Raw genomic sequence first — 55,499 nt, forward strand, 5'->3', positions numbered from 1 at the left:
CCGCAATCGAGAAAAGGAGCGCCTGATGTTTCGTATCACCAAGGAATTCCATTTCTCAGCTTCTCATCAGCTGACAGAATTACCCGCCGATCATCAATGTGCGCGGCTGCACGGGCACAACTACATCGTTGAAGTTGAACTGTCTTCAGCCGATCTCAATGAGCATGGCTTCGTGCGTGATTATCACGAGCTGGCGCCACTCAAGCGCTATATCGATGATGAGCTCGATCACCGCCATCTCAATGATGTGCTCGGGCATAATTGCGTGACGGCAGAGTTTTTGGCGCGCCATCTTTATGAGTGGTGCCAGGCACGCTGGCAGGAAGTCACAGCGGTAAGGGTCAGCGAAACGCCAAAGACATGGGCGGAGTATCGCCCCGCGAGCCGGTCATGAAAACAAGCTCCGAAATCCGCATCAGCGAGATTTTCGGTCCTACCATTCAAGGCGAAGGCGTGTTGAGCGGCGAGCCGACTGTTTTCGTGCGCACGGGCGGCTGCGACTACCGCTGCGCATGGTGTGACAGTCTCCATGCTGTTGAAAGCCGCTTTCGCCATGACTGGAAACCGATGAGCGTTGATGCCATCTGGCATGAAGTGACGATACTTTCTGGAAAAAAGCCAATAACAGTGTCACTTTCTGGCGGAAATCCAGCTATTCAGCCTTTGGGACCACTGATCGATCATGGTCACACGCAAGGTTATCGCTTTGCACTGGAAACACAGGGATCGGTGGCAAAGGACTGGTTTTCCAGGCTCGATACGCTTGTTCTGAGCCCAAAACCGCCCTCAAGCGGCATGGATACGGACTGGAACGCACTCGCTGCATCCATTGATGCTGCGGGACCGGCACCAAAGACAGTGCTGAAATTCGTGGTCTTCGATGATGCGGATTATGCCTTTGCAAAGGCAGCGTCAGCACGTCATCCGCATTTGGCCGTCTACCTGCAGCCCGGCAATCACACACCGCCACCGCCCGAAGATGACGATGCCCGCATTGACATGGACGGCATCATGAGCCGCATGGAATGGCTGATCGACAAGGTGATGGCAGATCGCTGGTTTGAGGCCCACGTTCTGCCCCAGCTTCATGTGCTGATCTGGGGCAATAAGCGTGGTGTCTGAAACCATCAGCGATACGCATTGTCGTCAGGCCGTGGCGAAAATGGTGATCTGTTGAGCATCGGAGCGGAGCTTACTTGAAGTAAGTGAGCACCGAAGCGCAACCAGAACGCCATTTGCAGACCGGCATCACGGCAATGCCTATCTATTTTGGCCCGGCACCCAAAGAACATCGCTCGCGCCGTTATCATTGACGGCGCGGGCAGCGACAAACAGGAAATCGGAGAGGCGGTTGATATATTGCAGCGCTTCCTTTGAAACCACTTCGCCTTCAGTCTTTGCAAGCTGTACCATCAACCGTTCCGCACGACGCGATACGGTGCGTGCCAGATGCAGCGCCGCAGAAGCGGCCGAACCACCTGGCAGAATGAACGACCGCAGCGGCGGAATATCCGCGTTCAGATAGTCAATGTCGGATTCAAGCCGTGTAACCTGCGAGGCAACAATACGCAGCGGCTCATAGGAAAGCGGTTCACCGTCATCGGGTGTTGAAAGATCAGCACCAAGATCGAACAGATCATTCTGGATGCGCATGAGCATAACATCGATATGCATATAATCAGCAGCTTCCGTATGCAGTCGAACCAGACCAATACAGGCATTGGTTTCGTCGACCGTACCGTAAGCTTCCACACGCAAATCAGATTTCAGCCTGCGCGGACCCGAGGTCAGGCCAGTGGTTCCATCATCACCCGTACGAGTATAAATCTTGTTGAGCTTGACCATGGTTACTGTCCACTCTTCTGGCGCGCAAAATAAATGGCAGCCACGATCAGAACCACAGCGATAAACTGCAGAAAGACACGCAGCTGCATCATCTTGTTGGAGAAGTTGCCATCACCACCGCGCATCATATTGCGCAGGCCAATAATCAGCACAATCGCCACGGCGAACATGGCCACCATGGCCGCAGCTTTGAACAGAAAGTCCATTTAGTTCTCTCCCATAATCCGCCATACTTTTTTAATTCAAGACTGGTCGGACAGCATTCGGTAAAGCCAGCGTGACGGCATTAGGCGTCGTGCAAGAATACCCAGTTTAGCCGGTCGCGTAACCGCATAATGCGGACGCGGCTTAGGCGCCTCCAATGCATGCACAAGTACCGCGTAAACCGCTTCGGGGCCAAGCTTGTTTTTTGATTTTGTACCACCGCTTTCAAGCTTTGCCATCTGTCGCTGATATAACTCGCGATGAACGGAATGCTCGAGATCGATATTGGCGCGCGCATGCATGGCCGCATTATAGGTGAACTGCGAGGCAATCGGTCCCGGCTCTATCATGGACACCTCAATGCCGGAGCCTTCCAGCTCCATGCGTTGAGCCATCATCAGCCCTTCCAGCGCGAATTTCGAGGCAACATATGCACCGCGCCATTTCATCGGCACAAGCCCGAGGATTGATGAACAATGCACAATCCGACCCTGCCCCTGCGCACGCATTACCGGAATGATGCGGCGTGTCAGATCATGCCAGCCGAAGAAGTTGGCCTCGAACTGCGCACGCAGTGCTTCAACAGGAAGATCCTCAATGGCGCCGGGCTGTGCATAGGCGCCATTGTTGAAAAGCGCGTCCAGCCTGCCATCCGTTGCACGCAAGACTTCGTCGACCAGCGCTTCGATCGACTGCGGTTCAGTATAATCGAGATAGAAAGCCTCAATGCCTTTGGCTTTGAGTGCTGCGATATCCTCATCTTTCCGCGCGGTGGCAAACACACGCCAGCCATCCTGATGCAAGGCGCTCGCGCAATAGGCCCCGATGCCGGAAGAACACCCCGTTATCAGGATGCTGCGCTTTGCATTTTGTGAGACCATGGCTTGTTTCCTAAGGCAGGATTTTGGCCAGAGTGCTTGATTCGCAAAAGGTTTAAAACAGCCCACCCCTTGCATTTCCGAATTCGATACTAGATTTAAGGCCTTGAATTCAAATAACTGAACTGAGAGGGACAAATCTGCGGATGCGAAAAGTAAGGCGTTTTCTCCGTCAGATCACCTTCGATGTTTATGGGCATTTCAGTAGCGACGATGGCTGGGCATTTGCCTCGCACATTGCTCTGTCCGGGCTGATGGCGCTGTTCCCGTTTCTGATCTTTGCAACGTCACTCGCCAGCTTTCTCGGCACCAAGGAATTTGCCAATAATGCGGTGCATGTCATTTTCGATATGTGGCCGTCGAATATTGCAGGCCCCATCGCCAACGAAGTGATGAACGTTCTGACCGTTCAGCGTAGCGGACTCCTGACGTTGAGTGTGATCGCTGCTGCCTATTTTGCCTCCAATGGTGTGGAAGCACTGCGCATGTCGCTTAACCGCGCCTATCGCGTGATCGACCAGCGTTCGATCATTTTCTGCCGTCTTCAAAGCTTGGGCTTCGTGCTTATTGGCACAATCAGCCTGATGGCAATCAGCTTTCTGCTGGTTCTTGCACCGCTTGCCGTGCGTTTGGCTGAGCAATGGTTTCCAGACATCGCACCATTTACAGGTACAATCGCCATCTGGCGCTATACGATTGCAGTGATCGTTCTGGTGCTTGCGCTTTTCATCGTGCATATCTGGCTGCCTGCAGGAAAACGGCGCTTGAGCGACATTCTCCCCGGCATCGGCATCACGCTGGTTGCGTGGCTGGCCGCTGCAACAGCCTTTGCAAAATATCTCGAAACTTTTGCGAATTACGTCACCACCTATGCAGGCCTTGCTTCGATCATGGTGGCAATCGTATTTCTCTATATGCTTTCGGCAATCTTCATCATCGGAGCGGAAATCAACGCGGCGATCATGAACTTCCGCAAGCGCGAGCAGCAGCCCGAACTCAATATAGAATAGCTATTTGCGGAGGGTTGTGAGTGCGACACCGAGCGTTGTCACAACCATGCCCGCGATCTGAATCGGGCCAAGCGTTTCACCGAAAATCAGATAGGCCATGATCGCAGCCGTCCCGGGCACCAGATAGAAAAGCGATGCAACTTTCGACATCGCTCCTTCGCGGATCATCACCAGCAGTGCCAGAATAGCACCGATGGAAATCGCCAGTGTCAGCCAGACCAGCGCAAAGATGAGCTGAGGCGACCAGATCATAACGCGGGTTTCAAAAGTGAAAGCACAGATAGCGGTAAGCGCGGCTGCTGCGATATATTGCACCGCCGTCCCGGTTTTAAGATCCGCTGCGGTACCAAAACGCTTCTGCCACACCGTACCCGTGCTGATCGCAAGAACCGCCACAAGTGCTGCTGCCAGGCTTTGCGGATCGACACCGCTATGGCCTGAAAATTTCGGCCACACCACCATAGCAACACCAAGAAAGCCGATAAGCAGCCCCAGCCATTGCCGGCCGCTGGCCCGCTCGCCTAAAAGAAGCGCTGCAATTAGAGTGGTCAACATTGGCTGAAGACCGGCGACAAGCCCCGACATGCCTGCTGGTAGGCCATGATGCACGGCCCAGAAAAGTGCAGAGAGATAAACACCATGGATCAGGCAGCCTGCGATGGCTGCATGCATCAGCACTTTGCCCCTCGGCCAGACACTATGGCTGGCCAAAGCCCAAATGATCATAATGAGAGCTGCAATGGAGAACCGCACCGCCATAAAGCTGAATGGTTCTGCATAGGGCATAGAAAGCCCAGCCCCGATGAAGCCGGTGGCCCAGAGCAGAACAAACATGAGGGGGAAAAAGCGGGTAGCCATGATCAGAAACTCTTTTCTTTGGCGCCTGCTCTAATCCGGTTCTGAGAATTGCGCTATCGCATAAATCTGATTGCTGCGATCAATTTGCCAAATGCCTCGCTTCTGCCTATGAAACGGCATGGACATTCAGAACGACACAATCCGCATTTTTGTTGATGCCGACGCTTGCCCGGTAAAGGCGGAAGTCTACCGCGTTGCTGAACGTCACGGCTTGGCCGTTGTGCTCGTGGCCAACAGCTATATTGCCATCCCGTGCGATGCAGAACGCGTCGAACGTGTCATTGTGTCCGACAAGCTTGATGCGGCTGACGATTGGATCGCTGAAAATTCCCGCCCCGGCATTGTCGTCATCACCGCGGATATACCGCTGGCAAGCCGCTCAATTGAAGTGGGCGCATCGGTTATCGCACCCAATGGCAAAGTTCACACGCCCAGCACGATCGGCAACACACTCGCAACGCGCAATCTGATGGATTCGCTGCGTTCGGCAGGCGAAACAACGCGAGGACCAGCGCCATTTTCGCCAAAAGACCGCTCAGCATTTCTGTCCGCCCTCGAACTGGCGATCGTCCAGTTGAAACGCTCCGGCTTTAAATCAGCTTGATCGGATCGAGGCTGTCGCAATACCCGCACCGATCAACATCGTTCCGCCTGCCCGATTGAAGATGCGAAGGGCGCGCTCATTGGCAAAGAAGCGACGGGCGCGCGTAGCAATCAGCGCATAAGCAAAGGCATTGAGAAATGCCAGCACAAGGAACGTGGTTTCAAAGACCAGCATCTGCGTCATGAAATCACGATGCGGGCTCAAGAACTGCGGCAGGAAAGCGACGAAAAACGTAATGCTTTTGGGGTTTAGCGCTGTCACCAGCCAAGCATGAAGCAGCATCCGCACTGGCTTAACCTCATCGTGCCGCGCCTTGGCGTCCATTGTGCCACCGGCACGAAACAACTTGATACCCAACCAGATGAGATAGGCAGCACCAACCCACTTAACCGCAGTGAATACCGTCGCTGACGCGGCGAGAAGCGCACCGACACCCAGCATGGAAAGCGTCATGGCGGTGAAATCACCAAGTGCCACGCCAATTGCCATGGGGAGAGCAGCTTTCCAGCCCTGCCCGAGCGCATAGGATACCACCAGCAAAACCGTTGGTCCCGGAATAATCAGAAGCACAATGGATGCGGCAGAAAATGCCAGCCAGACTTCAATGCTCATGGATAACTTCCTCTCTCAAGAAGAGGAAGCCACCGAACGGTATAATTGTCTATCTAAAGTTTTTGCGCAGCTTCAATCAGCTTGATCGCATCCGGACTATCCCATGGAGCCGGGCCGTTCATTGACGCAATCTGGCAACCTTCCTTGTCGACCAGCAATGTCACAGGCAGGCCGAAAGCCAGATTCTTGCGCTTTAATTCATTGAAGCTCGACATGGTGGCATCCCGGTTGAGGCTCAGGCTCTTGATGCCGATCTCTTCGAGAAACTTTTTAGGCTTCTCGTCCGATCCCGTATCGATATTGATCGCGACGACATCAAAATCGCTTCCGCCCTTTTCAGCCTGAAGATTATCAAGCTCGGGCATCTCTTCGCGGCACGGCGCACACCAGGTCGCCCAGAGGTTCACGAGAAGCGTCTTGCCCTTATAATCGCCCAGCGTCAGCTGCTTGCCGTCAGGTCCAGTGAAAGCGATATGGGCAACAGAAATCGGCTTTTCAGCAGCCCGCATGGCAGCAACGCTTCCGGTTGCCGCAGCATCAAGGCTCTTGAGACTATCGGCCTTTAGCGCACATTGTGCAGAAGCTTCATCACTTTGCGCAGAAACATTGCTAGTGGGTGCATTGCCAGAAGGCCGTTCCATCACGTATACCGCGCCTATACCGGCGACGACACCGGCAAGTGCAGCAAGAAGGACAATCTTCCGATTGCCTGACTTTGCCTTAACGTTGTCTTCAGCCATAGCGCGTCACTTTCCGTTAGAGCGCCGTGCATCCAATTGGATGCACAAAGGACGCTCTCACTTGTTTAATCTACGCATCGTGCTTTCCAAAATCGATTCCGATTTTGAGCCGGTGCGGCAGTCTTGCATCCGAGGCATACGAGCATGAGCGAACAAAAATCAAGCAATCAGATGTGGGGCGGCCGTTTTGCCTCAGGGCCCGATGCGATCATGGAAGAGATCAACGCGTCCATCGGCTTCGACCGCAAGCTCTATGCGCAGGATATTCAGGGCTCGCTCGCCCATGCTGCCATGCTTGCAAAGACTGGCATCATTGCGGCAGACGATCACAAAAAGATCGAAGACGGCCTGAAAACCATCCTCAAGGAAATCGAGGACGGCAAATTCACCTTCTCGCGCAAGCTTGAAGACATTCACATGAATATCGAAGCGCGCCTCGCCGATCTGATTGGCGCCTCTGCAGGACGTCTGCACACGGCCCGTTCGCGCAATGATCAGGTGGCTGTTGATTTCCGCCTTTGGGTCAAGCAGGAAATGCAGAAGACTGCCGTGGCTCTTAAAGGCTTGATCGAGGCTTTCCTTGAGCGCGCAGAAGAACATGCCGCCACCGTCATGCCGGGCTTCACGCATCTACAGACCGCGCAGCCTGTCACCTTTGGTCATCATTGCATGGCCTATGTCGAAATGTTTGGCCGCGACCTGTCGCGCGTGCGCGATGCGATTGAACGCATGGACGAATCGCCTTTGGGTGCGGCAGCGCTTGCTGGAACCGGCTTCCCGATTGATCGTCACATGACTGCGACAGCGCTCGGTTTCCGTGAACCAACCCGCAATTCACTCGACAGCGTTTCCGACCGTGACTACGCGCTGGAATTCCTATCGCTCGCAGCCATCTGCGCGGGTCATCTGTCACGCCTTGCCGAAGAAATCGTCATCTGGTCGACGCCGCAGTTCAATTTCGTTCGCCTGTCCGACGCTTTCTCGACCGGCTCGTCGATCATGCCGCAGAAGAAGAACCCGGACGCTGCCGAACTGGTCCGCGCCAAGACCGGCCGTATCAACGGTTCGCTTGTTGCACTTCTCACCATCATGAAGGGGCTTCCGCTCGCCTATTCCAAGGATATGCAGGAAGACAAGGAACAGGTTTTCGACGCTGCCGAGAACCTGGAACTCGCAATTGCCGCCATGTCCGGCATGGTACGTGACCTGACCATCAATGTTGCAAGCATGAAGAAGGCTGCAGGTTCGGGTTATTCGACCGCAACCGATCTGGCTGACTGGCTGGTGCGTGAGCTTGGCCTTCCTTTCCGTGACGCCCACCATGTGACGGGCCGCGCCGTGGCTCTGGCCGAAAGCAAAAAGGTCGATCTTTCCAGGCTTTCGCTGGAAGACCTTCAGTCAATCAATCCGGGTATTACCGATGCGATCTTCGGCTATCTGACGGTTGAGAAGTCGGTCAAGAGCCGTCAGTCCTTTGGCGGAACAGCGCCACAGGAAGTGCGCCGCCAGATCCGTTATTGGAAAAAGCGCATTACAAAGGCGTAAGCTGAGCATGTTAGTGAGATCGCTCTTGAAGGAGTGATTTCACTTTCAGATATTTTGGGTTAGACCTGACCCATAGGACAAATTCCGGGAACCAAAGCTGATGACAGGCCGCTCCGCCATTTCCTCCGTGCTTCTGATCGCCGCTCTTGCAGCCACTCTTGCCGCTTGCGGACGAAAAGGCCCGCTTGAGCCACCGCCAGCACAGCTCATCACCAATGAACAGGGTCGCACGGTCGAGAAACCGAAGGAAGACAAGCCCTTCATCCTCGACAAGATTCTGTAATAGCTTATCAAGCAGGGACTGTTTCCCGTGAATCATTTTGAATATCGCGACGGCGTTCTCCACGCCGAAAATGTAAGCCTGCCCGAAATCGCAAAAGAAGTCGGCACGCCTTTTTACGTCTATTCACGCGCCACGATCGAGCGCCATTTCCGCGTCTTCAGCGAAGCCTTTGCGGATATGGAAACGCTGGTAACTTACGCGTTGAAGGCTAATTCGAACCTGGCTGTTCTCAAGACTCTCGCCAAGCTCGGCGCAGGCGCTGACACGGTTTCGGAAGGCGAAATCCGCCGTGCTTTAGCTGCAGGTATTCCGGCCAACAAGATCGTGTTTTCCGGCGTTGGCAAAACCCCGCATGAAATGGATTTTGCGCTGGAAGCAGGCATCTACTGCTTCAACGTCGAATCCGAACCGGAGCTGGAAATTCTTTCCTCCCGCGCAGTCAAGGCGGGCAAGGTTGCATCTGTATCCTTGCGCATCAATCCGGATGTCGATGCCAAGACCCATGCCAAGATTTCAACCGGGAAGTCCGAAAACAAGTTCGGCATTCCACGCGTAAAAGCCCGGCAGGCCTATGCGCGTGCAGCAAGCCTGCCCGGTATCGATGTTGTCGGCATTGATATGCATATCGGTAGCCAGATCATTGATCTCGAGCCTTTCGACAATGCGTTTGCACTGATGGCGCAGCTGGTTGAGGAATTGCGGGCTGACGGCCACAATATCCGCCACGTCGATGTTGGCGGAGGCTTAGGCATTCCTTATCGTACCGATAACAACCCACCGCCGCTGCCGGTTGCTTATGCGGAAATTGTCGCAAAGCATATCAAGCCGCTTGGCCTCAAAACCGTGTTTGAGCCGGGTCGGCTGATCGTCGGCAATGCCGGTCTTCTAGTAACGGAAGTTATTTTCGTAAAGGAAGGCGACGCCAAGAACTTCATCATCGTTGATGCGGCGATGAACGATCTCATCCGTCCGACCCTTTACGAAGCTTTCCACGACATCAAGCCAGTTTTGGAAACCAAAGATAATGCCCCACGCATTCGCGCCGATTTTGTCGGCCCTGTTTGTGAAACCGGCGACTATCTCGGCCTTGACCGTGAAGTAGCAAAGCCTGCTCCGGGAGATCTGATCGCTGTCTGTACGACGGGCGCCTATGGCGCAGTTCTGTCGAGCACCTACAACAGCCGTCTCTTGATCCCCGAAGTGCTGGTGGATGGTGATCGCTATCACGTCATTCGTCCACGCCGGACCTATGAAGAGCTTCTGGCACTCGATTCTGTACCGGACTGGCTATAAATTAGGGTGAACGCATGTCTCCCAAAAGTGGGAACCGGTTTTGGGTAAAAGACATGCGTAAAAACAAACCAGTAAAGCGTGGCGAGCTTTACGCCTCGCCTTTGCCATGATGCGTGTTATTCTATGAAACAACCATAGGCGTTACACGCATCAGAAAGACCCGATGACACAACAGAGAAAAGACAGCAAAGACTTGCCGAACCGCAAGCGCGATGCGTTTTTCCGCCTGTTTTCCGGCGAAGGTGCAGCCCTGCGCCGCCTTCACCTGCAGAGCTTTCTGACGATTGGTTTTGAGCGACTCTGGCCTCTCGTGCTGCCGCTGATTCTATTGGCTGCGCTTTTTGCAAGCTTAAGCTGGCTTGGGCTTTTTGCGCTGATGCCGCGCTGGCTGCATCTGGGTGTGCTTGGCCTTTTTGCTTTGGCGGCACTTGTCGCGCTTTATCTGCCGTTCCGTTTCCGCCTGCCTGATGAAGATGCCATCACCGCACGTATTGAAGATGTAAACGGCCTGATCCATGAACCATTAGCCGTGCAAACCGGACAAATGGCGACCGGCAGTAATGATCCTTTTGCAGTCGCTCTCTGGCAGGAACACAAGCGCCGCATGGCCGAGCGCCTGAAAAACCTCCAGTCAGGTGTACCGCGTCCACACATTCCTGAACGTGACCCTTTTGCATTGCGTGCAATCGTGGCTCTGCTGTTCGTGACTGCTTCCGCCTATAGCCTTAGCCCGAACAGCGGGCGCATCGCCGATGCTTTTCATATCCGCGCCGGTAGTGCCGCCGTTGTTGCCCGCGTCGATGCCTGGGTAACGCCACCACAATATACGGGCCGCGCGCCGGTATTTCTCAGCACCAATGCTGGTGAAGGCAATGTCGAAAAGCCTATAACCGTACCGCAGGGCAGCATCGTCAATATTCGCGTAATCGGCGGCAGTTCTGAAAGATTGACAGCAACCGATGCGACCGGACATCGTCGTGAAGTACAGCCTATCGCGCCCAAAGAAGGCGAAGATGCAACGGCTGAACAGCAGACCAATGTCGATGGCAGCCGCAACTTCCGCTACGATCTTCAGCAGGACGAAACCCTGAACCTTTCAGGCAATGATCTCAGCTGGACATTTGCTGTCACACCAGACAATGCGCCGACAATCCGCTTCACCAAAGAGCCGGGCCGCGCCCTCAATGGCACTTTGCAGCTTAGCTATGAGATCAGCGACGATTACGGTGCCACCAAGGCCTATGGTGAAGTCGTACCGCTTGATATTGATCATGAGGAAGAGGAAACCGCTCCTCTTTATGATGCGCCTGAATTACCGCTTGCCCTTCCCCGCCGTGGATCGAAAGAGGCAACGACGTCGAAAGATCTGACCCAGCATCCTTGGGCCGGTCAGAAAGTGGCGCTGACACTTGTTGCAACAGACGCAGCAGGTAAGTTCGGACGCAGCGAAACAAAGATCATCACTCTGCCCGAACGCCCGTTCTCCAATCCACTGGCCAAGGCTGTTGCCGAGCAGCGCCGTATTCTGGCGCTTGACGCCACGCAACGCGACCATGTGCGCGACATGCTGTCTGCATTGATGTTGCGGCCAGAGGAAACGATTAAGAACAACGCCCATTATCTGGGTCTTGTGACGATCCGTACGCGGCTTAAACTCGCGACTAGCGACGACTCCTTGCGAGATACTGCCGATTATATGTGGCAGGTAGCGCTCGGCATTGAAGACGGCAATCTGTCCGCAGCAGAACGGCGTTTGCGTCAGGCGCAAGAAGCCCTGCGTAACGCCTTGCAGAATGGTGCTTCTCAGGAAGAAATCGAAAAGCTGACAGCGGAATTGCGCGAAGCGATGCAGCAGTTCCTGCGTGAATTCGCCCAGCGTCAGCAGCAGAACCCGAATGCCCGTAATCAGCGGATGGACCCGAATGCACGCATGCTGACCGACAAGGATTTGCAGCGCATGATGGACCAGATTGAAAATCTGGCTCGTCAGGGTTCGCGTGATCAGGCTGAACAGCTTTTGTCGCAGCTACAAGACCTGATGAACAATCTGCAGATGGGGCAACAGGCGCAGCCCGGCCAGCAGGGACAAGGTCAGGGCCAGGCCAATCAGATGCAGCAGCAGATGAACAAGCTGGGCGATCTGATGCGCCGCCAGCAACAGATGATGAACGAGACCTTCAAACTCGATCAGCAGATGCAGCAACAGCAATATGGCAGCGGCGAAGGCGAATATGGAGACGACCGGCTTCCAGGCGATAACGGCCCTATGGGACAAGGCGAATCGCAACAGGGGCAAGGTCAGGGTGGCCAGTCCGGCGATACGCCATCAGATCTGGCGGAAGCCATGCGCAAGCTGCAACAGCAGCAGCAAGCGCTTCAAGACGAACTGAAGAAGTTCAATGAAGACCTCAAGGGAATGGGCATTGATCCCAATCAGGATTTCTCCGACGCCGGAAAATCAATGGGCAATGCAGCCGATGCACTTGGTCGCAATGAAGGCTCGGAAGCAGGCGATCAGCAAGGCAGTGCTTTGGAAGCCCTTCGCCGCGGTGGCCGCGATATGATGCAGAAGATGCAGCAGGCCATGGGACAGGATGGTCAGGGTCAGAGTGGACGAAATGGTCAAAATGGCCGTGATCCGCTCGGTCGCCAGCAAGGCAACAACGGTCCGTCTGACGGCGATGGTGTCAAGATACCGGGAGAGATCGATATTCAGCGCGCCCGCGAGATTCTCGATGAAATCCGCCGTAAGCTTGGCGATGCGCTGACCCCGCAGATGGAGAAGGAATATCTCCAGCGGCTGTTGCAGTTCGATTGATACAAACAGCCGCTAAAAACCAGTTTCTACTCTTTTACATGGCCCACAAAAGGCAACTGCCGGAACGAATGGCCGACATCCATGCCGTAACCGACGACGAAATAGTCAGGGCATTCGAAAGCGACGAAATCTGCATCCAGATCAACCTTGCGACGCACGCTCTTGTCGAGAAGCACAGCAATGCTGACGCTGCGCGCTCCACGCTCAATCATCAGCTCACGCACAAATTTGAGCGTCTTGCCTGATTCGAGAATGTCATCGATCAGAAGAACGTCGCGGTCTTTTACATCGCTGTCGATATCGCGCAGCAGACGAACTTCCGTACTGGTCGTACCCTTGCCATAGCTGGAAACGGTAATGAATTCGACATCCGGCTCAACACCTGCATCATGCATTGCACGAATAAGATCGGCTGCGAAAATGAACGAGCCTTTGAGGATAGATATCGTCAACAGATTATGAAAATCGCGTCCGGCAATCTCTTTTGCCAGCGCGAGATTACGCGCAGCGATTTCCTCCGGGCTGAAAAGCACGTCAATGGTTTTGCCGCCGACCTGAGGCATCTGCTGCGTCTCCTGATTTATAAGCGTAACTAAGCTTTGAAAGGCACGCTCTATATCATGCTTTCAGAAAAATGCACCCTTTTGCATTGCGCGACTTCGCGAACAATTGGACGAAGCATAATCATTTGCCATTTCATTGATTTGATATAGCGTGCCTGCCATGCATCCGGACATTATCGAACTGCGTTCCTTTTACGAAACCACCCTTGGCCATCTCGCAGAGCGATCCATTCGCATGGCGCTTTCGGGTCTTTGGGCGCGTGTACCAGGCGAGCGCCTGGTGGGGCTTGGCTATAGCCTCCCCTATCTCGACCGCTTCAGTGCAGATACCGAGCGAAGTTTTGCTTTTATGCCTGCCGGACAAGGTGCCGTTGCATGGCCTTCATCGGGCAAATCAAGCACCGCACTCGTCTTCGACGAAGAACTGCCTTTGCCTGATTCTTCCATCGACCGGGTGCTGATGGTTCATGCACTGGAATATGCCGAAAACGCTTCGGAAACGCTGAAAGAAATGTGGCGTGTACTAGCCCCCAACGGACGGCTCGTCATCGTGGTGCCGAACCGGCGCGGCGTATGGGCACGTCTCGACCGCACACCATTCGGCAGTGGTCGCCCTTATAGCCGCACACAGTTGACCGCCCTGCTGCGCGAAGCCAATTTCAGCGTCAACACAATCAGCAATGCGCTGCATTTCCCACCCGTGAAACGCCGATGGATGATGCGTCCATGCATGGCCATTGAAGGTATTGGCCGCAAGCTCTGGCCGCTTTTTTCCGGTGTTCTGGTCGTCGAAGCGCAGAAACGCCTTTATCAAGGCCTGCCTGTCGCACAACGCTCGTCTCGCCGTGTCTTCGTGCCTGTTCTGGCGCCGCAAGGAACGCCGGTCAGCGGTTTGAGAAAAACCGCATCGAAAGAAACCAAAAAATAGCGCTGCAGCCTTTCACAGTAAGGTTTTTCTCGACTTGAACGCGGCAGAGGTTTATGCCCGCTACGCAACCTTAACATCAGTCCTTTTGGCGGAGCCAAAATCATGACCAATACGCAAGACCTTTCCCGTCCCCAGCCTAAGACCGGCCTGCTCGATATCGCAGCCTATGTACCAGGCAAGGAACACGTAGAAGGCGTTGCAAAGGTCTATAAGCTCTCTTCCAATGAGACCCCAATCGGCCCCAGCCCTCATGCGATCGAAGCCTATCGACACCTGGCCGATACGCTCGCGATCTATCCGGATGGTCAGGCCCAGGCATTGCGCGAGGCAATCGCTGAATCGCAGGGGCTTAACATCGGCAATATCATTTGCGGCAATGGCTCGGATGAATTGCTCGGCCTCATCTGCCAGACCTATCTGGCTCCGGGCGATGAAGCCATCATCACTGAGCATGGTTTTGCGGTTTACAAAATCCAGACGCTTGGCGCAGGTGCAACGCCTGTGACGGTGAAGGAAAAGGATGAACGCATCGATGTCGATGCGATCCTTGCTGGTGTAACGCCACGCACGAAGATCGTCTTCATTGCCAATCCAGCAAATCCGACCGGCACATATCTGCCTTTTGAGGAAGTACGTCGTCTTCATGCAGGCCTGCCGAAGAACGTTCTGCTGGTGCTGGATGCAGCCTATGCAGAATATGTTCGTCGCAACGATTACGAGTCCGGTCTTGAACTGGTATCGTCGAACGAAAATGTCGTCATGACCCGTACCTTCTCGAAGATTCACGGTCTGCCGGGCCTGCGCATCGGCTGGATGTATGCGCCATTGCACGTTATCGATGCGGTCAACCGTATTCGCGGCCCCTTCAACATGAACTCGGCAGCAATCGCTGCCGGCGCCGCTGCAATCCGTGACCGCGTTCATGTGGTGAAGTCTGTCGAGTACAATGAAAAATGGCTGACGTGGCTCACCGACGAATTCACCAAGCTTGGGCTTCGCGTCACTCCATCGGTCACAAACTTCCTGTTGTTCCATTTCCCGGAAGATTCCGCACATTCTGCAGATAAGGCCGATGAGTGGCTTTCAAAGCGCGGTTATATCCTGCGTCGCGTAGGTGGCTACGGCTTCCCGAATGCATTGCGCATGACAGTCGGTACGGAAGAAGCCAATCGTGGCGTCGTGGCAGCTCTGACCGAGTTTCTGAAGTAAGAAGATGTCCACGATCCATTTCGAAAAAATCGCGCTTATCGGTATCGGCCTTATCGGCTCATCGCTGGCGCGTGTCATTCGCCGCGAAGGCCTTGCCAATCATATCGCCATTGCAACACGCAGTGCCGAAACATTAAAGCGCGCCGAGGAATTAAACCTCGGCGACAGCTACTCGACCGATAGTGCGCAAGCCGTTCAAGATGCTGATCTCGTCATCGTATCGGTGCCTGTCGGTTCGTCCGGCACCGTTGCCAAGCAGATTGCAGCACATCTGAAGCCAGGCGCTATCGTTACCGATGTCGGATCGACCAAGGCGTCCGTTATCGCGCAGATGCAGCCGGAACTGCCGGCCAATGTGCATTTCATTCCCGGCCACCCTCTCGCGGGTACGGAATATTCCGGTCCTGACGCTGGTTTTGCAGAGCTCTTCACCAATCGCTGGTGCATTCTCACGCCTCTGCCGGACACCGATCAGGCGGCCATAGACAAGCTTTCCGCGTTCTGGACGGCTTGCGGTTCGCGTCTCGATCAGATGGACCCACAGCACCATGATCTGGTATTGGCAATCGTCTCGCATCTTCCGCATATCATCGCCTATAACATTGTTGGTACAGCCAGCGATCTGGAGCAGGTGACAAAATCGGAAGTCATCAAATATTCGGCTTCGGGTTTCCGTGATTTTACGCGTCTGGCCGCATCTGATCCAACCATGTGGCGCGACGTCTGCCTCCATAACAAGGACGCAATCCTTGAGATGCTGGCGCGTTTCTCGGAAGATCTCGCTTCGTTGCAGCGCTCGATCCGCTGGGGCGATGGTGAGGCTCTGTTTGATCTCTTCACCCGCACGCGTGCGGTGCGCCGTAGCATTATCGATGCCGGTCAGGAAGTCGACGCACCGAACTTCGGACGTCAGGCAGCCGCTGAGATCAGCGAAAAGAAATGATAAATTAGGGCAGACGAACGCTCTGCCCTATTCCAAACCGCCTTACAAAGTCGGCAAATGTCCTAATGGAATAAAACCAGCACTGGCTCTTCCCTTACGAACGGTAATCTCGATAACGGGGTTGCCGTTTTCGTCTTTCGGCATGGCGGAAAGAGCAAAAAGAACAGTAGCGATGTTGCCGCCCTGTTCGGGAAACACGGTTTGACCGGCCTGCGCAAAGGATTGCGGGTTGACCATCGTGACCTTCAGGTCAGCATCGATCTCACCGTCCAGATCGACTGAAAAGGGACCAGCGACCGAAAGCACCGCACCATTTGGCATGGATAGAAATGCCTGATTGATCACACCATTATGGCCGCGCATCCGTTCGTTAAAGGGGGCCGGACTCGGTGCCAGAAATGTTGCCGCATTGGCAATCTCGATGTCAGCCAGACCATCAATTTCCGGACTCTTGGCATTACCGATAACGGACGGTTCCAGCTTGAGTGCCGCAAAGCGCCCGTTGATCTTGAGCTTATCGTCTTCGCTGCTCATGCGGAAATTCATCTGCTCGAGCTTGCTGACAGGTTCAGTGGTCGTTGTTTCAGTACGTACGCCGACCGTTACATCGCGCGCATCAAGCTCGATCTCGGTAGGGAACGGACGCGCAAGACGCGTGTTGGAGGTAAATTTGTTCCAATTGACCTCAAGTGGCTGAAAGCCGGGAAACTCGACAAAAGCCGGTCCACCAAGTTCATTGCTGAGTGAACGCGGCGCATAAACCGGAGACCCTGACGTGAAACGTCCGGCACGCAAAGCCATACCTTCAGAGGGCTTCTGCCACGAAATACTGGCACAAACCACATTCACACGGAGCGGATATCCGCCCATGTGAAGATTCTCGCACTGCACGCCCACACCTTGCGATGCAAGCTTTGCCATATCGGCCTTGGCACGCGTTTCAATCTTGCCTGCCAGATAAAACCAGCCTGCTGTATAGGCGGCGATCAGCACGAGGACGATGACGGCAATCGTAACAGGGCGCTTCCTGGATTTTTTGGTTTCAATACCAGCATGCGCCATTGAAAAAGCCTCTTTCAATCAGATACTTGTTTGAGGTGACAAAGCGAAGGGCATTTCCAACCCGAACAATCATCATCTGTTCTGCTGTTCCCAACAGGTGGCTATATTATGGCAGGATTGAGTCTTGTGAAGTTCGCCCGATTAAAAAACGCGGGATATCTTGAGATTATCAATAAAAATCAGCCATAATTGTCCATATATAGATTTGATATCATGACAATGCGTACGAGCGACATGCGAAAGAATGATTTCTGGGTATTTGGTTACGGTTCGCTGATGTGGCGGCCTGGCTTCGCACATGTCGAAACAATGCGTGCGCGCCTGCATGGCTATCGCCGTAGCCTCTGCATCTATTCACACGTTCATCGCGGAACACCGGATCATCCCGGCCTTGTTTTGGGGCTTGATGCTGGCGGATCATGCCTCGGCATCGCCTTCCGTGTACCCGGCGATATGACAGACGAAGTCATGGTCTATTTGCGCGAACGCGAAATGTCCAATCAGGTCTATCACGAAAAATGGCTCCGCCTTCGGCTAGCGGACGGGCGCGATGTGCAGGCTGTAACCTATGTCGCCGACCGACGGCATATCCAATATGCCGGTTCGCTCAAAGCCGAAGACGCCGCAGCAATCGTTATCTCAGCACAGGGAGATTCCGGTGCCAATCTTGACTATGTTGCCAACACGCTTGAGCATCTGCGCAATATGCGTGTTCGGGATCATGCGCTTGAACATGTCAACGATCTAATCTGCACCAAAGTGAACCGGCAAAAGCACGACACAGCCTGATCAACTCTGTCCGCAACGACGAAAGTGTTCGGCCAGCGCCTCTTTGCCGTTCACGATCATTATGCCCGTTATCACAAATACCGTGCCCACCACGAAACTGGTTTCAATCGGCTCGCCCAAAATGATCGCACCAAAAATCACCCCGAAAATTGGCGTCATGAAAGAGAGTGATCCCAATTGGGATGCCCGATATATCCGCAAAAGCTGAAACCAGATCAGAAATACCGCAAAAGATACAATGACGGACTGAAACGCGAAGCTGCCCACCAGCATAGTGGTCCAGTTGATCTCCACTTGCCCCATCAGGGATGCGGCAACCGACAAGGTCACGAAGGCGGTTAGAAGCTGGTAGAGCAAGGTCTGCTTCGCTGGCAGTGCCGCAAGACGTGAACCACGGACCACAACGGTCGTTGCTCCCCATGCCACCCCCGCGAGCAGGCAAAGCCCATCGCCAATAACCATGGCTTGGAAATCACCATGGACAGCCTCACCGCGAACAAGGAAAGCTATCGCTATGCCCATAAAGGCAATACCGATGCCGCCCCATTGTATGGTGGTCAGGCGCTCTGATGGCACCAGAAGATGCAAGCCAAGTGCCGCAAAGAGTGGTGCTGTATAAAGCAAAACCACAGCATGAGCGGCTGAGGTTAGTCGCAACCCCTCCCCCAGAAACAGATATTCAAGCGCAAACAGCAAACCGACCAGCAGGCCCGGTTTCCAGATTCCATTGGCAATAGTCAGTGTTTCACGCCGCGCGATCATAATAGCAGCGATTAATGCAGCCCCCACGCCCGACCGCAGCGCAATTTGGAACAATGGCGAAATATCCGAAGCCGTCAATTTCAACAGCACCTGCTGCAAGCCGAGGCTGATGCAAACAAGAAGCATCATTCCAAATGCATGCGTGTTGACGGGCTTACGCTCCATTGTCCGAAACCTCGTGATTAATCCGAACAATGGGTGTACGCCTGTCAGGTATAGGGCATATAGCTTAAAACTGACAAACCTTATCGCAGGATTGCCATAATGGCGGGAATAGCTCTCGAACCTACGCATCAACCTCCCTTTACAGAAGCCTTGCCGGAGCCGCTGTTCTTTCGAACAGCCTGCATGCCACCGGCTGCGCGCTATCCCATGCATCGCCACGATTGGGGAGAGTTTGTCTATTCCTTCACTGGTGTAATGGAGGTGCGTATCGGCGACAGCCATCTGCTTGCCCCGCCGCAATATGGGATATGGCTACCTCCGCATATCGAGCATCAAGGTCTCAATCGTCAGGAAGTGTGCTACTGCTCGCTCTATGTGACAGAAGAGCTTTGTACTGATCTTCCAGCCAAGGCCTGCGCGCTCAACCTCAATCCACTGATCCGCACTTTGCTTGAACATCTGCGGATGAAGAAGCCATCGCAACCACAGCAACCGCAAGAAACACGGATGCTGCATACGCTGCTTGATCAGCTGGCTATTGCTCCATGTGCGGGTTCCTATCTGCCTTCCAGCACGGACCCTGCCCTCCAAAAGATATTGTCGATCCTTGAAGATGATCCAAGTGACAATCGCACCCTTCACGCTCTTGCAAAGATCGCCAATACGTCCGAAAGAACACTGATGCGTCGTTGCAAACAGGAGCTGGGCATGAGCTTCCCTGAATGGAAACAGCGGCTAAGGACGTTGAAAGCCATGCCGCTGCTCGAAAAGGGAGCAAAAGTCGAACATGTGGCGCTTGACCTTGGCTATGCCAGCGCATCAGCTTTCATCGCCATGTTCCGCAAATTGATGGGTATCACCCCCGACGAATATCGCAGACAAATCGGTGCCTGAACGGACATAGCGACAAGCTCTAGCGGCAATTGCAGCAAACTGCCCCTGATTTCTCCTGCAAGCATACAGGAGATATTAAAGTTGCATTGCTTGTACGGCTTGCCCTTGTTCTTGCCCAAAGCAACCGCTACATCTCGGCTAAAGCATCGCTCCGTAGCCTGACTGGATTGGGACAGTACGATGCAAAGTTCAAAGGGTTGGAGCGGTCTTCCTGGGTCAGCTTATGATCTGTGCCGCTCCGATTGCCAAGGAGACCTTTATGATCGCATTGTTCCGCACCATTGATCTGGCGCTCGATATCTATACTTGGATCATTATCGCTAGCGCCGTTTTCTCATGGCTCTATGCGTTCAACGTCGTCAATTCTTCCAATCGCTTTGTCGCATCGATCGGTGAGTTTCTTTACAAAGTAACTGAACCGGTCCTGCGTCCACTCCGCAATATCCTGCCCAATCTCGGCGGCATCGATATTTCACCTATCGTCGTCCTGCTGATTATCTTCTTCATCCGTCAGTTCATGTGGACGACGCTGCTTCCTGCACTTCTGTAAGAAGCCCATACATAACCAGACAAACAAAAACGCCCGGACTTTCATCCGGGCGTTTTTGATTAAACATATAAGGCAGATTACTTGCCCTTGGCGCGTTCAATCGCTTCAACGATGAACTTGCGAGCGTAATCTTCATCGCCCCAATCACCGATCTTGACCCACTTGCCTGGTTCCAGATCCTTGTAGTGCTCGAAGAAGTGCGCGATCTGCTTGAGCGTGATTTCCGGAAGATCGGAATAATCATGCACCTTTGCATAACGCTGCGTCAGGTTTGGCGAAGGAACTGCAATGATCTTCTCGTCCTTGCCGGAATTGTCTTCCATGACCAGAACGCCGATTGGGCGAACATTGATCACGCAGCCAGGAACCAGCGGACGGGTGTTGCAGACCAGAACGTCGATTGGGTCGCCATCTTCCGAAAGCGTGTGCGGCACGAAGCCGTAATTGCCCGGATAGGTCATTGGCGTGTAGAGGAAGCGGTCCACAATCAGGGCGCCAGCCTTCTTGTCCATCTCGTACTTGATCGGCTGTCCGCCGACCGGCACTTCGATGATCACGTTGACGTCTTCTGGCGGATTGTTGCCGATGGAGATAGCATCAATATTCATGATGGGTCCTTTCGTGTCGCGCTCTGATAACGGGTTTCATGTTTCCGTGCAAGAAAAACGAAAGTTCAACAAAACGCGGCGAATTGTCATTGTTGCAATGCAACTGAGCGTGATTGGCTAATAAGAGTTAGGAGGAAGTTGTTTCGCCCAATTCCTTCAGCCTTTCGATAGCTGTAGGCGGCATGGGCGGAGCATTGGTGTCGCGACTTGCTGCAACCAGCAGTTCATCACAAGCCGTCTCCGTCGTTTCTATCAAACGACGCAGAAATTCTTCTTTCTCAAGGCCCGCCGGAATGGGCGGCAGCACACGGCAGCGAATGGTGCCCGGAAAGCGCAGGAACTTTCGGCGTGGCCAGTAAAGCCCCGCATTGTGAGCAATCGGCAATACAGGCAGGTTCAGCGCTTCGTAAAGATGCACAATGCCGTATTTATACTGCGGCGGCGCTCCCGGTGAACGGCGCGTGCCTTCCGGATAGATAAGAATCTGGCGACCTTCTGCAATCGCCTTCTCCGCTCCCTTGGTGATAGAATGAAGCGCTTTGACGCGCGATCCACGATCAACCGGGATCATTTCCATCTTGGCAACATACCAGCCAAAGAGCGGTATTCGCATCAATTCACGCTTGAGGATCAGAACAGGATCGTCAAGCTGCGGCAGGAACGCGTAAGTGTCCCATGCAGACTGATGCTTGGGCGCAACGATATAAGCGCCTTCGGGAATATTCTCGAGGCCTTCGATCACATAATCAGTGCCAGCGATATATTTCTGCAGCCACAGGTTAACCCGCGCCCAGGTCTTGGGAACGATCCATGCCTTCTTGCGGGGAAGCAGAAAATAGAACGGCGTATAAAGGATCATCTGCACCAGAGTGCCGATGTAAAAAGCCAAATTGAACAGGATTGAGCGCAGATAGAGAAGCATCGTATCGGCGAAGACCTTAAGTGGACCTGACGCAACCGCATCAGATGACAGAATTTCGGTGCTTTCTCATGAAAGCTGCGGCACCCGATATATCAGGAAGCTGAGCTTTTTCCATAAGGAAATCTCTGCACGCGATCATCAAATCGTGGGATGCACTTATTGGGGCTTAAGCCGTATCACCGAAAATTCTAGCTCCGCCTACGCGAATGGCAGCACCCAGATATTTGACATATTCGATAAACAGCACTCTGAGCGTATCGCTCTCTGCCACCCAGCTATGCGAACGCTTTTCGCCATTGACCACAGGATAAGGCACAAATTCAACGTCCTGCATCCGATAGGACATTTCCAGAATGCTACGTGGAATGTGGTAATTATTGGTGACGACAATCACACGATGATAGTTGTTGGCGCGTATCCAGCGTTCGCTTTCAGTCGCGTTACCCACAGTGTTAAGCGCAGATCGGTCAAGATCGACACAGCAATCAAACAGACTTTGCTCTGAATGGGTGGCACGCTGCAGCGATTTTTCCGTGGTTGACGGATGAACGCCGCTAATCAACAAACGTTTTCCCTGCTTGCCCTTTAAAAGATCGAGAGCGGCCTGAATGCGAGACTGTCCACCAGTCAGAACAACAATAGCGTCAGCCGGTTCATCCAGAACAGGCGACTGCATGCTGGTGACTTTTTCACTGAAGGCAACAAAGCCAACCAGGAAAGCGACAATGGCCAGAAAGAGAACGATGGAAATAGGCTGAAGTCGTCGAAATACACGCATTAGGACAGACCATAAGAATTTACCGACTGTAGACGCAAGCGTGGACGTCGCACCAATTGTACGACTGCGGCGCCATACCACAGCACCCGTATCCGCCCCCATCTCTCTATCTGCTGCTGCATCAACGCTTCCCGAATGCCCAACCGATACCGTTTGCTGAACCTTGCGTTCACCTTTCTTGCTATCATAGCCATCATTGCGGCGATAACTCGGAAAGTTGCCGGAAATTCGTGACTTCCGGCCGGTATTGGTAAAAAAAGCGGTCATTCGGCCCGCACTCCCGGACCGTCCATCGTCGCAAGCTGTCGAACGACCGTCAGGCGGCTCGTCAACATCGTCAGCACACTCACTAGAATGATGATTGCCGCAGCGCCAATGTAACCATCGCGACCAATGGCAAAATTACCGAACATTGCGGCAGCCTGATCACCGGCAGGCGTCGCCATATGCCGTGATGCCCACCACGAAAAGACAAAGAAAACCAGCATAGCGGCACCTCCGCCGAACAGCGCACCTTTAAGGGCTGTGCGGAAAAAGTGCCATTCGAACTCGCGCGCAACGAATTTTGATTCTGCACCGATGAAGTGCAGAACTTCAATAATATGGCCATTGCCCGACATAGCGCCGCGCGTTGCGAAGATAACCGTCAGAACAGTCGCGGCAATGACAAGTGACAAGACACCCGTTCCGATCAGCACGGTTGTATTGGCCATTGAAACAAGCCGGTCGACCCATGTGCGGTGATCGTCGAAACTCGCGCTCGGGATAGAGCGGGTAATTTCCGCCCGCATTGTTTCAAAATCCGGCGGCGAATTCTCATCAATCGTCACGACAACCAGACGTGGAACGGGCAATTCATCGATATTGAGACCCGTACCAAGCCAGGGCTCAAGCAAACGCGCGGTGGCATCCTTGTCGATGATGCTGGTATCTTTCACGCCTGCAAAGCCGCGCGCGATCCCGCTCGCGTCCTTAAGCGCCTTTTCCATGTCCAGCCCATCGGCAGGTCGGATCTGAATGGTTGCTTCGCGTGCAATCTGACTTTGCCATTGAGCAGCAGAAGCGCGCACCAGCGTAACGCCACCCAGGGTAAGGCAGGCGAGAAATGTCATGATCGCAATCACGATCACAAGCGCTGTGCCTGTCACACTGCCGTCCGGCACAATCGGGCTTGGCCCCTGACGTTTCCTGCGCTTGCCGATGCGAACCATCAGCATATCTTTGAGGTCTTCAAAGCGGATGCGCAGGTCGTCTAGGACCTTCCGAAAAGCTCTCTGCCAGTCTTTGTCAGCTTCAATCATAGATATCGAGCCGCCCATGTTCGAGGATCATGCGACGCGCATTCACTTGATCCATCAGCGATAGATCGTGCGTCGCGATGATGACTGCAGTGCCGGAACGATTAAGCTCGGTAAAAAGCCGCAACAGGCGCTTGGCGAGCGGTGGATCGACGTTACCGGTCGGCTCATCCGCCAGCAGCAATTCTGGCTGGTCGATCAGCGCACGCGCAATTGCAGCACGTTGCTTTTCACCACCGGAAAGCACGGGCGGCAGCACGTTCATGCGGTCACCGAGGCCGACCCAATGCAGAAGTTCTTCTACTTCATGACGGTATGTCGCCTCTTCCTTGCCGCGTACGCGCAGCGGAAGAGCAACATTTTCATAGGTTGTCATGTGATCGAGCAGACGGAAATCCTGAAATACAATCCCGATGCGCCGACGCAGAAGCGGCACTTCCTTATGATCGAGCCGCGCGACATCCTTGCCAAAAATATTGATCAGTCCGCGCGTTGGTTTCAGCGCCATAAACAACAGGCGCAACAAAGAGGTTTTCCCGGCACCGGACGGTCCGGTCAGAAATTGAAATGAACGTGGCGGAATATGGAAGCTGACATCCTTCAGGATCTCTGGCCCCATTCCATATCGCAGGCCGACATTCTCGAAACGTATCACCGGTGTGCTTCTCTAAATTGCCCGCAGTCCCACATGGAGCGCGGATGAAATCGATATCAAAATGACCTTTAACCTCCATGGTTAATGTGAGGTTAATACAGTCAGAATCAGCTATAAAAATTGCGCGAGCATTGTGTTTTTATAACGCAGAACATTCAGGCAATTATTGGAACAGACGCAATAACGGTCTTGCTGACCTGACATTCGCCGGATCAGTCACAAAAAAACATCGAAAACGGATAAGAAAGAAAAGGCTACTCCCAGCAACCCAGATTGCGGCCCTTAAGATTATGCGCATCGATATCGGTTACGAGGCGCGCATCTTCACGCAGAAGAACCATTGTTGTGCGCTGCTTGAGATCAATTCTCTGCCAACCAGCACATTCTGTCGGCATCGGCGGCTTGCTATCGATACGTACCGTCTCGCTCCATGCAGTCGCGGTACAGCCGGAAAGAAGAGCGATCATGGTCATAGCCGATACAGCGCGCAAGACCGATCCGCCAGTTCGTGCCTCCAATTGAATATTCAAGGCTGGCAACTCCCTATAATGCCCCACGCGATACCCGTTTGCCGAGATAGTTTCCATCATAACCATCTGCATGAACAAGCTTCTTATAGCGCGGGCACAACCACTCCCGCAATATACAAGACAAAAACAAGAATGATTTAGATTAAGGCGGAAAAGCGGCTAATTCATGGGTTTTCCTGGTCTTTTTGAGCTTTTAGAACTATTTAAAAGAACATTCTAATACAAATAGGGATCGATTAAAAATTTACTGATATTCAGTCAATAGCATTCAGAAATTACAAAAATATCCTCCAATTAAACATGATTGATGTAAGAAAAAGTCGGCTATATATTTGGTCATCTGATTCGCAATGGCACTTATCACTACACCAACACTGGGGACTTCCATGTTGAACAAACTGTCTGCGGAATTTTTCGGAACATTCTGGCTTGTTTTCGGCGGTTGCGGCAGCGCGATCTTCGCAGCCGCTTATCCTGAATTGGGCATCGGCTTTGCGGGCGTTGCACTCGCCTTCGGTCTGACCGTCCTTACAATGGCCTATGCTGTTGGCGGCATTTCCGGCGGTCATTTCAATCCAGCCGTATCGCTCGGTCTTCTGGTTGCGGGACGCTTCCCGGCTAAAGACCTCATCCCTTACTGGATTGCACAGGTATTGGGCGGCATTGCTGCAGCAGCAATTCTGTACCTCATCGCAACCGGTAAAAGCGGCTTTACAGCAGCTGGTTTCGCATCCAACGGCTATGGTGAACTCTCACCAGGTGGATATAGCCTGACATCGGCACTGCTCGTTGAAATCGTGCTGACGGCCTTCTTCTTGATCGTCATTTTGGGTTCGACATCATCCTCGGCACCAGCTGGCTTTGCACCAATTGCAATTGGTCTGGCACTGACGCTGATCCACCTGATCTCGATCCCGGTAACAAATACCTCGGTCAATCCGGCACGTTCGGCAGCGGCAGCCTTGTTTGCAGAAACCAGCGCGCTTGGCCAGCTCTGGCTGTTCTGGGTCGCTCCGCTGGTGGGTGCCGCAATTGGCGCAATCATCTGGAAAGGCCTTCTTGGCAAGGATTGATAAACAGTCCTGAAAGATATTTAACGGAAGGCCGGTTTCAACCGGCCTTTTTGCTATCCGCCGACTGTCTCCTACTTTGGCTTTACAGAGACACGCTCCCGCTTTGTTGCATAACCGTTAGATTCTCCAAGAAATGTGATACTTGCCGACTAAAAATTGCTGTAAGAAGGAACTCCCTTTTACAGATGTCTTGAGCAATGTCCCCCAGCACCGATGCTTCCCATGCGGATCGTTACGCCGCATTCCGCCATGCTTCCTTTAAAAAATACTGGGCCGCGCGTTTTCTGAGCGCTTTTGCCGTTCAGATCGTCAGCGTAGCGGTTGGCTGGCAGATTTATGACCAGACCCGTGATGCATTCAATCTTGGTATGGTTGGCCTTGTCCAGTTTCTCCCGGCACTTGTGCTGGTTCTGTTTACGGGTGCCGCTGCTGACCGTTTTGGCCGACGGCTTGTCATGGGGCTGTCACTGGTATTGGAAGCAGGCGTCACAGCCTTCCTTTTGCTCCTCACCTTGTTTGGCGACTTCGAGCCTATTGTCGTCTTTGGGGCATTGTTGGTCTTCGGCATCGCGCGCGCTTTCCTCGGACCGTCTTCCGCTTCTCTGGTGGTCAACCTCGTTCCGACGGAAGACTTCGCCAATGCAGTTTCGTGGAACTCATCGGCCTGGCAGGTAGCAACCATCGTCGGCCCTGTTGCTGGCGGCCTGCTCTACGGCATCTCGCATATCGCTGCTTACGGCGTAGCAACTGTGTTTCTGGTTGCAGGTTCTGTCCTGATTTTCTCAATTCCAAAGCCAAAGCAGCACACCATGACTGAAGAGCGCTCGCTCTCAACCATGCTTGCAGGCTTCCGCTATATCTGGAAGGAAAAGATCGTTCTGGGTGCAATCTCGCTCGATCTTTTTGCCGTTCTGCTGGGCGGTACGGTTGCTCTTCTGCCCATCTATGCACGCGATATTCTCGATCTTGGTCCATGGGGTCTGGGCCTTCTGCGCTCGGCACCAGGTATCGGCGCTGTTCTCACAGCAATCTGGCTCGCGGGCCATCCAATCCGCGATCATGCAGGCCGCGTAATGTTTGTGTTTGTGGCACTGTTCGGCTTCTTCAACATCATCTTTGGTGTTTCAACGCTGACGTGGCTATCGATTATCGCTCTGGCCCTTGCGGGTGCTGCCGATATGATCAGCGTCTATATTCGCGAAACATTGATGCAGCTCTGGACGCCTGACCATGTTCGTGGCCGCGTGAACGCTGTCAACATGGTCTTCGTTGGTGCATCAAACGAGCTTGGAGAGTTCCGCGCAGGCCTTATGGCGGCAGCTATCGGTGCTGTGCCTGCGGTGGTCATTGGCGGGATAGGTTCAATTGCGGTTGCAGCAGCCTGGGCAGCCATGTTCCCGCAATTGCGCAAGGCGCGCAATTTGCAGGGACGCACTTAAAACTTTTACCGCCGCGTCAAGCTTCTGGCGCGGTGGTATTTCCGGCATGGACACGCGCTTCAATCTGATCGCGGTCTTCAGCCTTGATGCCTATAAGCTCGGCCACACGCCACATCACATCGACCTCAACTTCGCTGGCGATGCCATCGGCATAAACGATGTCCCACATCAGGGCGATGAAATCGAGACGTGCGTTATAATCCAGACGGCGCTTGAGAACAGTGGTGAAATCCGACAGGCTGATTGATTCCTGATCGGCTTCTTCAGCAGCGCGGATAAGCTGTTTTAGCGCATCACCCTTCAGGCCATATTTCTGCGAAAGCATGGTGGAAAGCTTGGCACGTTCTACTTCGCGCGCGTCGCCATCTGCATCCATAATGTGAAACATCAGGGCAGCAGCAGCCAGTCTTGGATCATCGTCGGCAATTTTTTCGCCCCGTTCGCGTAAACCATTACCCGGCAACTCTTTCAGAAAATCCAGCAAACGCTCGAACATTCACCCTCGCCACAGAAACACTTTCGGCAAATGCCGTTCTTTAGAAGAATTGAAAGTAACGAGATGACCGCACGGCACAAGACGACAAACCGCCTTGGCCGCGTTTCAACAGCTCAAGACGGTGCCTGCGTTGTCTTTAGGCAACAATTATGGGGTCAGAAAAGGCGCAAACCGCTGTTTTGACTCTTCTGCGAGGCCTTGCGTTCATCAACACCGGGATCGTCAACGATCATATGCCCAGGGCGTTTCTCGTTGTCACCTTCGACGTCTGGTTCTGCCACATCCAGAACAGCAGGCTTCTCTACCTGCTTGATTTCAGGCTTAACCGGCTCTGGCTTTACCTTGACAGGCTCGGCCTCCGGCACAACAACTTCCGCCTCAACAACATCGTGAAACTTCGGCTTAAGTTCATGTTTCTCGACCGGAACAATTGCCTTGTTTTCTGGAATACGATCAGGAACTGCTTCAGCTACTTCCGGCTTTTCAACCTCGATCACAGGCGAAAGCTGCTCAACCGGCACTTTCCATTCAAAACTGTTGAGACGACCTGTGACCGGAGACACTGGCGACCATTGCTCGGACACATAACCATCTGCTGTCCATGCCGGATCGCGCGGAGCTTTGACTGCCTGTGCAAGCCACTGCCTGACCTTGCCCTGATCACCAGTTTCGGCCTCTTCAATATCGGCAAGTAACAGATAAGCGCTTTCACGCGGCGAGCCTCGCAACACCTGCTCAGCATTATCACGCGCCAGACGATAATCACCCGCTTCATAAGCAGCACGCGCTACGGCCAGGCTGCCTTCCGCATTGTTGGACCTGAGCGTGACCAGATGCTTTGCCCGTTTCAGGCGGTCCTGCACAGTATCGCCAGCGCGACCATATACATAGGTCGAAGCAATATCTGGATGCGGCGAACACTTCCATGCAGCTTCAAGGATTTTGGAGCCTTTGCGGACTTCGCCATCAGCAAACAATGCACGGGCCGCAACAACAGCTGCAGGCACCAGATCAGGCGCGAGCTTGTTGGCTTCAAGCGCAATCGCCTTTGCATGTGCATGATCAACATCGACTGTCGCCATGGCTTTGGCAGTCAGAAGCGCTGCGCGCTCCTTCTTCACCACATCCTTGCTGTGCGCGAGCGCCTGTTTGCGCGCTTCAACGAGCTTCAAGGCGCCATCCCAGTCGCCTTCCGAGCAGAGCTGCCCCATGACAGCAGACGACGCCCATTCAAGCTGCGGCGCTTCCTTGGCTGCTTCCGCCGCATAATGGCGGGCAGCCTCGCGCGCACCAACGCGTTGTGCTTCTATATAAAGCCCGCGCAAGCCAAGCAGCTTGGTTTCTGGATCTTCGATCATCGCTTCAAAGCCCTTGCGGGCATCGTCTGAGCGACCTTCAAGCATTGCTGTCTGCGCTTCAAGAAGCTTGATGAGCGGCTCCTGATCGGAGTTAAGCAGCTTGCCTGCCTGCTTCGTCATACGGCGAGCGGCCTCCGCATCGCCGGCACCAGCCGCAATCAAGCCTGTCGAGAGTGACTGATAACCCCGGTCGCGTTTGCGCGCACGGAAATGACGGCGAAGGGTGTAGGGCGACTGGATGATGCTCTTGATCAGCCACCAGATAATCAGGATCGCCGCAACAATTGCCACAACACCAGCAGCAGCCGTAATCAGCGGCACGTTGTAATGATTACCGCCAAAGGTAACATCAAGCTCGCCGGGACGATCAGCGAGCCACGAGAAGCCAAATCCCAGAGCAACGACGATAGCGAAGTAAAAAATCACACGCAGCATGGACGCCTCCTTAATTTGGCGCCGTGGCGTCTGTTGCAGTCTTTGGCTTGAGGCTTTCGGTCACGAGACGCTGGATGAGCGCATCGGCATCGCGCCGCGCCTTCATCTGTCCTGAAAACTCTTCCGAAACAGCCTTGGCATCGGCTGGTAACTGTTCCCATTCGGAAACCGCACGCTCAAGATCGCCAGCATGAAGGGCTGCTTCCATGCGCGCCGTGGTCGGGCCAACACCTGCTCCACTGACATTGCCTGCAACAGGACGCACGCTGACAAGCCCCTTGGCACTCGCGACGAGCTGATCCCAAACGCCTGCATCTGCTGGAAGCTTGTTTTCCGTGGCAATGATCTTGTTGGCGACAGGCCCAAACCATGCATTGAGATCGGCAATGGTCGGTACGCCCTTGTCGGCAAAGGTCTTCAGCCCTTCGATTGACGTATCCTGTGGTGCAACCGATGCATAGGTGTCGAGTTCAGCCTTGAACGAACCACCGCGATCAATCGCTGTCTTCAACGCATTGGCGGCGATCAGTGCGGATGCATCAGGCTGGCGCGCGCTTTCGCTCACCTTGTCCTGAAGCGAAACCAGCTTCTGTTCAAGGTTCGAAATCGTGCCGCTATTGCCCGAAACTCCGGCTGCGGCCTGATCGGCCTGATTCTTTGCATCACTCAACTGCTGCTCAAGCGATGCTAAACGCTCGGTCAAAGCCGACACATCAGCAGGAGCAGCATCGCCCTCGCCTGGCTTTGGCAGTGCCGCAATCTGCTGCTGAACTTCGGTCAGCGTGCCAGCGACGGCCTCCGCCTTGATTTCAGCCGCTTCGACATTTTTCTGCAAATCGGCAAACTGCGCCTTACTCGCATCATCAAGTGGCGCAGGGGCAGGATTGCTGCGCAGGTCGGCAATCTGCTGTTCGATATGTGCAAGCTGTTCTGCTGTCACACGCGATCCCGGTGACGGCACCACATTGCCCCATTGCAAAGCAAGCAGACCGCCCAGCGCGATTACACCACCTGCAACGCCCGCCAGAAGATAAGCGCCGGTTGAACCAGATTTCTTTTCAATTACCGGCGGCACAGATGCGGTGGAACGAGGCATTTCCCTTGTTGTTTCGGGCTTAAAACCCGCAGTAAAGGGTGGCCTTTCCACTTTTGGCTCAGTTTTTGGAGCTTCCGGCTTTGGAGCGGCTTTCTGAGCGAAATCCCCGACAGGTTCGGCCTTCGGTGTCGATTGAGGCGCAGCACCTTCATCTACACGTTTTACATCAGACGGATCGAGATTGATCGTCACGGGCGCGCGGGCCGGTTTGGAATGTCGCGGAGTGCCGGATTTCGCCATGGGTCCTCTCGTATTCGCTTATCAGGTGGTTCGAAGCTTACCAGATAAAATCATCAGATGAAGGAAGGTTGCCAGGAAAAGAGTCAAAGTTTGGAAAACAAACGAAAAATACCACTCTCATCCGGATGATCCGCAACAAGCGCTCTCGCCCGCCATTCCTCTGGCAGCTCACGACAAACACGCTCGGAAATGCAGAAAAACCAGGTTCCGACATCAAATTGCGCGCGAAACTTCTGCATCGTCTCAACAAAAGCCTGCGCTGCGACTGCGGAATAGAGCAGCACCGCGACAAAAGGCCCTTGGTCGAGAATGGCTTTGATTTCATTGGCTGAATAGTCGATCGCCTCCACGTCGTAGACGTCATGGACTTCCATATTAAGCCCGGCCTCTGACACCTTGTCCTCAAATATTGACTGGCGCACGCGACCGGCTAGATAAAGGAGCCTCGCGTTTTCCGGCAGATGTTTGGCAATTGTTGCAGCCAGACGCACTGCATCACCGCCGCCTTCAATCACAGTCTGAAAGCCTGCTTCTTGTGCAGCCCTTGCTGTGCCTTCGCCAACAGCAAAAAGCGGCAATGCCTTCAACGATTCAAGATTTTCGCTGGGTACATGTCGAAATGCATTGGCGCTGGTGACAGCCAAAGCGTCAAATGCTTGGTCGCCGATATAAAATGGAACCGCGACAGTTCGGCTTACAGGCAGGGAAACGGGCGAAAAGCCGAGAGCAACAAGCTTTGCCGCCGTCATTGATGCTGACGGTTCCGGCCTTGTAATCAGGACAGGGCCACCGATTGATGCATTCCGCTCCTCCGCCAATGCTACTCCCAGCCCTCAAAGAAATCAGCACCCGCCTCTGCCCGCACGCGCTTGGCCGCATCTGCGCCAAGTTCGGCTGCATCGAGAGCCGAGCCTTCCGCGGTTACTTCATGCGCATCACGGCCATCCGGCGTCAGGATCATGCCACGGAACGAAACCTTGTCACCTGCAACAATTGCGAGACCGGCAATCGGTGTGCGGCACGAGCCATCAAGCGTCGCCAGAAATGCGCGTTCACAGGCAAGTGCTACATGCGTTTCGCGATGAGCCAATGGCTTGAGCAGTGCATCGATTTTTTCATCGCCAATACGGCTTTCAATGCCAATTGCACCCTGTCCTGGCGCTGGCAGAAAGACCGCCGGATCAAGCAGATCAGTGATCACGTCAGCCAGATCAAGACGCTTCAAACCGGCACAGGCGAGGAATGTGCCATCCACTTCGCCTTCTTCGAGTTTACGCAGACGTGTCTGGACATTGCCACGGAAGATCACCACCTGAAGGTCTGGACGCAGACGCTTGATCATTGCCTGACGGCGCAACGAGGATGAACCGACGACCGCACCCTGCGGCAGATCGAGAAAGAGCTTCGAGGTCCGGCCAACAAATGCATCGCGCGGATCTTCGCGCTCAAGAAACGTAGAAAGATGAAGACCTTCCGGCAGAACAGTCGGCATATCCTTGGTGGAATGCACAGCCAGATCGATGCGGCCATCTTTGAGCGCTGCTTCAATCTCTTCGGTAAAAAGCCCCTTGCCGCCGACCTGCGACAGCGGACGATCCTGAATACGATCACCGGCAGTGGACATCGGCACGATTTCGATGGCGTCTTCGGTGAAACCATGTGCTTCAATCAGACGTGAGCGCGTTTCATAGGCTTGCGCGAGAGCAAGCTTGCTGCCTCGAGTACCGATCTTCAAGCTGCCAATCTTCAAGGATGCTGTTTGCATATCGCGCCGTCCATGATACCGGGTTTCCGGAAAATATTGCATAAAGTTAAGAGACAGGCAGGGTCTAACCGCAAATGCGCATTCTTGGAATAGAGACCAGTTGCGACGAAACAGCCGCCGCCATCGTTGAACGCGACGATAGCGGCAAAGGGCATATTTTGTCCAATGTGGTGCTCAGCCAGATCGCCGAACACGAACCTTATGGTGGTGTGGTGCCTGAAATCGCCGCACGCGCCCATGTTGAAGCGCTTGACCGGCTGGTGGAACGCGCCCTCAAAGACGCCAATGTGAAGCTCGATGACGTGGACGCGATTGCTGCGACCGCCGGTCCCGGCCTTATCGGCGGGCTGATTGTCGGCCTGATGACCGCCAAGGCGATGGCCATGGCTGCAAACAAGCCGTTTTATGCGGTCAATCATCTGGAAGGCCATGCGCTAACCGCACGACTGACCGACAACCTACCATTTCCTTATCTGCTGCTGCTGGTATCCGGCGGTCACACGCAGATGGTGCTTGTACGCGGCCTTGGCGATTATGAACGCCTTGGCACGACAATCGACGACGCGCTTGGCGAAGCTTTCGATAAGACTGCAAAGCTGCTCGGTCTGCCCTATCCGGGCGGTCCAGCAGTTGAACGCATGGCATTGCAGGGTGATCCGAAGCGCTTCCCGCTGCCACGGCCACTCAAGGGTGAAGCCCGGCTCGACTTCTCATTCTCCGGTCTCAAGACCGCTGTGCGGCAGACCGCAACAGAGCTTGCGCCACTTTCCGATCAGGACGTTGCGGACATTTGCGCATCTTTTCAGGATGCGGTTGCCGACACTTTGTCGGATCGCGTGAAACGGTCGCTTGAGCGTTTTAAAGATCAGTTTCCAGACTGCGCAACGCCGTCGCTGATCGTTGCCGGTGGTGTTGCTGCCAACAAGACCTTGCGCGCCGCGCTTGAAGCACTGTGTGCAAAGCATGGCTTCAGCTTCATCGCACCACCGCTCAATCTCTGCACCGACAATGCGGCAATGATCGCCTGGGCGGGTGCTGAGCGGGCTGCAACCAAGGGCCCTGATTCGCTCAATCTTGCTCCGCGCTCACGCTGGCCGCTTGATGAGAAATCAGCACCCATGTTCGGCACCGGACGCCGTGGAGCAAAAGCATGAGTGAGCGGGCAAAAATTGCCGTGCTTGGCGGCGGCGCATGGGGAACGGCTCTGGCAGCCATGAGCGCCATCGGCCAGCACGAAACATGGCTTTATGCTCGCGATGCTGAAACTGTTGCCCATGTGAACGACCAGCGTCGCAACCCTGCTTACCTTGGCGAAATTGAACTTCCTGAAGGCATCCGTGCCAGCACGGATGCCAAGGCTGTACTCGAAAATGCTGATGCAGTTCTCGTTGTTGTTCCCGCGCAGGCAATGCGCAAAGGTCTTCTGAAACTAAGCGCACTTATTCCGCAGTCTGCGCCCGTCATTCTCTGTGCCAAGGGCATTGAGCGCGAAACAGGAAGGCTGATGTCGGAAGTGGTGGCCGAGGTTCTGCCCCACCATACGATCGGCGCATTGTCCGGCCCAAGCTTTGCAACCGACGTGGCGCGTGGCCTGCCAACAGCGGTGACGATTGCCTGCGAAGATGCAGCCATTGCTGATCAGCTTGCAGCAACGCTCTCCGGCCCCGCATTTCGCTGCTATTCGACCACCGATCTCAAAGGGGTGGAAATCGGCGGCGCTCTGAAAAACGTGCTGGCTCTTGCGGCAGGTGCTGCCATCGGGCGCGGCTATGGTGCCAGCGCACAAGCAGCCCTTGTCACACGCGGCTTTGCCGAACTGCGCCGCGTAGCCCTTGCCATGGGCGCAAAGCCGGAAACCATCATGGGGCTTTCCGGTCTTGGCGATCTGATGCTGACCTGCTCATCATCGCAATCACGTAACTATTCCTATGGGCTGGCAATCGGTCGTGGCGAAGACCTCACCAACCGCCCGCTGGCCGAAGGTGTGGCAACCGCCCCCATCGCAGCTGAACTTTGCAGACAACATGAAGTGCCTGCACCGATTATCACGGCCGTTGCAGCGCTTCTTGCAGGACATATCACGATTGATGAAGCCGTAACGGCGCTTCTTAACCGACCACTTAAGACCGAGGATTAGAGCATGATCCTGAAAAGTGCGTAGCGGTTTTCAGATAAGATCATGCTCAAACAAAATGCATGATCCCGAAAAGTGGGAAGCCAATTTCGGATAAGATCATGCATAAACAAAGAGGTTAGAATAACATGCTTTTTGCTCTTCTGTGCAACGACAAGCCCGATCATCTGCAAGTGCGCCTTGATACGCGCCCAGCCCATATCGACTATCTCAAGTCGCTGGGTGACGTGCTGAAATTTGCAGGCCCTTTCCTTGGTGAAGATGGCAAGCCAAATGGTAGCCTCGTCGTGGTTGAAGCAGCCGACAAGGCAGAGGCCGAAAAGATCGGTGCCAATGACCCCTACGCACTGGCTGGTCTTTTTGCTGATGTGACTGTGCGCCCATGGAACTGGGCCATCAACAATCCAGCAAACGCATAAGGACTGGTCATGGCTTACTGGCTGTTCAAGTCTGAACCATTCAAATGGTCATGGGAAATGCAGAAAGCCCGCGGCGAAAAAGGCGAGCAATGGGACGGCGTGCGCAACTATCTGGCACGCAACAACATGCGCGCCATGAAGCTCGGCGACAAAGGCTTTTTCTATCATTCCAACGAAGGTCTGGAAGTGGTGGGCATTGTTGAGATTTGCGCCCTTTCGCATCCTGACAGCACGACCGACGATCCGCGTTGGGATTGCGTCGACATCAAGGCTGTGCGCGATGTGCCAAAGCCGGTTACGCTAAAAGATGTGAAGGCCAATCCGAAGCTTGAAAAGATGGCGCTCGTCACGTCTATGCGTCTTTCGGTACAGCCGGTAACGGAAGATGAATGGATCGAAGTCTGCCGCATGGGCGGGTTAGACGCCAAGGATATTTGATGCTTGATCCGGCACAAAAGGGCACGCGTGATTTCATATTGGCCAATACTGGCCTGCAAACGCCGCCGCATGTGCCGGAAATCAGCCTTCATCTGGCCGATGAAGCCCACGACCTCTGGCATAAAACCGAGGAAGAACTGGCAACCATCGGCCTGCCGCCGCCGTTCTGGGCCTTTGCCTGGGCAGGCGGTCAGGGCGTTGCTCGTTATATTCTCGATCATCCAAAGGCAGTCTCAGGCAAAACCGTACTCGACTTCGCATCAGGTTCAGGTCTTGTCGCCATTGCAGCAATGAAGTCGGGAGCAGCAGGCGTTCTGGCGTCAGACATCGACCCCTTTGCGCTGCCTGCGATCGAAATCAACGCGGCTGCAAACAACGTTGCCATCACCCCGACACTCACCGATCTGATCGATCAGGATCATGGATGGGAAGTCGTGCTTGCGGGCGACGTGTTCTATGAAAAGCCGCTCGCAGATCGTCTGATACCGTGGTTTGCAAACCTTGCCGCTCGCGGTGCCAGCATCATCGTTGGTGATCCGGGCCGTTCCTATCTGCCCAAAGACCGACTTGAACAGCTTGCCTTTTACACAGTGCCCGTCACGCGTGCGCTTGAGGATGCAGAAGTCAAGCGCACGACTGTCTGGGCATTTTTATAACGCTTGTCGTTATCCCAAAACCGGTTCCCACTTTTGGGCGACAAGCTTGTTTAACCAAACCTTTTCGCACCAGCCACGCACAGCACCACCACGCCAGCGGTCAGCACCATGCCCATGCTCACCGGTTCACCGGCAATGGATGCAGCCAGCATCAGGCCGAAGAATGGCTGCAACAATTGCAGCTGCCCGACAGCCGCTGCACCGCCCTGTGCCAGTCCGCGATACCAAAAGAAAAAGCCGATCAGCATCGAAAACAGCGTAACATAAGCAAGCCCGCCCCATGCCATGACGCCGATATTGCCCCAGGTTTCAGGCCGCGTCATGAAGCTGAGTGGCAACATGACCGGCAGCGAAAAGACCAGCGCCCAGCAGATCACCTGCCAGCCGCCCAGCCTGCGCGACAGGCTGGCACCTTCAGCATATCCAAGACCGCAGACAATGATAGCGCCCAGCATCAGCACGTCACCTAGCAACGTTGACTGACTGCCTTGCCCATAGGCATAGGACGCCACAATCAAACCGCCGACAACTGAGAACAACCAGAACAGTGGGCGCGGGTTTTCGCCACCACGCAACACGGCAAACAAAGCCGTCGACAGCGGCAGCAAACCGATAAAGACAATCGCATGTGCCGACGTCATATGCTGTAGCGCAATGCCCGTCAGCAATGGAAAGCCAACCACCACGCCAAGCGCCACGACAATCAGTGAAATAACGTCATTGCGACGCGGAAATGGTTCACGGAAGGCGAGCAGCAGCGCAAGGCCCAGCAGCCCCGCAATCGACGCTCGCGCCATGGTCAGGAAGGTCGGGTCGATGTCGATCACCGCCAGACGTGTTGCGGGCAACGACCCGCTAAAAATCAGAACCCCCAGAAATCCGTTAATCCAACCCGCAGTCTTGTTCATTCTCTGTTTTTGGCCTTCTTCCAACTTGCATGTGTTTCGGCATTCCCATCAGCAACGTGAAGCGGATTTGGCATGGAATGCGAGAAACAAAGGGATAGAGCGGCTTGGGTGATTCCAATCTGCCTGAAACCGCTTTAGTACAGTGCCGCGAATTCCGCCAAATAATCAGAGACAGTTCACGGACAATTCTGCTAAACTGTACTGATACAAAGGATGGTACAGATGATATCGACGGGCCTTTTGCGCAGTCTTGAAGCCGTGGAAGCTGCCTATCTTGGCAGTCGCAGCGAGGACAAGGCAGCGCCCGATAAGATGCCGCTCGTCGAAAAGGTCATGACCATCATTCGCGACCGTATCGCCGCCATGAGCCTTGCGCCCGGCGCTCGCCTTCCTTCAATCCGGCGTTTGGCCGAGACGATGAATGTTTCGAAATCAACGGTCGTAGAAGCCTATGACCGTCTGGTGGCAGAGGGGGTTATCCAGTCGCGCCGCGGTGCCGGTTTCTACGTTTCAGAGCGGGCACGTCAGCCTTTTACGCTTGCCGCAGTGACACCGCACAAGGACCGGCAGATCGATCCTTTCTGGGTAATGCGCCAGTCGCTTGAAGCAGACAATAAGACCTATAAGCCCGGCTGTGGCTGGCTGCCCGATGAATGGTTGCCGCTTGAGGGTATCCGCCGCGCCATGCGCACAATCGCACGCGATGAAGACAGCAATCTCGTCGCATATGGAGAGCCGCTCGGCTTTCGTCCTCTGCGCAATCATCTGGCGCGCAAACTCACCGAACAGGGCATCAACCTTTCAGGCGGCGATATTCTGCTGACCGATTCAGGCACACATGCCATCGATCTCATCTGCCGCTTTCTGCTGCAGCCCGGCGACACAGTGCTGGTTGACGACCCCTGCTATTTCAACTTTCAGGCCTCGCTTCTTTCACACCGCGTCAAACTCATCGGCATCCCCTACACGCATACAGGCCCCGATCTCGAAGCCTTCGCCAAGGCCGCTGAAGAACAAGCGCCAAAGCTGTATATTTCCAATGCTGGGCTGCACAATCCGACGGGCGGCATCATGACGCCCGCCACAGCACACCGGTTGCTGAAGCTTGCCGAAACCCACGACATAAAGCTAGTAGAAGACAATATCTTTGGCGATTTTCACCCTTCGCCAGCACCGCTGCTTGCCGAGCTCGATGGCTTTGACCGGGTGCTCCATATTGGCAGTTTCTCCAAGACACTCTCGGCCGCAGCGCGTGTCGGCTATATTGCCGGTCGTCGTGACTGGATCGACGGAATTACCGATCTGAAACTTGCGACCTCATTCAGCAGCAACGTTTTGTCCGCCCAGATTGTACACGCCCTGCTCACCGATGGCACCTATCGCCGCCATATCGACAGCCTGCGCGCTAAACTCGCTGACGCCATGACCATGACGGCAAACCGGCTCAAAGCAATCGGGCTGGAACTCTGGACAGAACCGCAGGGCGGCATCTTTCTCTGGGCGCGCTTGCCTGAAGGCATGGATTCAAGCCAGATTGCCCGTTATGCGCTTGAAAAGGGTGTTGTGCTTGCGCCGGGCGATGTTTTCAGCCCATCGCATAGCGCGACCCGTTATCTGCGTTTCAACGTTGCGCAATCGACAGAACCCTATATTTTTACTGTTCTCAGCGATGCGATGCGCGAAGGATTGGCATAAGCGCATCCCGAAAAGTCTGAAACGATTTTCGCGATGCGTGCGGAACAAATGTTTAGAGCGTGGATCGGTTTCAATCGGATCGATGCGCTAAATCCATTAACCCGCTCGCATCGAAAACAACTTCAAGCAAAAGCAATGCAGTCAGTCTGCGCATGACGGATATACTCGCCCCCTGTCTTTGAGGAGAGACATCGGGAGGGATAAACGTGAATACACACCCAACCGGGATCGTGGCTAGTCCACGTCCCGAAGACGAAAGACTATCCGTTACAGCCAATCTGGCTTATGGATTTCAGCATGTTCTGACCATGTATGGCGGCATTGTAGCCGTCCCACTTATCATCGGTCAGGCGGCAGGCCTCAGCCCGAGCGAAATCGGCCTGTTGATTACCGCCTCGCTTTTTGCAGGCGGCGTAGCAACTGTACTGCAAACAATCGGTATTCCTTTTTTCGGCTGCCAGCTTCCACTGGTGCAGGGCGTATCATTCGCCGGTGTGGCCACGATGGTTGCCATTGTAACATCAGCAGAAACCGGCGAGGCGGGCATTCAGGTCGTACTCGGAGCGGTGATGGCGGCAGCCCTGATAGGCTTTCTCATCACACCGATCTTTTCGCGCGTGACGCGTTTTTTTCCGCCCCTTGTGACCGGTATCGTGATTACCACCATCGGTCTCACTTTGATGCCTGTTGCAGCACGCTGGGCCATGGGCGGCAACAGCAATGCACCTGATTTCGGTAGCATGTCCAATATCGGTCTGGCCGGGCTGACGCTGGCGATCGTTCTGCTGTTGAGCAAGATCGGCAATGCCACCATCTCGCGTCTGTCCATTTTGCTTGCCATGGTGATCGGAACGGGGATCGCATGGCTTCTCGGCATGACGGACTTCTCGCGCGTCGCAGAAGGTCCGGTTATGGCACTGCCCGAAATCTTCCATTTCGGCTGGCCGATTTTCAGTATTGCAGCAACACTTTCGATGTTCATCGTGATTGTCGTCACGCTGGTGGAAACCTCCGCCGATATTCTGGCGGTTGGTGAAATTCTGGAAACCAAGGTCAATTCCCGCCGTCTGGGCGATGGCTTACGTGCCGATATGGCATCGAGCATTCTCGCACCCGTGGTCGGATCGTTCACACAGAGCGCCTTTGCACAGAATGTGGGCCTTGTGGCGGTGACGGGTGTGAAAAGCCGTTATGTGGTTGCGACTGGCGGGCTTATTCTCATCACGCTCGGCCTGCTGCCAGTGATGGGGCGCGTGATTGCCTGCGTTCCGCCAGCCGTACTTGGCGGCGCCGGCATCGTTTTGTTTGGAACGGTTGCCGCAAGTGGTATCCGCACGCTGTCAAAGGTCGACTATCAGAACAATATCAATCTGATCATCGTGGCGACTTCCATCGGCTTCGGCATGATCCCGATTGCCGCACCGGAATTCTACCATCACTTCCCGGCATGGTTTGAGACCATCTTCCATTCGGGCATCAGCTCTGCTGCTTTGATGGCAATCGTGCTCAACCTGATGTTCAATGAGTTCAAGACCGGAAATTCAGATCAGATGTCGGTTTTTGCCGAAGGCACCGAACGCATCATTCGCCACCATCAGATCGCAGAACTGCATGATGGCGATTATGTCCAGAACGGTAAACTCTACGATGCGGAGGGTAATGAAGTGAAAATCGTCCCCGCTGGAGCACATTAGAGCACTTCCAGCAAAACTGTGAAGCGGTTTGCGTAGGTAGTGCGTATCAAAAAATTAGAGCGCATAGCGCTCTAATTACCGCAATACGCGGATCACGGTCCTATTCGTCAAATGAGGCAGGAGGCGCGCCATATCGGCGCGCTTCAATGCTATGCAGCCCTCGGTCGGCGTATAACCCGGACGGGCAAGATGGAAGAAGATCGCACTGCCGCAACCTCGTTTGCGCGGGCTAACGTTCCAGTCCATGACGATACAGGCATCATAAACATCGTCATTGCGCCACATCTTCTCGTGACTTGGCTTAAACGGCAGATTGACCGGACGATTGTAATTGGCGTCTTTTGGCGCATCGCACCAGCCATCCAGCTTACGCACCCGGCGCAGCGGCAAGGGCGATACCGGCCATTGTCCGCCATCGCCACGACGATAGCCATAGAGCAATCGCATGGAAGAAAGCGGCGTGGCACCGTCGCCTTCGCGCTTGAAAGCGCTGATTCCCCCCTTGCCAAGCGCACATTCCAATACCAAATTGCCAGCAGCAAGCAGACCGCGCGTTTTATGGCCGGGCTTTGCCCGTACATCGATAATGCCAATGCCGCGGCTTTTTTGATTTCTGGTCAAGCCCTGCCTCCGTTTTCCGCCTGCTGATAAAGTTTGGGTGATCGCCTGAAAATCTGCTCTCTTTTTTCACGGCTTCAACTTATCGCCATTAAATGTCATAAAACACGAACCACTATTTGAATCAAAGAGTAACGAGGACAGGCATGACAGGTCGTACAATACTGATTGTGGACGATGACGAAGATCTCCGCTCCATCCTCGTCGAACAGCTGGAGCTGTGCGAAGAATTCCAGATTCTTCAGGAAGACAACGCTACCAAGGGCATCCAGACCGCCCGCAATGGCATTGTCGATCTGTTGATTATGGATGTTGGCCTGCCGGACATGGACGGTCGCGAAGCGGTAAAGCTTCTGCGCAAGGGTGGCTTCAAGGCTCCGATCATCATGCTTACCGGTCACGACACCGAATCGGACACGATTCTCGGTCTCGAATCGGGTGCGAATGATTACGTCACCAAGCCGTTCAAGTTCGCGGTTCTGCTTGCCCGCATCCGCGCGCAGCTGCGCCAGCATGAGCAGAGCGAAGACGCGACATTCATCGTTGGTCCTTACACCTTCAAGCCAGGCCAGAAGCTGCTTCTCGATGAGAAGGGCAGCAAGATTCGCCTGACCGAAAAGGAAGCAGCCATCATCAAGTATCTCTATCGCGCCGGCGACAAGGTCATTGGCCGCGATGTGCTGCTTGAGGAAGTCTGGGGCTATAATTCCGGTGTTACGACACACACGCTGGAAACCCATGTCTACCGTCTGCGCCAGAAAATTGAGAAGGATCCGTCCAACGCATCGCTTCTGGTTACAGAAAGCGGGGGATACAAACTTGTCCCATGATGGACAGCGCCTGATGCGGGTGTAATGACAAGCTATGGCGCTCGATGACGATATTCGCATTCTCGGCTCAGTAGGCCTGTTCGAGTCTTTCACACCCGAACAGTTGCGTCTGCTCGCCTTTGGCGCAGAACGCCTTGTTCTGCGTGCCGGTCGTGAACTGTTCCGCGAGGGCCAGAGTGCCGATTGCGGATATATCGTCGTATCTGGCAACATCACCTTGTTTCATGATGCAGACGAAGGGCGGATTGCGATCCGCCCCGTCGGCCCCGGCGCCATGCTGGGCGAAATGGCGCTGATTGCGCAGACCACCCGCCTGACAGGTGCCCTGGCCGAAGAAGAGACCGAAGTCATCCGCATCAGCCGTGCAATCTTCCGGCGCATTCTGGAAGAATATCCGGAGGCCGCAGCATCGCTGCATGCCCATATCAGCAAAAACCTGCTGCAGTTGATTGCCGACATCGAGAAAGTCGCGCCACAGCTTAATGGCAACGACTAAAACCTATAATTCAATGACCCGCTCGATACCGATGGCATCCAGAAGCGCCTGATCGTGGCTGACCAGCAGCAGACCACCTTCATAGTCATTCAGGGCGGTTTCCAACGCTTCGATTGAATCGATATCGAGATGGTTGGTCGGCTCATCAAGGATCAGCAATTCAGGCTTCAGCGTTCCGCCAAGAATGCAGGCCAGTGCAGCGCGCAGCAATTCGCCACCACTCAAGCTCCCTGCAAGACGCGAGGCGCCCTCACCGCGAAATGAAAAACGCGCAAGTGCTGCATGAGCATCGTTATCGCTCGCCCCTTTGTTCAGTCTGCGGAAGTTCTCGTAAAGCGTTGCGCTGCGGTCCATCAAGCTCATCTGCTGATCGAACATGGCAACCGGCACAAATCGTCTTATCTCGCCTGAAACCGGCTGCAAATCGCCAGCAATCAACCGTAGCAGCGAGGTTTTTCCAGCTCCGTTTGCGCCGCGAATGACGATACGCTCTGGCCCGACGATTCTGAGTGAGAAGTCGCGGATGACTGGGTTTTCTGGCACTGGCCCACCAAAAACATTGAGCATTTCAAGCATCACACGCCCGGAAGGCGAAAGCGCAGCCTCAATATTAAACCGCATAGGCTTATTGCGTTCGACCTTTGCTTCCGCTTCACGCAACTGATTTTGTGCGCGCTCTGCATTGCGCTCTGCAAGCAATTCACCGCGACCACCGGTCTTTTGCGCCTTGTCGGCACGCGCATCGAGCAACAACTTGCTCATACCCGCATCTGCACGGGATTTGCGCCCGCGCGCATCACTTTTTGCTTGCCGTTCGGCAGCTTCCTGCGCCTTGAGCCTAACCTGCTTCACATCGCGCTGAGCCAATTCGAGATCGCGCGCTGCCCCTTCCCGCTCCAGTTCTTTCCGCTCGTGGTAGAAATCCCAATTGCCGCCATAGAGCGCCAACGCGCCTTGCGAGAGCTCGGCTATCGCATCCATTGACCGCAACAATTCGCGATCATGGCTGACGACAACAGCAGCCCCCTGCCAATTCGCAAGCATATCGGCAACAGCCTGACGGCCATCGCGATCAAGATTATTGGTCGGTTCATCCAGCAAAATAAGATCGGGCTTCTGAAACAGCAGTGCTGCAAGCGCTGCTCGCGTCTGCTGCCCGCCACTCAACTCGGATAGCCGGGTTTGTGGCGAAAGCGAAAGCCCGAACGACAGCAAAGCTTCATCGAAACGCTGAGGCAACAGCCAATCCGCCTGTTCGAAATCAACGTCAGTGCCCGCACCCGCTTCGATCCGCTCAAGCATTTCAAAGGCATCACGCGCGTCGAACAAATCGGCGAGTGTCTGCTGAGCGTCACCACCGACATTCTGCGCAAGCATACCAATCCGGCTGCTGCGCGTGACGGTTCCACTGGATGGTAACAAATCACCGCTCATGATTTTCAAAAGCGTGGATTTGCCAATACCATTACGCCCGACAAGGCCGATGCGACCTTCGGTTACGCTGAAATTGATGCCTGAAAAGAGAGTACGGCCATCAGCCGTGACGCAGGAAATATCCTGAAGAGTGAGAAGAGAAGACATGAAGAGCCCCGGAAACGTTGAAAACACTGGTCATTGAAAACAGTGCTGTACGATCCATTGCTCTTTTCTCCTCTTCTGAACTTCGCTCTATATAGGCTTGAGCGTTCGACTAATCCAGATCGAATGTCGCAATCACTGGTACGTGATCGGATGGGCGATCCCAACCGCGTGCTTCACGCAGGATCTGCAGACCTTGCATATGCGCTTCCAGATCAGCCGAACCCCAGATGTGATCGAGGCGGCGACCACGATCCGCTGCATCCCAATCCTTGGCGCGATAGCTCCACCATGTATAGATTTTCTGGTCAGCCGGAATGACCTGACGCATCAGATCGCTCCACCCACCTTTCACGCGCAAGTCTTCAAGCGTGGTAGTTTCAATCGGCGTGTGGCTGACGATTTTCAACAATTGCTTATGCGACCAGACATCGTTTTCAAGCGGCGCGATATTGAGATCACCCACGAGGATGGATGAATTACCATCCTGCCTATCAGCGACAATCGCGCGCATTTCCTCAAGGAAACCAAGCTTATGGGCGAATTTTGGATTAATTTCCGGGTCTGGCTCATCACCACCGGCAGGCACATAGAAATTATGGATACGGAGCTTTTTTCCACCCGCTGCGACGACTGCACTTAAGTGACGGCAATCACCCATCTCACAAAAGCCGATCTTCTCCACATCGCTCAGCGGACGTTTCGAGATGGTCGCAACGCCGTGATAGCCCTTTTGACCACTGATCGCGATATGCTCATAGCCAAGTGCGCGAAAGCCCTTGGAAGGGAACTGATCGTCGGGACATTTGGTTTCCTGAAGACAGAGAACATCCGGCTGATAGTCGCTTAAAAACTGCTCGACCAGCGGCATGCGCAGACGAACAGAATTGATGTTCCAGGTAGCAACAGAAAAGGTCATGGGAATAAGACTCGCGGTCACCAAAAGATGGCCGCGAACCTAACCATTTATCCGACAAATGCAAATGTAGGGCAGCAATAAAACAGAGAATTACTGGCCTTTGCGCTTCATCGCGATGCGCTGATAGTCGATCTTGAACATATCGTCGGTAAAGCGCACACCGGTGCGCAAATTGAAGATCATCACCGTTGTATCAAGGCCTTGCGCATCGGTGATCGTCCACTGCTTCAGTTCATAGGTCTTTGGCTCGAACATCAGCGTAATCTTGGAGCTGCCGAACACTTTTTTGTCACCAATGACCAGTGTGGTCATATCCGGGTCCTGTTTGACGCTCTGAAGACGGCCACCGCCAAGATCAATCTTATCGGAAAGAAGCAGCTTCAGCGGCGTGGTGCCCAGCGCATACATATCCCAGGTATCGAGCTTACGATTGTTGATGACAACCTGATTGCCATCCGAAATCACGCGTACCGGCGAGTTGTTGTAATTGAAACGGATTTTGCCCGGACGCTCGATATAGAAAGTGCCGCCAGTCTGGTCGCCCTTCGGGCCAAACTGAACGAACTCCCCGGTCATGGTGCGAACAGAAGAGAAATGATCTGCAATCTGCTGAGCCGCCGCGGCATTTCCCGCGCCCTGCGCCTGAGCCACAACGGGAGTGAACACCGGCGCAACAGAACCAAGAATCAATGCTCCCAATCCGAGGAAGGCCGCGAAACGGCTGGCTTTCGCAAATGCGGAAATGCGGGAGAACATCATCGGCAAACTCTCTCTTTTCATCATTCTCTAAAGGTAGATCGGCAGTTGGGCGCCAGTGTGGCAACTCAAAGTGTGGCAACTCAAGCTCATGAATTCCCGGCTAGAAATTGTCGTCGCCTGTCGGCACCAGTATTTCGCGCTTGCCGGCATGATTGGCAGGTCCAACGATACCTTCGTCTTCCATGCGTTCGATGATCGAAGCAGCACGGTTATAGCCAATGCCCAAACGACGCTGGATATAGGAAGTCGAAGCCTTCTTGTCGCGCAGCACCACAGCCACAGCCTGATCATAAGGATCGTCGGAATTTTCAAGGTTAGACGTTCCAGCCGGACCGCCGCCTTCATCCTCTTCCTCGTCTTCGGTGATGGCGTCGAGATATTCCGGCACGCCCTGAAGCTTCAGGTGCTGAACAATGCGCTCTACCTCGTCATCACCCACAAATGGACCATGTACGCGCTGAATTCGACCGCCACCGGCCATAAACAGCATATCACCCTGACCAAGCAGCTGCTCGGCGCCCTGCTCGCCAAGGATAGTGCGGCTGTCAATCTTGGACGTAACCTGGAAGGAAATGCGGGTCGGGAAGTTGGCCTTGATCGTACCCGTGATAACATCGACAGATGGGCGCTGTGTTGCCATGATGACGTGGATGCCTGCGGCACGCGCCATCTGCGCCAGACGCTGCACCGTGCCTTCAATATCTTTACCAGCCACCATCATCAAATCGGCCATTTCGTCGATGATCACGACGATATATGGCATTGGTTCGAGATCAAGCTGCTCGGTTTCGTAGATCGCTTCACCGGTATTACGATCGAAGCCGGTCTGAACGGTACGGGCGATCTGCTCACCCTTTTTCTGGGCCTGACCGACGCGCTGGTTGAAGCCGTCAATATTGCGGACGCCAACCTTGGACATCTTGCGATAGCGGTCTTCCATCTCACGCACGGTCCATTTGAGCGCGACGACAGCCTTTTTCGGGTCTGTCACAACCGGCGTCAGAAGATGCGGAATACCGTCATAGATGGAGAGTTCCAGCATCTTTGGATCGATCATAATCAGACGGCATTCCTGCGGCGTCATACGATAGACCAGCGACAGGATCATGGTGCTGATCGCCACCGACTTACCCGAGCCGGTTGTACCAGCCACCAACACATGCGGCATCTTCGCAATATCGGCAATCACCGGTTCACCGTTGATTGTCTTACCCAGCGCCAGCGCAAGCTTTGCCTTTGACTGTTCAAAGTCACGGCTTGCCAGCATCTCGCGCAGATAAACCATTTCGCGCTTCTGGTTCGGCAATTCGATACCGATGACATTGCGACCCGGAACAACGGCAACACGGGCTGCTATCGCACTCATCGAGCGGGCGATATCATCCGCCAGACCAATTACGCGAGATGATTTGATACCCGGAGCCGGTTCAAGTTCGTACAGAGTGACAACCGGACCAGGCTTCACATTGATGATCTCGCCGCGCACACCGAAATCTTCCAGCACGCCTTCAAGCAGACGCGCATTCTGTTCAAGCGCATCCTTGGACAGCGACGCATCGCGCTGTACCAGCTTAGGCTCAGCCAGATAATGCAGCGACGGCATTTCAAATGCGCCGCCTTCCTTGAGGAACGACGCCTGTGCTTCACGCTGGATGCGCGCGCCACTCTTAGGTGAAGGCGCACGTTCGCCAACGCGTGCTTTGGCGCGCTGTGGCGGTGCATCATGCCATTCCTGGCCTGCCAGCGGCGCACCATCGCCGTCATTATCGAAACCGTCATCCATTTCAAACGGCGGCTCTTGTGACGGAGCAGAACCAAATCCCGGATCATGGCGAGGACCGTTGCGCGTTTCAGCACTACGACGCACGCTGCGCATATCGCCGAATTCGTCCTCACGCGGCTTACGACGCTTCATGCCTGTAAGGCGCCTGAAAGTGGCGGTTGCACTGAGCATTGTATGCGTCATAGCACCGACGAATTGCGAAATGCCGCCCGATGCCGTTTCGTCGTCATTATCGTCGTCTTCGAAGTCGTCTTCCGCAGCACCGCGCGCGGCAGGCGTGTCGGCCAATACTTCGCGGCGACCAATAATACCACTTGCAAAAAGGCAGAGCCAAAGGGCTGGGAAGGCGAGCACCAGCGCAATGCCGGATGCTATCGCACCTTGTGGGAATGTACCGATGAAAATGCCTGGGATGCGCAGCATCATGTCACCGAAGACACCGCCAAGACCAATAGGCATTGGCCAGCTTTCCGGCACCGCAAAGCAGCTTGCAATGGCTGCGAACAGCAGGGCAGCGCCAAGCCAGGCAAAACTGCGCTTGGCAATGCGACTGATACCGCCCCGCGTCATCAGCAGCAGTGACCAGATGACCAGCGGGAGCAGAACTGGAACGCTTGCAAGGCCAAAGAACTGCATGGCGATGTCGGAGAATACCGCTCCCGGATAGCCAAGCGCATTGGTAACAGGGTTGTCTGTTGCATGGCTGAGGCTTGGGTCTGCAACATTCCATGTCGCCAGAGCTCCCACCGCAGCACCCGTAAGCGCAAGCAATCCCAGACCAAACAGGATATAAAATTGCCTGCGGAAGATATTGGCCAATCTCAGCCTGTCTTCCGAAATCCGCTCGTCACGCAGCGGGTATGAGGGCGAATATCCTTGCCGCATAAAGCCTGTCCCGAACCATGTTTTGGTGCCCTGCGGCTTGTGAAGCCTCGGGCGCAATGAATCGGGGTGATCCTAGCCTTGTGATGGTTAATTCCTCATTAACCATGCGACTTCTTATGTGGAGAAATGAAAAAGGCGCGGTTTCCCGCGCCTTTCCCCTTGTTGAGACAACCCTGTTCTACTGAACAGACTCGCCGTGCAAAGCGATATCGAGGCCTTCCATTTCGGCCTGCTTGCTTGGACGCAGACCCATGATGGCCTTGATTACGTAGAGAATAATCGCGGTCGCGACTGCTGTGTAGACAATGGTAACGGCCGCACCGAAGAACTGCTTGCCCATGGTTGCACCTTCGCCCGCGGCGTTGATCGCAACATCGGCAAAAAAGCCCGTCAGGATCGCGCCAACAAAGCCGCCAACGCCGTGTACGCCGAACGCATCGAGCGAGTCGTCATAACCAAGCGCGTGCTTGAGCTTAACCGCTGCCACGTAGCAGATAAGGCCTGCGACGATACCGATGATCAGCGCGCCTGTTGGATTGACGAAGCCTGCCGCAGGGGTAACAGCAACCAGACCAGCTACCGCGCCCGAAATAATGCCGAGAACGCTTGGCTTGCCGGCGATTGCCCACTCAGCAAACATCCAGGCAAGAGCCGCACCAGCAGTCGCAACCTGCGTGTTGAGCATGGCGACAGCAGCGAGCGAATTTGCACCGGCAGCAGAACCTGCGTTGAAGCCGAACCAGCCCACCCACAGAAGGGCTGCACCGATCACGGAGAGAACAAGGTTATGCGGCGCCATATTGGTCTGGCCATAACCGTCACGCTTACCAATAATCAGTGCTGCAACAAGACCTGCGACACCAGCATTGATGTGAACAACCGTACCGCCAGCGAAGTCGAGAACGCCGTCAGAGCCGAGGAAGCCGCCGCCCCATACCCAATGTGCAACCGGCACATAGACGATGAAGAGCCACAGAACCATGAAAACCAGCATGGAGGAGAACTTCATGCGTTCTGCAAACGAACCCGCAATCAGCGCAGGCGTGATAACCGCAAAGGTCATCTGGAACACGATGAAGAGGTATTCAGGGATGGTGCCGGTGAGCGAATCCATCGTTACGCCAGCAAGGAATGCCTTATCGAAACCACCGATAAAGGCGTTCATCGAACCGCCATCGGTAAAAGCAAGCGAATAGCCGAAGAACATCCACAATACCGACATCAGGCAGGTAATTGCGAAGCTCTGCATGACGGTGGAAAGCACGTTCTTCTTGCGCACCATGCCACCATAGAACAGCGCAAGCCCCGGAATGGTCATCATCAACACAAGTGCGGTTGAAGTCAGCATCCAGGCGGTATCGCCAGTATCAAGGGTCGGGGTTGGTGCAGCTGCATCCTGTGCAAAAGCTGTTCCAGCCAGAGCGAGCAATGCAGGCAGAGTGGCGAGAGCCGTTTGCTTGAATCTTCCAGTTATGAGCATCGAGTATCTCCGTCGAATGGCGGCTTCAAACGCGTCTGCGCTGAAAAGACCGGTTCAAAGCTACAGAAACAAAAATCGTGCCAGTTGCGCGCGATGGAACGGAGAGGATGCAATTTTTCTGATATTTGGCATTCACGCGTAAAGTGAAATCAAAGGATAGAAACGGCATTTCCGCCCAAAATCCGGGCTTTTCAACAAACGAAATACGCTGTCCAGCCCGAGAAAAATCTTGCCGTAAAAATAATAAGCGGCTTTTCCCGGAAAGGGAAAAACCGCTTTAAGTGATTCATCGGATTCAGCTTTTGCGATTGAAGCCATTTTACGCAATCAGCATATGCATAAAATTTAATCGCATGCTTTTATGATGATTAAAATATCATCACTTGTCTTTTTCATGCACACGGATAAGCCCTTCCTGCGCAACCGAGGCAATCAGAAGCCCTTCACGCGTATAGAGCGCACCACGGTTAAACCCGCGCGCACTGGACGCGCTTGGCGTATCCTGGGTGTAAAGGAGCCAGTCATCGAGCCTGCACGGGCGATGGAACCACATCGCATGATCAAGACTTGCCACCTGCAGATCTCGGTCAAAAATCGTGCGTCCATGCGGATGCAGCGATGTATCGAGCAAGGTCATATCCGACAGATAGGCGAGAATGGCCGCCTGAAGTGCGCGATCATCCGGCACAATACCGCGCGCCCGCACCCAGACATGCTGACTTGGAGCCAGTTTCTCGCGCGAGAAATAATGTTTGAGAGATACCGGCTTGATCTCGATGGGGCGCTCCTGCTCCCAGTATTTGCGCACACCAGCCGGTGCCAGATGCAAATATTCTTCCTTGAGATCATGATCGCCGACAAGCTGCTCGGGCATCGGCAGGCCTTCCGGCATATCGATTTGATGATCAAGTCCCGTTTCATCGATCTGGAACGACGCTGACAGCGTGAAGATCGCCTTGCCGTGCTGCTTTGCCAAAACGCGACGCGTGTTGAAGCTCGAGCCATCACGAATACGATCAACTTCATAGATGATCGGAATGGCCGGATCACCCGGACGTACAAAATAGCCATGCAGCGAATGAACATGCCGATCCGCATCAACCGTGCGCTGGGCCGCAATCAGCGCCTGTCCGATCACCTGCCCGCCAAAAACGCGCTGCCAGCCCACCTGCGGACTATTGCCGCGGAAAAGATCCATTTCGAGCGTTTCAAGATCAAGTGTCGTCAGAAGCTGCTGCATAGCAGCGGTCTGCTTACCTTCAAATGCACTGGTCTTTTTATCATCGGACATGGACAGCCTGTCTCCTGCAATCCTATATAGGAACTATATTCTCGGTGAACTGTTTGTGCCTGCACGACAGAAACTGTCAAGTCGAAGCCTCACATGCTTCACCGAAGGGTGATCTGAATATCCGAAAGGAAGAAGCGATGTCTGCCGCAAGCAAGCAGGGAACCACGGGCAAGAACGATTTGGTAATCGCAGGCGGCGGCTATGTCGGCCTCGTTACTGCCGTTGCGGTCAAATCGGCAGCTCCGCATCTTTCAGTTACCGTCATCGACGGCGCACCGGCAGGCGCATGGAAGAACGACCCGCGTGCATCCTCCATTGCAGCAGCTGCTTCGCGTATGCTCGACAAGCTCGGCTGCTGGCAGGAAATCGTCACCGACGCACAGCCCATCACAGAAATGGTCGTCACCGATTCCCGCACCTCCGATCCGGTACGACCTGTCTTCCTAACCTTCTCTGGCGACGTGAACCCGGGCGAGCCTTTTGCCCATATGGTTGAAAACCGTGTGCTCAACACCGCCCTTCACAGACAAGCAGATGCACTCGGCATCACCTTCATCGAAGGCATGAGCGTCGAGAATTTTGAAACCAATCCTGAATCAGTTGCCGTGAAGCTGGCCAATGGTGAAACACTCATCACCCGCCTGCTGATTGCCGCAGACGGCGCAAAATCGCGCCTGCGCGACATTGCTGGCATCAAGACCGTCAACTGGGACTATGACCAATCAGGCATCGTCTGCAACGTCGCCCATGAGCGCCCGCATGGTGGTCGTGCTGATGAGCATTTCCTGCCCGCAGGTCCATTTGCCATCCTGCCACTGAAGGGCAATCGCAGCTCGCTCGTCTGGACGGAACGCACAGCCGATGCCGAACGCCTGATCCGCGAAGATGATTTCATCTTTGAGACCGAACTTGAGCAGCGTTTCGGTCATCGCCTTGGCGCGCTGACTGTTGAGGGTCCGCGCCGCGCCTTTCCGCTTGGCCTCACACTGGCCCGCGAGTTCGTCAAGCCACGCTTTGCACTTGTGGGTGATGCAGCCCACCGCATCCACCCGATTGCCGGTCAGGGCCTCAATCTCGGTTTCCGTGATGCGGCAGCCATTGCCGAAGTTATCGTCGAGACCGATCGCCTTGGCCTCGACATCGGCTCTTTCGCAGCACTGGAACGCTATCAGGCATGGCGCCGGTTCGACACGGTGCAGATGGGTGTCACAACAGACGTACTGACCAAATTGTTCTCCAACGACAATCCGGCAGTCCGAACCATTCGCGACATTGGACTGGGTCTTGTTGACCGCGTTCCAAGCCTCAAGTCCTTCTTCATCAAGCAGGCAGCGGGTCTTTCGGGGGATACACCACGTCTTTTACAGGGCGAAGCGATTTAAAGCATTTCCAGCAAAAGTGGGAACCGGTTTTGCGTCGGATAATGCGTAAAAAAATAGTTACAGCGGTTCCAACGATTCAGCCTTAACTAGAACCGCTCTCAGCTTCACACGCGGACTGGAAAAAGCTCCCATTTCTGCTAAAAAAGCAAGACTGAGCATAGGCGTGGGGGCCTCGGGGCATGCATACCAATGAGCGATTGATCGACGGGCTCCTGCAGTTGCAGGCAGGCTTGTGGTCAACGGAATGCGTTCACAAACTATCCAAAATTGCAGGCGCACTAGCCATTATCGCCGCTATGGCAGCCGCCATCATCTATTCAGTCGTAAAGCCCGACCAGAACTGGGATATGATCCCTTATATCGCAACAGCGCTGGAAAACCGCTATCCCGATGCGACCCAACTGCATACGGAAACATGGCGGCAAGTCGCAGAAGTTACCTCAGAGGGCGAGCTGCAAGCGCTGAAATATGGTGGAGACTATCGAAGCGCCCAGTGGGTAAGCCCCGATAATTTCAAATCGCAGCTCGTCATGTACCGCGTCAAAGCGGGCTATATTCTACTTCTGCGCTGGCTGGAACCCTATACAGGGCTGGTCCGTGGCGGCCACCTCATCAGCATCTCAGCAGCGTTCGCTACCGGGCTGCTGATGCTTTGGCTGCTTGGCAGCTATAATGCGCTTCAGGCCGGGCTCCTGGTTGGACCCGCGCTTTTACTGGCCGGTTATGGCCCAATAACATCAGCGGTCTTTCCGGACATCGCCATGGCAGCGCTTTCCTTCGCCGCCATTTTCGCCATTCTGCGCGAGCGCGATTGGCTGGGTGCCTTGCTGCTCGTGCTATCTTTCACAATCCGTCCAGACAACATCATCATGATCTTTGCTCTGCTGATCACAGCAGTTCTGTTCGGCTGGCGTAAACTTCCACTGCTGATCGCCTTTGCGGCCTGCATCGTGGCAGGCCTGATGATGGAAAAAGCCGCCGGACATCCCGGCTGGTGGGCGCATCTTTATTTCACCTGCATCGAGATGCAGAGTTCCATGACTGGATTTAAGCCAGATTTTTCGGTCGTTCTGCTCGTCAAAGCCTATATTCGGGGGATCATTCTGGCGCTTTATCTCGAAAGCTGGCCTTCCATGCTGTTGCTGGCACTGGTCGCTTGGGCAGCGATGGCGAAAGCCGGCATTAAAGCCGATATTCCTCGATTGAATGGTATCGTCTTTGCCATGGTCATCGGAATTCTCGGCAAGTTTGTTTACTTTCCGATGCCCTATGATCGCTTTTTCTTCAACATGATCATCATCATCATTCTGATGCTGTCACTGGCATGGGCAGTCGATACAAACCGTAAGTTTGCCCAAAACTGACACTGGAAGCCATGGGAAGCCGCCCTATCTGGTTGGAAGAAACCAATCGAGAGGAGCTTCCCCATGGACAGAAAAGCAACCGCAGTCTGGAAAGGTACACTCAAAGACGGCAAAGGCACGCTCAATACCCAGAGCGGTGCGCTGAAAGACCTGCCCTATGATTTCAAGGCGCGCTTCGAAGATGAAAGCGGCCGCGCAGGCACCAACCCAGAAGAGCTTCTCGGTGCCGCCCACGCAGGTTGCTTCGCCATGCAGCTGTCAGCCCTGCTTACCGAACACGGCACGCCACCAGAAAAACTCGACGCGACAGCAGCCGTAACAGTCGGCCCCGCTACAGGTGGTGGCTTTGCAATCTCCCGCAGTGCATTGACGCTCAGTGCAAGCATTCCCGGCATATCTGAGGAAGATTTTGCAAGCCTTGCCAAGAAAGCAAAAGAATCCTGCCCGCTTTCGAAAGCACTGGGTGCAATCGAAGTAACACTGGACGCCAAGCTGGTTTGATCAACAAAAGCGGGCCTAGCCCGCTTTTTTATTCCGGAAGATGGCAGACGGCTTCGATATTATGGCCGTCAGGATCGGTTACAAAGGCTGCATAATAATCGGGATGATAATGTTCCCGCAAACCGGGCTTGCCGTTGTCACTCCCCCCTGCAGCGAGTGCCGCTTCATAAAAGCGATCTACCTCAGAGCGGGTTCCTGCCGAGAAAGCGACATGAAGAACGCCTTCCAGCTTTGAACCTTTCTGCTTGCCGATCCAGAATTCCGGCTTTCCGTTGCGGCCATAGCCGACCCAATCTCCGAATTCCATCGCTCGCGTGATACCCAGAGGCGCTAAAGCCGCATCATAGAAAGCACGGGATTTTGGCATACTGGAAATGTTGAAACCGATATGATCAAGCATGAAAGACCTTTAAAGCCGAAA

The 55,499-nt window shown here is 54.3% G+C and carries 58 protein-coding genes; 28 read left to right on the forward strand and 30 right to left on the reverse strand.

Going from position 1 to position 55,499, the window contains the following annotated elements:
• The first annotated feature begins 25 nt into the window (after positions 1 to 25).
• Together queD and queE are read left to right on the forward strand one after the other, a co-directional pair.
• The gene (queD, locus tag RT142_RS16865) at positions 26 to 394 is read left to right on the forward strand and encodes a 6-carboxytetrahydropterin synthase QueD (RefSeq protein WP_112807209.1); all 369 of its coding nucleotides are present in this window, start codon (positions 26 to 28) and stop codon (positions 392 to 394) included.
• The gene (queE, locus tag RT142_RS16870) at positions 361 to 1,122 is read left to right on the forward strand and encodes a 7-carboxy-7-deazaguanine synthase QueE (protein ID WP_112807207.1); all 762 of its coding nucleotides are present in this window, start codon (positions 361 to 363) and stop codon (positions 1,120 to 1,122) included. The genes queD and queE overlap by 34 nt, the downstream gene beginning before the upstream one ends.
• 138 nt (positions 1,123 to 1,260) lie before the next feature.
• On the opposite strand, the gene RT142_RS16875 is transcribed toward queE, so the two are convergent.
• From RT142_RS16875 to RT142_RS16885, 3 genes are read right to left on the reverse strand one after another with little or no spacing between them, the layout of a single operon-like run.
• Positions 1,261 to 1,845: a cob(I)yrinic acid a,c-diamide adenosyltransferase gene (locus RT142_RS16875; RefSeq protein ID WP_105518987.1), complete on the reverse strand. Its 585-nt coding sequence runs from the start codon at positions 1,843 to 1,845 to the stop codon at positions 1,261 to 1,263.
• Between the two features lie 2 nt (positions 1,846 to 1,847).
• Entirely contained in the window at positions 1,848 to 2,051 is a 204-nt protein-coding gene (locus RT142_RS16880) for a twin transmembrane helix small protein (protein ID WP_064322135.1), read from the reverse strand.
• A 36-nt stretch (positions 2,052 to 2,087) separates the two neighbouring features.
• On the reverse strand, positions 2,088 to 2,930 hold the full coding sequence (locus RT142_RS16885) for an SDR family oxidoreductase (protein ID WP_112814516.1): 843 nt from the start codon (positions 2,928 to 2,930) through the stop codon (positions 2,088 to 2,090).
• Positions 2,931 to 3,073: 143 nt separating this feature from the next.
• On the opposite strand from RT142_RS16885, the gene RT142_RS16890 reads away from it, so the two are divergent.
• Positions 3,074 to 3,937: a YihY/virulence factor BrkB family protein gene (locus RT142_RS16890; RefSeq protein ID WP_064322137.1), complete on the forward strand. Its 864-nt coding sequence runs from the start codon at positions 3,074 to 3,076 to the stop codon at positions 3,935 to 3,937.
• Here the strand turns inward: RT142_RS16890 and RT142_RS16895 are convergent, their stop codons facing one another.
• Positions 3,938 to 4,795 (reverse strand): DMT family transporter, encoded by an 858-nt coding sequence (locus RT142_RS16895; protein ID WP_079212387.1) that lies wholly within the window; start codon positions 4,793 to 4,795, stop codon positions 3,938 to 3,940.
• A 118-nt stretch (positions 4,796 to 4,913) separates the two neighbouring features.
• Here RT142_RS16895 and RT142_RS16900 point away from each other — a divergent pair, with 118 nt between their 5' ends.
• Positions 4,914 to 5,399: a YaiI/YqxD family protein gene (locus tag RT142_RS16900; protein WP_313030115.1), complete on the forward strand. Its 486-nt coding sequence runs from the start codon at positions 4,914 to 4,916 to the stop codon at positions 5,397 to 5,399.
• On the opposite strand, the gene RT142_RS16905 is transcribed toward RT142_RS16900, so the two are convergent.
• Positions 5,391 to 6,011 (reverse strand): LysE family translocator, encoded by a 621-nt coding sequence (locus RT142_RS16905; RefSeq protein WP_007872056.1) that lies wholly within the window; start codon positions 6,009 to 6,011, stop codon positions 5,391 to 5,393. The genes RT142_RS16900 and RT142_RS16905 overlap by 9 nt on opposite strands.
• Positions 6,012 to 6,064: 53 nt before the next feature.
• On the reverse strand, positions 6,065 to 6,751 hold the full coding sequence (gene tlpA, locus RT142_RS16910) for a thiol:disulfide interchange protein TlpA (RefSeq protein ID WP_313030117.1): 687 nt from the start codon (positions 6,749 to 6,751) through the stop codon (positions 6,065 to 6,067).
• Positions 6,752 to 6,895: 144 nt separating this feature from the next.
• Here tlpA and argH point away from each other — a divergent pair, with 144 nt between their 5' ends.
• The 4 genes from argH (at position 6,896) to RT142_RS16930 (ending at position 12,690) form a co-directional block, all read left to right on the forward strand.
• Entirely contained in the window at positions 6,896 to 8,296 is a 1,401-nt protein-coding gene (gene argH / locus RT142_RS16915) for an argininosuccinate lyase (RefSeq protein ID WP_112807197.1), read from the forward strand.
• Between the two features lie 100 nt (positions 8,297 to 8,396).
• Positions 8,397 to 8,579: an LPS translocon maturation chaperone LptM gene (gene lptM, locus RT142_RS16920; RefSeq protein WP_007872064.1), complete on the forward strand. Its 183-nt coding sequence runs from the start codon at positions 8,397 to 8,399 to the stop codon at positions 8,577 to 8,579.
• Between the two features lie 27 nt (positions 8,580 to 8,606).
• A complete protein-coding gene (lysA, locus tag RT142_RS16925) occupies positions 8,607 to 9,872 on the forward strand; it encodes a diaminopimelate decarboxylase (protein WP_112807195.1) in 1,266 nt (421 codons plus the stop codon).
• A 163-nt stretch (positions 9,873 to 10,035) separates the two neighbouring features.
• The gene (locus RT142_RS16930; RefSeq protein ID WP_313030121.1) at positions 10,036 to 12,690 is read left to right on the forward strand and encodes a TIGR02302 family protein; all 2,655 of its coding nucleotides are present in this window, start codon (positions 10,036 to 10,038) and stop codon (positions 12,688 to 12,690) included.
• Positions 12,691 to 12,716: 26 nt separating this feature from the next.
• Here RT142_RS16930 and hpt read toward each other — a convergent pair whose 3' ends face one another.
• Positions 12,717 to 13,253, reverse strand: coding sequence for a hypoxanthine phosphoribosyltransferase (gene hpt, locus RT142_RS16935; RefSeq protein ID WP_007872070.1), 537 nt, complete (start codon positions 13,251 to 13,253; stop codon positions 12,717 to 12,719).
• Between the two features lie 160 nt (positions 13,254 to 13,413).
• On the opposite strand from hpt, the gene RT142_RS16940 reads away from it, so the two are divergent.
• The 3 genes from RT142_RS16940 to RT142_RS16950 all read left to right on the forward strand — a co-directional run bounded on the left by RT142_RS16940 (position 13,414) and on the right by RT142_RS16950 (position 16,333).
• The gene (locus RT142_RS16940; protein WP_079212392.1) at positions 13,414 to 14,181 is read left to right on the forward strand and encodes a class I SAM-dependent methyltransferase; all 768 of its coding nucleotides are present in this window, start codon (positions 13,414 to 13,416) and stop codon (positions 14,179 to 14,181) included.
• A 102-nt stretch (positions 14,182 to 14,283) separates the two neighbouring features.
• A complete protein-coding gene (gene hisC / locus RT142_RS16945; RefSeq protein WP_105518995.1) occupies positions 14,284 to 15,390 on the forward strand; it encodes a histidinol-phosphate transaminase in 1,107 nt (368 codons plus the stop codon).
• 4 nt (positions 15,391 to 15,394) lie between these two features.
• Entirely contained in the window at positions 15,395 to 16,333 is a 939-nt protein-coding gene (locus tag RT142_RS16950) for a prephenate/arogenate dehydrogenase family protein (protein WP_007872079.1), read from the forward strand.
• A 42-nt stretch (positions 16,334 to 16,375) separates the two neighbouring features.
• Here the strand turns inward: RT142_RS16950 and RT142_RS16955 are convergent, their stop codons facing one another.
• Entirely contained in the window at positions 16,376 to 17,395 is a 1,020-nt protein-coding gene (locus RT142_RS16955) for a DUF2125 domain-containing protein (RefSeq protein WP_313030126.1), read from the reverse strand.
• A 219-nt stretch (positions 17,396 to 17,614) separates the two neighbouring features.
• Between RT142_RS16955 and RT142_RS16960 the strand changes: the two genes are divergently transcribed.
• Positions 17,615 to 18,184 carry a gamma-glutamylcyclotransferase gene (locus RT142_RS16960; protein ID WP_007872084.1) on the forward strand — a complete coding sequence of 190 codons (570 nt, stop codon included), beginning with the start codon at positions 17,615 to 17,617 and terminating at the stop codon, positions 18,182 to 18,184.
• On the opposite strand, the gene RT142_RS16965 is transcribed toward RT142_RS16960, so the two are convergent.
• Positions 18,185 to 19,111: a DMT family transporter gene (locus RT142_RS16965; RefSeq protein ID WP_313030128.1), complete on the reverse strand. Its 927-nt coding sequence runs from the start codon at positions 19,109 to 19,111 to the stop codon at positions 18,185 to 18,187.
• A 99-nt stretch (positions 19,112 to 19,210) separates the two neighbouring features.
• On the opposite strand from RT142_RS16965, the gene RT142_RS16970 reads away from it, so the two are divergent.
• Both RT142_RS16970 and RT142_RS16975 read left to right on the forward strand, forming a co-directional pair.
• Entirely contained in the window at positions 19,211 to 20,005 is a 795-nt protein-coding gene (locus tag RT142_RS16970) for an AraC family transcriptional regulator (protein ID WP_079212396.1), read from the forward strand.
• 259 nt (positions 20,006 to 20,264) lie between these two features.
• A complete protein-coding gene (locus RT142_RS16975; RefSeq protein WP_007872091.1) occupies positions 20,265 to 20,555 on the forward strand; it encodes a YggT family protein in 291 nt (96 codons plus the stop codon).
• A gap of 77 nt (positions 20,556 to 20,632) precedes the next feature.
• Here RT142_RS16975 and ppa read toward each other — a convergent pair whose 3' ends face one another.
• From ppa to RT142_RS17005, 6 genes are all read right to left on the reverse strand, one after another.
• A complete protein-coding gene (gene ppa, locus RT142_RS16980; RefSeq protein ID WP_007872105.1) occupies positions 20,633 to 21,163 on the reverse strand; it encodes an inorganic diphosphatase in 531 nt (176 codons plus the stop codon).
• Positions 21,164 to 21,290: 127 nt separating this feature from the next.
• Positions 21,291 to 22,085: a lysophospholipid acyltransferase family protein gene (locus RT142_RS16985; RefSeq protein WP_007872111.1), complete on the reverse strand. Its 795-nt coding sequence runs from the start codon at positions 22,083 to 22,085 to the stop codon at positions 21,291 to 21,293.
• Between the two features lie 166 nt (positions 22,086 to 22,251).
• A complete protein-coding gene (locus RT142_RS16990) occupies positions 22,252 to 23,130 on the reverse strand; it encodes a YdcF family protein (RefSeq protein WP_313030132.1) in 879 nt (292 codons plus the stop codon).
• The gene (locus RT142_RS16995; RefSeq protein WP_112807187.1) at positions 23,127 to 24,164 is read right to left on the reverse strand and encodes a cell division protein FtsX; all 1,038 of its coding nucleotides are present in this window, start codon (positions 24,162 to 24,164) and stop codon (positions 23,127 to 23,129) included. Before RT142_RS16995 ends, RT142_RS16990 begins: the two co-directional genes overlap by 4 nt.
• Positions 24,157 to 24,780, reverse strand: coding sequence for a cell division ATP-binding protein FtsE (gene ftsE, locus RT142_RS17000; RefSeq protein ID WP_153223108.1), 624 nt, complete (start codon positions 24,778 to 24,780; stop codon positions 24,157 to 24,159). The genes RT142_RS16995 and ftsE overlap by 8 nt, the downstream gene beginning before the upstream one ends.
• Positions 24,781 to 25,070: 290 nt before the next feature.
• A complete protein-coding gene (locus RT142_RS17005) occupies positions 25,071 to 25,346 on the reverse strand; it encodes a hypothetical protein (RefSeq protein ID WP_007872122.1) in 276 nt (91 codons plus the stop codon).
• Between the two features lie 386 nt (positions 25,347 to 25,732).
• On the opposite strand from RT142_RS17005, the gene aqpZ reads away from it, so the two are divergent.
• Together aqpZ and RT142_RS17015 are read left to right on the forward strand one after the other, a co-directional pair.
• Entirely contained in the window at positions 25,733 to 26,419 is a 687-nt protein-coding gene (gene aqpZ / locus RT142_RS17010; RefSeq protein WP_007872124.1) for an aquaporin Z, read from the forward strand.
• Between the two features lie 197 nt (positions 26,420 to 26,616).
• On the forward strand, positions 26,617 to 27,858 hold the full coding sequence (locus tag RT142_RS17015; protein WP_112807185.1) for an MFS transporter: 1,242 nt from the start codon (positions 26,617 to 26,619) through the stop codon (positions 27,856 to 27,858).
• A 16-nt stretch (positions 27,859 to 27,874) separates the two neighbouring features.
• Here the strand turns inward: RT142_RS17015 and RT142_RS17020 are convergent, their stop codons facing one another.
• The 5 genes from RT142_RS17020 to hemC form a co-directional block, all read right to left on the reverse strand.
• A complete protein-coding gene (locus tag RT142_RS17020; protein ID WP_112807184.1) occupies positions 27,875 to 28,354 on the reverse strand; it encodes a TerB family tellurite resistance protein in 480 nt (159 codons plus the stop codon).
• A 155-nt stretch (positions 28,355 to 28,509) separates the two neighbouring features.
• Entirely contained in the window at positions 28,510 to 30,147 is a 1,638-nt protein-coding gene (locus RT142_RS17025) for a heme biosynthesis protein HemY (protein ID WP_112807181.1), read from the reverse strand.
• 10 nt (positions 30,148 to 30,157) lie between these two features.
• Positions 30,158 to 31,483, reverse strand: coding sequence for a COG4223 family protein (locus tag RT142_RS17030; RefSeq protein WP_313030138.1), 1,326 nt, complete (start codon positions 31,481 to 31,483; stop codon positions 30,158 to 30,160).
• An 83-nt stretch (positions 31,484 to 31,566) separates the two neighbouring features.
• A complete protein-coding gene (locus RT142_RS17035; protein ID WP_313030141.1) occupies positions 31,567 to 32,301 on the reverse strand; it encodes a uroporphyrinogen-III synthase in 735 nt (244 codons plus the stop codon).
• A gap of 2 nt (positions 32,302 to 32,303) precedes the next feature.
• A complete protein-coding gene (gene hemC / locus RT142_RS17040) occupies positions 32,304 to 33,248 on the reverse strand; it encodes a hydroxymethylbilane synthase (RefSeq protein WP_313030143.1) in 945 nt (314 codons plus the stop codon).
• A 74-nt stretch (positions 33,249 to 33,322) separates the two neighbouring features.
• On the opposite strand from hemC, the gene tsaD reads away from it, so the two are divergent.
• The 5 genes from tsaD (at position 33,323) to RT142_RS17065 (ending at position 36,895) form a co-directional block, all read left to right on the forward strand.
• Positions 33,323 to 34,402 (forward strand): tRNA (adenosine(37)-N6)-threonylcarbamoyltransferase complex transferase subunit TsaD, encoded by a 1,080-nt coding sequence (gene tsaD, locus RT142_RS17045; RefSeq protein ID WP_313030148.1) that lies wholly within the window; start codon positions 33,323 to 33,325, stop codon positions 34,400 to 34,402.
• Positions 34,399 to 35,385 (forward strand): NAD(P)H-dependent glycerol-3-phosphate dehydrogenase, encoded by a 987-nt coding sequence (locus RT142_RS17050; protein ID WP_313030150.1) that lies wholly within the window; start codon positions 34,399 to 34,401, stop codon positions 35,383 to 35,385. Before tsaD ends, RT142_RS17050 begins: the two co-directional genes overlap by 4 nt.
• Before the next feature lie 125 nt (positions 35,386 to 35,510).
• Positions 35,511 to 35,801, forward strand: a complete 291-nt coding sequence (locus RT142_RS17055; RefSeq protein WP_312472789.1) for a YciI-like protein — start codon at positions 35,511 to 35,513, stop codon at positions 35,799 to 35,801.
• 9 nt (positions 35,802 to 35,810) lie between these two features.
• Positions 35,811 to 36,239: an EVE domain-containing protein gene (locus RT142_RS17060; protein WP_007872139.1), complete on the forward strand. Its 429-nt coding sequence runs from the start codon at positions 35,811 to 35,813 to the stop codon at positions 36,237 to 36,239.
• Complete coding sequence (locus RT142_RS17065) at positions 36,239 to 36,895, forward strand: methyltransferase (protein ID WP_313030153.1); 657 nt, start codon at positions 36,239 to 36,241, stop codon at positions 36,893 to 36,895. Before RT142_RS17060 ends, RT142_RS17065 begins: the two co-directional genes overlap by 1 nt.
• Positions 36,896 to 36,945: 50 nt before the next feature.
• Here RT142_RS17065 and RT142_RS17070 read toward each other — a convergent pair whose 3' ends face one another.
• Entirely contained in the window at positions 36,946 to 37,803 is an 858-nt protein-coding gene (locus tag RT142_RS17070; protein ID WP_113499475.1) for a DMT family transporter, read from the reverse strand.
• Positions 37,804 to 38,025: 222 nt separating this feature from the next.
• On the opposite strand from RT142_RS17070, the gene RT142_RS17075 reads away from it, so the two are divergent.
• Positions 38,026 to 39,498, forward strand: coding sequence for a PLP-dependent aminotransferase family protein (locus RT142_RS17075; RefSeq protein ID WP_113499477.1), 1,473 nt, complete (start codon positions 38,026 to 38,028; stop codon positions 39,496 to 39,498).
• Positions 39,499 to 39,704: 206 nt separating this feature from the next.
• Entirely contained in the window at positions 39,705 to 41,192 is a 1,488-nt protein-coding gene (locus RT142_RS17080) for a nucleobase:cation symporter-2 family protein (RefSeq protein ID WP_313030157.1), read from the forward strand.
• 75 nt (positions 41,193 to 41,267) lie between these two features.
• On the opposite strand, the gene RT142_RS17085 is transcribed toward RT142_RS17080, so the two are convergent.
• Positions 41,268 to 41,813, reverse strand: a complete 546-nt coding sequence (locus RT142_RS17085) for a L,D-transpeptidase (RefSeq protein WP_112807167.1) — start codon at positions 41,811 to 41,813, stop codon at positions 41,268 to 41,270.
• A gap of 143 nt (positions 41,814 to 41,956) precedes the next feature.
• Between RT142_RS17085 and RT142_RS17090 the strand changes: the two genes are divergently transcribed.
• Together RT142_RS17090 and RT142_RS17095 are read left to right on the forward strand one after the other, a co-directional pair.
• A complete protein-coding gene (locus RT142_RS17090) occupies positions 41,957 to 42,640 on the forward strand; it encodes a response regulator transcription factor (protein ID WP_007872155.1) in 684 nt (227 codons plus the stop codon).
• 34 nt (positions 42,641 to 42,674) lie between these two features.
• Positions 42,675 to 43,136: a cyclic nucleotide-binding domain-containing protein gene (locus RT142_RS17095; RefSeq protein ID WP_007872156.1), complete on the forward strand. Its 462-nt coding sequence runs from the start codon at positions 42,675 to 42,677 to the stop codon at positions 43,134 to 43,136.
• A 3-nt stretch (positions 43,137 to 43,139) separates the two neighbouring features.
• On the opposite strand, the gene RT142_RS17100 is transcribed toward RT142_RS17095, so the two are convergent.
• The 7 genes from RT142_RS17100 to tesB all read right to left on the reverse strand — a co-directional run bounded on the left by RT142_RS17100 (position 43,140) and on the right by tesB (position 51,831).
• A complete protein-coding gene (locus RT142_RS17100; protein WP_112807165.1) occupies positions 43,140 to 44,717 on the reverse strand; it encodes an ABC-F family ATP-binding cassette domain-containing protein in 1,578 nt (525 codons plus the stop codon).
• 109 nt (positions 44,718 to 44,826) lie between these two features.
• Positions 44,827 to 45,633 carry an exodeoxyribonuclease III gene (locus RT142_RS17105; protein ID WP_064322563.1) on the reverse strand — a complete coding sequence of 269 codons (807 nt, stop codon included), beginning with the start codon at positions 45,631 to 45,633 and terminating at the stop codon, positions 44,827 to 44,829.
• A gap of 90 nt (positions 45,634 to 45,723) precedes the next feature.
• The gene (locus tag RT142_RS17110; RefSeq protein ID WP_171380015.1) at positions 45,724 to 46,392 is read right to left on the reverse strand and encodes an outer membrane lipoprotein carrier protein LolA; all 669 of its coding nucleotides are present in this window, start codon (positions 46,390 to 46,392) and stop codon (positions 45,724 to 45,726) included.
• Positions 46,393 to 46,492: 100 nt separating this feature from the next.
• Complete coding sequence (locus RT142_RS17115; RefSeq protein ID WP_313030162.1) at positions 46,493 to 49,060, reverse strand: DNA translocase FtsK; 2,568 nt, start codon at positions 49,058 to 49,060, stop codon at positions 46,493 to 46,495.
• A 178-nt stretch (positions 49,061 to 49,238) separates the two neighbouring features.
• Entirely contained in the window at positions 49,239 to 50,540 is a 1,302-nt protein-coding gene (locus RT142_RS17120) for an ammonium transporter (RefSeq protein ID WP_007872167.1), read from the reverse strand.
• Positions 50,541 to 50,672: 132 nt separating this feature from the next.
• Positions 50,673 to 50,858: a hypothetical protein gene (locus RT142_RS17125; RefSeq protein WP_113158704.1), complete on the reverse strand. Its 186-nt coding sequence runs from the start codon at positions 50,856 to 50,858 to the stop codon at positions 50,673 to 50,675.
• Positions 50,859 to 50,919: 61 nt separating this feature from the next.
• Positions 50,920 to 51,831, reverse strand: a complete 912-nt coding sequence (gene tesB / locus RT142_RS17130; protein WP_105519012.1) for an acyl-CoA thioesterase II — start codon at positions 51,829 to 51,831, stop codon at positions 50,920 to 50,922.
• A 137-nt stretch (positions 51,832 to 51,968) separates the two neighbouring features.
• On the opposite strand from tesB, the gene RT142_RS17135 reads away from it, so the two are divergent.
• From RT142_RS17135 to RT142_RS17145, 3 genes are all read left to right on the forward strand, one after another.
• Positions 51,969 to 53,213, forward strand: a complete 1,245-nt coding sequence (locus RT142_RS17135) for a ubiquinone biosynthesis hydroxylase (RefSeq protein WP_007872170.1) — start codon at positions 51,969 to 51,971, stop codon at positions 53,211 to 53,213.
• Positions 53,214 to 53,392: 179 nt separating this feature from the next.
• Entirely contained in the window at positions 53,393 to 54,577 is a 1,185-nt protein-coding gene (locus RT142_RS17140; RefSeq protein ID WP_313030166.1) for a hypothetical protein, read from the forward strand.
• Between the two features lie 63 nt (positions 54,578 to 54,640).
• On the forward strand, positions 54,641 to 55,078 hold the full coding sequence (locus tag RT142_RS17145; RefSeq protein WP_313030169.1) for an OsmC family protein: 438 nt from the start codon (positions 54,641 to 54,643) through the stop codon (positions 55,076 to 55,078).
• A gap of 28 nt (positions 55,079 to 55,106) precedes the next feature.
• Here RT142_RS17145 and RT142_RS17150 read toward each other — a convergent pair whose 3' ends face one another.
• The gene (locus RT142_RS17150; protein ID WP_007872173.1) at positions 55,107 to 55,478 is read right to left on the reverse strand and encodes a VOC family protein; all 372 of its coding nucleotides are present in this window, start codon (positions 55,476 to 55,478) and stop codon (positions 55,107 to 55,109) included.
• Positions 55,479 to 55,499: the final 21 nt, after the last annotated feature.

The sequence above is a fragment of the Brucella sp. genome (assembly GCF_032066345.1).
GTDB classification, from domain to species: Bacteria; Pseudomonadota; Alphaproteobacteria; order Rhizobiales; family Rhizobiaceae; genus Brucella; species Brucella pseudogrignonensis.

What these genes read in the sequence shown, in the direction of transcription:
- RT142_RS17095 (WP_007872156.1), top strand. Translation starts at nt 42,675, where the DNA reads ATGGCGCTCGATGACGATATTCGCATTCTCGGCTCAGTAGGCCTGTTC.
- RT142_RS17055 (WP_312472789.1), top strand. Translation starts at nt 35,511, where the DNA reads ATGCTTTTTGCTCTTCTGTGCAACGACAAGCCCGATCATCTGCAAGTG.
- RT142_RS16975 (WP_007872091.1), top strand. Translation starts at nt 20,265, where the DNA reads ATGATCGCATTGTTCCGCACCATTGATCTGGCGCTCGATATCTATACT.
- hpt (WP_007872070.1), bottom strand. Translation starts at nt 13,253, where the DNA reads ATGCCTCAGGTCGGCGGCAAAACCATTGACGTGCTTTTCAGCCCGGAG.
- RT142_RS17125 (WP_113158704.1), bottom strand. Translation starts at nt 50,858, where the DNA reads ATGGCTTCAATCGCAAAAGCTGAATCCGATGAATCACTTAAAGCGGTT.
- RT142_RS17140 (WP_313030166.1), top strand. Translation starts at nt 53,393, where the DNA reads ATGCATACCAATGAGCGATTGATCGACGGGCTCCTGCAGTTGCAGGCA.
- aqpZ (WP_007872124.1), top strand. Translation starts at nt 25,733, where the DNA reads ATGTTGAACAAACTGTCTGCGGAATTTTTCGGAACATTCTGGCTTGTT.
- RT142_RS16905 (WP_007872056.1), bottom strand. Translation starts at nt 6,011, where the DNA reads ATGAGCATTGAAGTCTGGCTGGCATTTTCTGCCGCATCCATTGTGCTT.
- RT142_RS17135 (WP_007872170.1), top strand. Translation starts at nt 51,969, where the DNA reads ATGTCTGCCGCAAGCAAGCAGGGAACCACGGGCAAGAACGATTTGGTA.
- tlpA (WP_313030117.1), bottom strand. Translation starts at nt 6,751, where the DNA reads ATGGCTGAAGACAACGTTAAGGCAAAGTCAGGCAATCGGAAGATTGTC.
- RT142_RS17110 (WP_171380015.1), bottom strand. Translation starts at nt 46,392, where the DNA reads ATGATGTTCTCCCGCATTTCCGCATTTGCGAAAGCCAGCCGTTTCGCG.
- RT142_RS16940 (WP_079212392.1), top strand. Translation starts at nt 13,414, where the DNA reads ATGCATCCGGACATTATCGAACTGCGTTCCTTTTACGAAACCACCCTT.
- RT142_RS17105 (WP_064322563.1), bottom strand. Translation starts at nt 45,633, where the DNA reads ATGACCTTTTCTGTTGCTACCTGGAACATCAATTCTGTTCGTCTGCGC.
- RT142_RS16930 (WP_313030121.1), top strand. Translation starts at nt 10,036, where the DNA reads ATGACACAACAGAGAAAAGACAGCAAAGACTTGCCGAACCGCAAGCGC.
- RT142_RS16960 (WP_007872084.1), top strand. Translation starts at nt 17,615, where the DNA reads ATGCGTACGAGCGACATGCGAAAGAATGATTTCTGGGTATTTGGTTAC.
- RT142_RS16885 (WP_112814516.1), bottom strand. Translation starts at nt 2,930, where the DNA reads ATGGTCTCACAAAATGCAAAGCGCAGCATCCTGATAACGGGGTGTTCT.
- RT142_RS16955 (WP_313030126.1), bottom strand. Translation starts at nt 17,395, where the DNA reads ATGGCGCATGCTGGTATTGAAACCAAAAAATCCAGGAAGCGCCCTGTT.
- RT142_RS16995 (WP_112807187.1), bottom strand. Translation starts at nt 24,164, where the DNA reads ATGATTGAAGCTGACAAAGACTGGCAGAGAGCTTTTCGGAAGGTCCTA.
- lptM (WP_007872064.1), top strand. Translation starts at nt 8,397, where the DNA reads ATGACAGGCCGCTCCGCCATTTCCTCCGTGCTTCTGATCGCCGCTCTT.
- RT142_RS16880 (WP_064322135.1), bottom strand. Translation starts at nt 2,051, where the DNA reads ATGGACTTTCTGTTCAAAGCTGCGGCCATGGTGGCCATGTTCGCCGTG.
- RT142_RS17150 (WP_007872173.1), bottom strand. Translation starts at nt 55,478, where the DNA reads ATGCTTGATCATATCGGTTTCAACATTTCCAGTATGCCAAAATCCCGT.
- RT142_RS16895 (WP_079212387.1), bottom strand. Translation starts at nt 4,795, where the DNA reads ATGGCTACCCGCTTTTTCCCCCTCATGTTTGTTCTGCTCTGGGCCACC.
- RT142_RS16900 (WP_313030115.1), top strand. Translation starts at nt 4,914, where the DNA reads ATGGACATTCAGAACGACACAATCCGCATTTTTGTTGATGCCGACGCT.
- hemC (WP_313030143.1), bottom strand. Translation starts at nt 33,248, where the DNA reads ATGCAAACAGCATCCTTGAAGATTGGCAGCTTGAAGATCGGTACTCGA.
- RT142_RS16890 (WP_064322137.1), top strand. Translation starts at nt 3,074, where the DNA reads ATGCGAAAAGTAAGGCGTTTTCTCCGTCAGATCACCTTCGATGTTTAT.
- RT142_RS17070 (WP_113499475.1), bottom strand. Translation starts at nt 37,803, where the DNA reads ATGAACAAGACTGCGGGTTGGATTAACGGATTTCTGGGGGTTCTGATT.
- RT142_RS17060 (WP_007872139.1), top strand. Translation starts at nt 35,811, where the DNA reads ATGGCTTACTGGCTGTTCAAGTCTGAACCATTCAAATGGTCATGGGAA.
- RT142_RS16950 (WP_007872079.1), top strand. Translation starts at nt 15,395, where the DNA reads ATGTCCACGATCCATTTCGAAAAAATCGCGCTTATCGGTATCGGCCTT.
- RT142_RS17030 (WP_313030138.1), bottom strand. Translation starts at nt 31,483, where the DNA reads ATGGCGAAATCCGGCACTCCGCGACATTCCAAACCGGCCCGCGCGCCC.
- RT142_RS16985 (WP_007872111.1), bottom strand. Translation starts at nt 22,085, where the DNA reads ATGCTTCTCTATCTGCGCTCAATCCTGTTCAATTTGGCTTTTTACATC.
- ftsE (WP_153223108.1), bottom strand. Translation starts at nt 24,780, where the DNA reads ATGGGGCCAGAGATCCTGAAGGATGTCAGCTTCCATATTCCGCCACGT.
- RT142_RS17065 (WP_313030153.1), top strand. Translation starts at nt 36,239, where the DNA reads ATGCTTGATCCGGCACAAAAGGGCACGCGTGATTTCATATTGGCCAAT.
- ppa (WP_007872105.1), bottom strand. Translation starts at nt 21,163, where the DNA reads ATGAATATTGATGCTATCTCCATCGGCAACAATCCGCCAGAAGACGTC.
- RT142_RS17120 (WP_007872167.1), bottom strand. Translation starts at nt 50,540, where the DNA reads ATGCTCATAACTGGAAGATTCAAGCAAACGGCTCTCGCCACTCTGCCT.
- tesB (WP_105519012.1), bottom strand. Translation starts at nt 51,831, where the DNA reads ATGTCCGATGATAAAAAGACCAGTGCATTTGAAGGTAAGCAGACCGCT.
- RT142_RS16970 (WP_079212396.1), top strand. Translation starts at nt 19,211, where the DNA reads ATGGCGGGAATAGCTCTCGAACCTACGCATCAACCTCCCTTTACAGAA.
- queD (WP_112807209.1), top strand. Translation starts at nt 26, where the DNA reads ATGTTTCGTATCACCAAGGAATTCCATTTCTCAGCTTCTCATCAGCTG.
- argH (WP_112807197.1), top strand. Translation starts at nt 6,896, where the DNA reads ATGAGCGAACAAAAATCAAGCAATCAGATGTGGGGCGGCCGTTTTGCC.
- RT142_RS17100 (WP_112807165.1), bottom strand. Translation starts at nt 44,717, where the DNA reads ATGTCTTCTCTTCTCACTCTTCAGGATATTTCCTGCGTCACGGCTGAT.
- tsaD (WP_313030148.1), top strand. Translation starts at nt 33,323, where the DNA reads ATGCGCATTCTTGGAATAGAGACCAGTTGCGACGAAACAGCCGCCGCC.
- queE (WP_112807207.1), top strand. Translation starts at nt 361, where the DNA reads ATGGGCGGAGTATCGCCCCGCGAGCCGGTCATGAAAACAAGCTCCGAA.
- RT142_RS17145 (WP_313030169.1), top strand. Translation starts at nt 54,641, where the DNA reads ATGGACAGAAAAGCAACCGCAGTCTGGAAAGGTACACTCAAAGACGGC.
- RT142_RS17075 (WP_113499477.1), top strand. Translation starts at nt 38,026, where the DNA reads ATGATATCGACGGGCCTTTTGCGCAGTCTTGAAGCCGTGGAAGCTGCC.
- RT142_RS16990 (WP_313030132.1), bottom strand. Translation starts at nt 23,130, where the DNA reads ATGACCGCTTTTTTTACCAATACCGGCCGGAAGTCACGAATTTCCGGC.
- RT142_RS17050 (WP_313030150.1), top strand. Translation starts at nt 34,399, where the DNA reads ATGAGTGAGCGGGCAAAAATTGCCGTGCTTGGCGGCGGCGCATGGGGA.
- RT142_RS17115 (WP_313030162.1), bottom strand. Translation starts at nt 49,060, where the DNA reads ATGCGGCAAGGATATTCGCCCTCATACCCGCTGCGTGACGAGCGGATT.
- RT142_RS17015 (WP_112807185.1), top strand. Translation starts at nt 26,617, where the DNA reads ATGTCCCCCAGCACCGATGCTTCCCATGCGGATCGTTACGCCGCATTC.
- RT142_RS17025 (WP_112807181.1), bottom strand. Translation starts at nt 30,147, where the DNA reads ATGCTGCGTGTGATTTTTTACTTCGCTATCGTCGTTGCTCTGGGATTT.
- RT142_RS17020 (WP_112807184.1), bottom strand. Translation starts at nt 28,354, where the DNA reads ATGTTCGAGCGTTTGCTGGATTTTCTGAAAGAGTTGCCGGGTAATGGT.
- RT142_RS16875 (WP_105518987.1), bottom strand. Translation starts at nt 1,845, where the DNA reads ATGGTCAAGCTCAACAAGATTTATACTCGTACGGGTGATGATGGAACC.
- hisC (WP_105518995.1), top strand. Translation starts at nt 14,284, where the DNA reads ATGACCAATACGCAAGACCTTTCCCGTCCCCAGCCTAAGACCGGCCTG.
- RT142_RS17090 (WP_007872155.1), top strand. Translation starts at nt 41,957, where the DNA reads ATGACAGGTCGTACAATACTGATTGTGGACGATGACGAAGATCTCCGC.
- RT142_RS16965 (WP_313030128.1), bottom strand. Translation starts at nt 19,111, where the DNA reads ATGGAGCGTAAGCCCGTCAACACGCATGCATTTGGAATGATGCTTCTT.